This window comes from Roseburia sp. AF15-21, assembly GCF_003479505.1.
GTDB classification, from domain to species: Bacteria; Bacillota; Clostridia; order Lachnospirales; family Lachnospiraceae; genus Roseburia_C; species Roseburia_C amylophila.
The window spans coordinates 1-57,671 of the sequence record NZ_QUHG01000006.1; the positions used below are offsets into that span (position 1 = coordinate 1).

At 41.8% G+C, this 57,671-nt stretch carries 58 protein-coding genes and 1 pseudogene (1 of these 59 running past the window's edge); 3 read left to right on the top strand and 56 right to left on the bottom strand.

Annotated elements, in window-relative coordinates; translation table 11 throughout:
• Nucleotides 1-63 precede the first annotated feature (63 nt).
• From DWW33_RS09685 to DWW33_RS09840, 32 genes and pseudogenes are all read right to left on the bottom strand, one after another.
• Entirely contained in the window at nucleotides 64-588 is a 525-nt protein-coding gene (locus DWW33_RS09685) for a hypothetical protein (RefSeq protein ID WP_006060469.1), read from the bottom strand.
• 92 nt (nucleotides 589-680) lie between these two features.
• Nucleotides 681-2,876 carry a VirD4-like conjugal transfer protein, CD1115 family gene (locus DWW33_RS09690; protein WP_117922573.1) on the bottom strand — a complete coding sequence of 732 codons (2,196 nt, stop codon included), beginning with the start codon at nucleotides 2,874-2,876 and terminating at the stop codon, nucleotides 681-683.
• A gap of 6 nt (nucleotides 2,877-2,882) precedes the next feature.
• Nucleotides 2,883-4,001 carry a PcfB family protein gene (locus tag DWW33_RS09695; protein WP_117947325.1) on the bottom strand — a complete coding sequence of 373 codons (1,119 nt, stop codon included), beginning with the start codon at nucleotides 3,999-4,001 and terminating at the stop codon, nucleotides 2,883-2,885.
• Nucleotides 4,001-4,405 (bottom strand): hypothetical protein, encoded by a 405-nt coding sequence (locus tag DWW33_RS09700; protein ID WP_006858865.1) that lies wholly within the window; start codon nucleotides 4,403-4,405, stop codon nucleotides 4,001-4,003. The genes DWW33_RS09695 and DWW33_RS09700 overlap by 1 nt, the downstream gene beginning before the upstream one ends.
• Before the next feature lie 9 nt (nucleotides 4,406-4,414).
• Complete coding sequence (locus DWW33_RS09705) at nucleotides 4,415-5,599, bottom strand: hypothetical protein (RefSeq protein ID WP_117947324.1); 1,185 nt, start codon at nucleotides 5,597-5,599, stop codon at nucleotides 4,415-4,417.
• A 29-nt stretch (nucleotides 5,600-5,628) separates the two neighbouring features.
• Complete coding sequence (locus DWW33_RS09710) at nucleotides 5,629-7,047, bottom strand: relaxase/mobilization nuclease domain-containing protein (RefSeq protein WP_117947334.1); 1,419 nt, start codon at nucleotides 7,045-7,047, stop codon at nucleotides 5,629-5,631.
• Nucleotides 7,048-7,057: 10 nt separating this feature from the next.
• On the bottom strand, nucleotides 7,058-7,390 hold the full coding sequence (locus DWW33_RS09715) for a plasmid mobilization protein (RefSeq protein ID WP_055262787.1): 333 nt from the start codon (nucleotides 7,388-7,390) through the stop codon (nucleotides 7,058-7,060).
• 4 nt (nucleotides 7,391-7,394) lie between these two features.
• The gene (locus DWW33_RS09720; RefSeq protein WP_117947323.1) at nucleotides 7,395-7,916 is read right to left on the bottom strand and encodes a multidrug transporter; all 522 of its coding nucleotides are present in this window, start codon (nucleotides 7,914-7,916) and stop codon (nucleotides 7,395-7,397) included.
• A gap of 393 nt (nucleotides 7,917-8,309) precedes the next feature.
• Nucleotides 8,310-9,287, bottom strand: coding sequence for a DUF3991 and TOPRIM domain-containing protein (locus DWW33_RS09730; RefSeq protein WP_117947322.1), 978 nt, complete (start codon nucleotides 9,285-9,287; stop codon nucleotides 8,310-8,312).
• A gap of 4 nt (nucleotides 9,288-9,291) precedes the next feature.
• Complete coding sequence (locus tag DWW33_RS09735; protein WP_117947321.1) at nucleotides 9,292-9,831, bottom strand: JAB domain-containing protein; 540 nt, start codon at nucleotides 9,829-9,831, stop codon at nucleotides 9,292-9,294.
• Between the two features lie 109 nt (nucleotides 9,832-9,940).
• Nucleotides 9,941-10,936: a DUF5688 family protein gene (locus tag DWW33_RS09740; RefSeq protein ID WP_117947320.1), complete on the bottom strand. Its 996-nt coding sequence runs from the start codon at nucleotides 10,934-10,936 to the stop codon at nucleotides 9,941-9,943.
• A 73-nt stretch (nucleotides 10,937-11,009) separates the two neighbouring features.
• Nucleotides 11,010-16,388, bottom strand: coding sequence for a SpaA isopeptide-forming pilin-related protein (locus DWW33_RS09745; RefSeq protein ID WP_199650766.1), 5,379 nt, complete (start codon nucleotides 16,386-16,388; stop codon nucleotides 11,010-11,012).
• Nucleotides 16,389-16,479: 91 nt separating this feature from the next.
• Nucleotides 16,480-17,322: a hypothetical protein gene (locus DWW33_RS09750; RefSeq protein WP_077327774.1), complete on the bottom strand. Its 843-nt coding sequence runs from the start codon at nucleotides 17,320-17,322 to the stop codon at nucleotides 16,480-16,482.
• 181 nt (nucleotides 17,323-17,503) lie between these two features.
• Nucleotides 17,504-17,677 (bottom strand): hypothetical protein, encoded by a 174-nt coding sequence (locus DWW33_RS09755; protein ID WP_172622380.1) that lies wholly within the window; start codon nucleotides 17,675-17,677, stop codon nucleotides 17,504-17,506.
• A gap of 5 nt (nucleotides 17,678-17,682) precedes the next feature.
• Complete coding sequence (locus tag DWW33_RS09760; protein WP_226801078.1) at nucleotides 17,683-18,129, bottom strand: ATP-binding protein; 447 nt, start codon at nucleotides 18,127-18,129, stop codon at nucleotides 17,683-17,685.
• 11 nt (nucleotides 18,130-18,140) lie between these two features.
• Nucleotides 18,141-19,061 carry a ParM/StbA family protein gene (locus tag DWW33_RS09765; RefSeq protein ID WP_118629989.1) on the bottom strand — a complete coding sequence of 307 codons (921 nt, stop codon included), beginning with the start codon at nucleotides 19,059-19,061 and terminating at the stop codon, nucleotides 18,141-18,143.
• 51 nt (nucleotides 19,062-19,112) lie between these two features.
• Nucleotides 19,113-19,367: a hypothetical protein gene (locus tag DWW33_RS09770; protein ID WP_004611518.1), complete on the bottom strand. Its 255-nt coding sequence runs from the start codon at nucleotides 19,365-19,367 to the stop codon at nucleotides 19,113-19,115.
• Entirely contained in the window at nucleotides 19,354-19,503 is a 150-nt protein-coding gene (locus tag DWW33_RS09775) for a hypothetical protein (protein WP_227081570.1), read from the bottom strand. Before DWW33_RS09775 ends, DWW33_RS09770 begins: the two co-directional genes overlap by 14 nt.
• Nucleotides 19,504-19,773: 270 nt before the next feature.
• Nucleotides 19,774-19,896, bottom strand: a complete 123-nt coding sequence (locus DWW33_RS16140) for a hypothetical protein (protein WP_004611516.1) — start codon at nucleotides 19,894-19,896, stop codon at nucleotides 19,774-19,776.
• Between the two features lie 153 nt (nucleotides 19,897-20,049).
• A complete protein-coding gene (locus tag DWW33_RS09780) occupies nucleotides 20,050-20,334 on the bottom strand; it encodes a DUF6462 family protein (RefSeq protein ID WP_181983922.1) in 285 nt (94 codons plus the stop codon).
• A 3-nt stretch (nucleotides 20,335-20,337) separates the two neighbouring features.
• On the bottom strand, nucleotides 20,338-20,796 hold the full coding sequence (locus tag DWW33_RS09785; RefSeq protein WP_004611514.1) for a DUF6462 family protein: 459 nt from the start codon (nucleotides 20,794-20,796) through the stop codon (nucleotides 20,338-20,340).
• A gap of 8 nt (nucleotides 20,797-20,804) precedes the next feature.
• On the bottom strand, nucleotides 20,805-21,026 hold the full coding sequence (locus DWW33_RS09790; RefSeq protein ID WP_005340583.1) for a DUF6462 family protein: 222 nt from the start codon (nucleotides 21,024-21,026) through the stop codon (nucleotides 20,805-20,807).
• 245 nt (nucleotides 21,027-21,271) lie between these two features.
• Nucleotides 21,272-22,756 (bottom strand): annotated as a pseudogene (lysS, locus tag DWW33_RS09795) (lysine--tRNA ligase); the annotation flags it as partial.
• 18 nt (nucleotides 22,757-22,774) lie between these two features.
• On the bottom strand, nucleotides 22,775-23,254 hold the full coding sequence (gene greA / locus DWW33_RS09800) for a transcription elongation factor GreA (protein WP_117841898.1): 480 nt from the start codon (nucleotides 23,252-23,254) through the stop codon (nucleotides 22,775-22,777).
• Between the two features lie 29 nt (nucleotides 23,255-23,283).
• The gene (locus tag DWW33_RS09805; protein ID WP_118057616.1) at nucleotides 23,284-23,919 is read right to left on the bottom strand and encodes a hypothetical protein; all 636 of its coding nucleotides are present in this window, start codon (nucleotides 23,917-23,919) and stop codon (nucleotides 23,284-23,286) included.
• On the bottom strand, nucleotides 23,916-24,890 hold the full coding sequence (dusB, locus tag DWW33_RS09810) for a tRNA dihydrouridine synthase DusB (protein WP_117841896.1): 975 nt from the start codon (nucleotides 24,888-24,890) through the stop codon (nucleotides 23,916-23,918). The genes DWW33_RS09805 and dusB overlap by 4 nt, the downstream gene beginning before the upstream one ends.
• The gene (locus DWW33_RS09815; protein WP_118057615.1) at nucleotides 24,887-25,657 is read right to left on the bottom strand and encodes a type III pantothenate kinase; all 771 of its coding nucleotides are present in this window, start codon (nucleotides 25,655-25,657) and stop codon (nucleotides 24,887-24,889) included. The genes dusB and DWW33_RS09815 overlap by 4 nt, the downstream gene beginning before the upstream one ends.
• A gap of 1 nt (nucleotide 25,658) precedes the next feature.
• Entirely contained in the window at nucleotides 25,659-26,006 is a 348-nt protein-coding gene (locus tag DWW33_RS09820; RefSeq protein ID WP_022242890.1) for a DUF6145 family protein, read from the bottom strand.
• A gap of 93 nt (nucleotides 26,007-26,099) precedes the next feature.
• Entirely contained in the window at nucleotides 26,100-27,077 is a 978-nt protein-coding gene (locus DWW33_RS09825; protein ID WP_118639410.1) for a biotin--[acetyl-CoA-carboxylase] ligase, read from the bottom strand.
• A gap of 6 nt (nucleotides 27,078-27,083) precedes the next feature.
• On the bottom strand, nucleotides 27,084-28,073 hold the full coding sequence (gene argF / locus DWW33_RS09830) for an ornithine carbamoyltransferase (protein WP_022242888.1): 990 nt from the start codon (nucleotides 28,071-28,073) through the stop codon (nucleotides 27,084-27,086).
• A gap of 100 nt (nucleotides 28,074-28,173) precedes the next feature.
• Nucleotides 28,174-29,100 carry an SPFH domain-containing protein gene (locus tag DWW33_RS09835; RefSeq protein ID WP_117841894.1) on the bottom strand — a complete coding sequence of 309 codons (927 nt, stop codon included), beginning with the start codon at nucleotides 29,098-29,100 and terminating at the stop codon, nucleotides 28,174-28,176.
• A gap of 132 nt (nucleotides 29,101-29,232) precedes the next feature.
• Nucleotides 29,233-30,414: a cell wall hydrolase gene (locus DWW33_RS09840; protein WP_118639411.1), complete on the bottom strand. Its 1,182-nt coding sequence runs from the start codon at nucleotides 30,412-30,414 to the stop codon at nucleotides 29,233-29,235.
• 250 nt (nucleotides 30,415-30,664) lie between these two features.
• Here DWW33_RS09840 and DWW33_RS09845 point away from each other — a divergent pair, with 250 nt between their 5' ends.
• Nucleotides 30,665-32,476 (top strand): methyl-accepting chemotaxis protein, encoded by a 1,812-nt coding sequence (locus DWW33_RS09845; RefSeq protein ID WP_118639412.1) that lies wholly within the window; start codon nucleotides 30,665-30,667, stop codon nucleotides 32,474-32,476.
• 248 nt (nucleotides 32,477-32,724) lie between these two features.
• On the opposite strand, the gene DWW33_RS09850 is transcribed toward DWW33_RS09845, so the two are convergent.
• The 3 genes from DWW33_RS09850 to DWW33_RS09860 form a co-directional block, all read right to left on the bottom strand.
• Nucleotides 32,725-34,071 carry a glucose-6-phosphate isomerase gene (locus DWW33_RS09850; RefSeq protein ID WP_117947310.1) on the bottom strand — a complete coding sequence of 449 codons (1,347 nt, stop codon included), beginning with the start codon at nucleotides 34,069-34,071 and terminating at the stop codon, nucleotides 32,725-32,727.
• Between the two features lie 93 nt (nucleotides 34,072-34,164).
• The gene (locus tag DWW33_RS09855; RefSeq protein WP_147404717.1) at nucleotides 34,165-34,452 is read right to left on the bottom strand and encodes a hypothetical protein; all 288 of its coding nucleotides are present in this window, start codon (nucleotides 34,450-34,452) and stop codon (nucleotides 34,165-34,167) included.
• Between the two features lie 131 nt (nucleotides 34,453-34,583).
• Complete coding sequence (locus DWW33_RS09860) at nucleotides 34,584-35,987, bottom strand: hypothetical protein (protein ID WP_118639413.1); 1,404 nt, start codon at nucleotides 35,985-35,987, stop codon at nucleotides 34,584-34,586.
• Between the two features lie 150 nt (nucleotides 35,988-36,137).
• On the opposite strand from DWW33_RS09860, the gene DWW33_RS09865 reads away from it, so the two are divergent.
• Nucleotides 36,138-37,220, top strand: a complete 1,083-nt coding sequence (locus DWW33_RS09865) for an undecaprenyldiphospho-muramoylpentapeptide beta-N-acetylglucosaminyltransferase (RefSeq protein ID WP_117947307.1) — start codon at nucleotides 36,138-36,140, stop codon at nucleotides 37,218-37,220.
• Nucleotides 37,221-37,284: 64 nt separating this feature from the next.
• Here the strand turns inward: DWW33_RS09865 and DWW33_RS09870 are convergent, their stop codons facing one another.
• The 14 genes from DWW33_RS09870 to DWW33_RS09930 form a co-directional block, all read right to left on the bottom strand.
• On the bottom strand, nucleotides 37,285-37,704 hold the full coding sequence (locus DWW33_RS09870; protein WP_118639414.1) for an HIT family protein: 420 nt from the start codon (nucleotides 37,702-37,704) through the stop codon (nucleotides 37,285-37,287).
• 15 nt (nucleotides 37,705-37,719) lie between these two features.
• Nucleotides 37,720-38,712 (bottom strand): SCP2 sterol-binding domain-containing protein, encoded by a 993-nt coding sequence (locus tag DWW33_RS09875; protein ID WP_117698112.1) that lies wholly within the window; start codon nucleotides 38,710-38,712, stop codon nucleotides 37,720-37,722.
• Between the two features lie 79 nt (nucleotides 38,713-38,791).
• Nucleotides 38,792-39,892 (bottom strand): rhomboid family intramembrane serine protease, encoded by a 1,101-nt coding sequence (locus DWW33_RS09880; protein WP_243088635.1) that lies wholly within the window; start codon nucleotides 39,890-39,892, stop codon nucleotides 38,792-38,794.
• An 87-nt stretch (nucleotides 39,893-39,979) separates the two neighbouring features.
• The gene (locus tag DWW33_RS09885; RefSeq protein WP_118639415.1) at nucleotides 39,980-41,212 is read right to left on the bottom strand and encodes a DUF6382 domain-containing protein; all 1,233 of its coding nucleotides are present in this window, start codon (nucleotides 41,210-41,212) and stop codon (nucleotides 39,980-39,982) included.
• A complete protein-coding gene (locus DWW33_RS16145; RefSeq protein ID WP_256385589.1) occupies nucleotides 41,196-41,330 on the bottom strand; it encodes a hypothetical protein in 135 nt (44 codons plus the stop codon). Before DWW33_RS16145 ends, DWW33_RS09885 begins: the two co-directional genes overlap by 17 nt.
• Nucleotides 41,331-41,395: 65 nt before the next feature.
• Entirely contained in the window at nucleotides 41,396-41,812 is a 417-nt protein-coding gene (locus DWW33_RS09890; RefSeq protein WP_118057607.1) for a prepilin peptidase, read from the bottom strand.
• Between the two features lie 105 nt (nucleotides 41,813-41,917).
• On the bottom strand, nucleotides 41,918-42,664 hold the full coding sequence (locus tag DWW33_RS09895; protein WP_118088016.1) for a TadE family protein: 747 nt from the start codon (nucleotides 42,662-42,664) through the stop codon (nucleotides 41,918-41,920).
• Nucleotides 42,665-42,822: 158 nt separating this feature from the next.
• Nucleotides 42,823-44,265 (bottom strand): DUF5702 domain-containing protein, encoded by a 1,443-nt coding sequence (locus DWW33_RS09900; RefSeq protein WP_118639416.1) that lies wholly within the window; start codon nucleotides 44,263-44,265, stop codon nucleotides 42,823-42,825.
• Between the two features lie 36 nt (nucleotides 44,266-44,301).
• Nucleotides 44,302-44,526, bottom strand: a complete 225-nt coding sequence (locus DWW33_RS09905; RefSeq protein ID WP_022242873.1) for a Flp1 family type IVb pilin — start codon at nucleotides 44,524-44,526, stop codon at nucleotides 44,302-44,304.
• Between the two features lie 112 nt (nucleotides 44,527-44,638).
• Nucleotides 44,639-45,850 (bottom strand): type II secretion system F family protein, encoded by a 1,212-nt coding sequence (locus DWW33_RS09910; RefSeq protein ID WP_118088014.1) that lies wholly within the window; start codon nucleotides 45,848-45,850, stop codon nucleotides 44,639-44,641.
• Nucleotides 45,851-46,567: 717 nt separating this feature from the next.
• Complete coding sequence (locus DWW33_RS09915) at nucleotides 46,568-47,794, bottom strand: CpaF family protein (RefSeq protein ID WP_118088013.1); 1,227 nt, start codon at nucleotides 47,792-47,794, stop codon at nucleotides 46,568-46,570.
• Nucleotides 47,795-47,872: 78 nt separating this feature from the next.
• A complete protein-coding gene (locus DWW33_RS09920) occupies nucleotides 47,873-48,874 on the bottom strand; it encodes a hypothetical protein (protein ID WP_117698787.1) in 1,002 nt (333 codons plus the stop codon).
• A complete protein-coding gene (locus DWW33_RS09925) occupies nucleotides 48,874-49,419 on the bottom strand; it encodes an A24 family peptidase (RefSeq protein ID WP_158552112.1) in 546 nt (181 codons plus the stop codon). The genes DWW33_RS09920 and DWW33_RS09925 overlap by 1 nt, the downstream gene beginning before the upstream one ends.
• A gap of 55 nt (nucleotides 49,420-49,474) precedes the next feature.
• Entirely contained in the window at nucleotides 49,475-49,747 is a 273-nt protein-coding gene (locus tag DWW33_RS09930; protein ID WP_117698791.1) for a pro-sigmaK processing inhibitor BofA family protein, read from the bottom strand.
• A gap of 154 nt (nucleotides 49,748-49,901) precedes the next feature.
• Between DWW33_RS09930 and DWW33_RS09935 the strand changes: the two genes are divergently transcribed.
• On the top strand, nucleotides 49,902-50,156 hold the full coding sequence (locus tag DWW33_RS09935; protein WP_227700759.1) for a YaaL family protein: 255 nt from the start codon (nucleotides 49,902-49,904) through the stop codon (nucleotides 50,154-50,156).
• On the opposite strand, the gene DWW33_RS09940 is transcribed toward DWW33_RS09935, so the two are convergent.
• The 7 genes from DWW33_RS09940 to DWW33_RS09970 all read right to left on the bottom strand — a co-directional run.
• Nucleotides 50,120-50,596, bottom strand: coding sequence for a flagellar export chaperone FliS (locus tag DWW33_RS09940; RefSeq protein WP_118173474.1), 477 nt, complete (start codon nucleotides 50,594-50,596; stop codon nucleotides 50,120-50,122). The genes DWW33_RS09935 and DWW33_RS09940 overlap by 37 nt on opposite strands.
• A 15-nt stretch (nucleotides 50,597-50,611) precedes the next feature.
• On the bottom strand, nucleotides 50,612-52,000 hold the full coding sequence (locus tag DWW33_RS09945; protein WP_117841879.1) for a flagellin N-terminal helical domain-containing protein: 1,389 nt from the start codon (nucleotides 51,998-52,000) through the stop codon (nucleotides 50,612-50,614).
• Between the two features lie 81 nt (nucleotides 52,001-52,081).
• On the bottom strand, nucleotides 52,082-55,183 hold the full coding sequence (locus DWW33_RS09950; RefSeq protein WP_118639417.1) for a DUF6240 domain-containing protein: 3,102 nt from the start codon (nucleotides 55,181-55,183) through the stop codon (nucleotides 52,082-52,084).
• Between the two features lie 162 nt (nucleotides 55,184-55,345).
• Complete coding sequence (locus tag DWW33_RS09955; protein ID WP_118639418.1) at nucleotides 55,346-55,678, bottom strand: hypothetical protein; 333 nt, start codon at nucleotides 55,676-55,678, stop codon at nucleotides 55,346-55,348.
• Between the two features lie 46 nt (nucleotides 55,679-55,724).
• Entirely contained in the window at nucleotides 55,725-56,225 is a 501-nt protein-coding gene (locus DWW33_RS09960) for a PTS sugar transporter subunit IIA (RefSeq protein WP_117841876.1), read from the bottom strand.
• Between the two features lie 88 nt (nucleotides 56,226-56,313).
• Nucleotides 56,314-57,171 carry a MurR/RpiR family transcriptional regulator gene (locus DWW33_RS09965; RefSeq protein WP_147404718.1) on the bottom strand — a complete coding sequence of 286 codons (858 nt, stop codon included), beginning with the start codon at nucleotides 57,169-57,171 and terminating at the stop codon, nucleotides 56,314-56,316.
• Nucleotides 57,172-57,306: 135 nt separating this feature from the next.
• Nucleotides 57,307-57,671: the end of a PTS transporter subunit EIIC gene (locus DWW33_RS09970; protein ID WP_118639420.1), read on the bottom strand. It continues 1,015 nt past the right edge of the window; 365 of the gene's 1,380 nt are visible here — the last part of the coding sequence; its start codon lies off the right edge, out of view; it ends in the stop codon at nucleotides 57,307-57,309.

The following is a 57,671-nucleotide window of genomic DNA, read 5'->3' on the forward strand; positions in this document are numbered from 1 at the left end:
AAAGAAAGCTGCGCCACAGCCTTGGCAGGCCATCGCGCAGCGATTTTGTTCAACTTGAAGTTGTCAAAGAGAATTGTTCCAGTATTCCACAGTATTGCCATTCACATCATAGAATGTAATGGTTCCCGCATTTATAGGCAAAACAATCGCAAAAGGTTTATTGCTGTCAATGTCAAGCACTTGAATTGTGTTGCCGTCATCTATTTCAAGCTGTGTTACCTGTTGCTGATTCATAGAAATAAATGCTCGCTCATTATATCCTTCTACAGTGTACTCGGCAATTCCTCTTTGAACCCCCGAAAGTTTTCCACCCCCACGGAAAAAGTATCCAAAGGAAAGACCAGGGCGGTTGACATAGACGGAAAAAGAATGGTCACTCAAATCCTGAGGGTAAGAAATATATGCAGCCATCGTGCTGGAAACGCTTCCATCGACCGTCCAATCATCCTTAATCTTCTGCGACGAACGAATATCTGTCTCCAGCTTAGATGAAGTCACGCCGATCTCATTGTTCGTATAAAGAAAACAAACAAATAAAATACAAACAAGAACAACCCCTATCACAATTTTAAGAAATATTTTTTTCACGCTATCAAAACTCCTTGTCAACTACCGATTTGTAAGTTTCTTTAATCTCACATAGACACAGTATACCACAACTTCTGTGCCTATGCGATAACTTACTGCTTCTTTCGATAAGAACTCATCTTCTCCACCGTTACCTCTGGATAGAAATAAGTCAGTATCGTTGCTCTAGGAATTCCTGCCGCAAGTGCCATCTTTAGCTCCTCTTTCTGCTCAGGTGTATATGACCAATGAAGCATTCGGTTTGTAATAGTATCTTCCCACTTAGGCTTTTCCCTTTCAGGATTCCTTACAGGCTTACCACCAGCGTTTCCACTAGAACCACTGGCAGTTGCTGTACTATCTGCTTTCTGTGATTCATCGACATACTCAAGCTCATTTGCCTGTTCCCTGTCTATCTTTGCTTTCTGCTCTGCTTCATCCTGCATGGAGAATCTTCTGCTTAATTCCGCATCGCCAAGCATCATAAACTGCTCATAGGTTAGAGAATCTATATACACATTCTCGCCCTTATCCTTCAGTTTTTCATAATACTTAACTGCCTTGTCTGAAAGAATCTCAAATGGCGGACCGATAAGATTATTTGCTCCTCTTATCTCGTGAACATAAGGCTCTCCCTTGCCATCTGCTGTCTGGTTAAACATCGGATGATTAAATGGAATAAACTTGTTGTCCATGATAGGATCAAATCCACGGATAAAAATAATACATTTCTTATTATCCAGCTTTCTTACCTCATCGGGTGTAAACAGTTCCCTGCCTAAAACATCATAATTTCTTGACGAGCTTCCCTGCCTCCCCTTTGTCTCTCCGCTTGATTTTTTATCAATCGTGCCTTTTCCAAGCAGTTCCGAGACATACTTGTGCGTACTCTGCTCATTGCCTCCAAGATAGATGAAAGTATCGCAGTTGCCTGGAATGGTTTCCCAAGTATCCTTGAAAAGTGCCTTTAACTGGGCAAAGTTCTGTATGATGATAATACTGGAAATTTCCCTGCTTCGCATTGTAGAAAGCAGCGAACAAAAATCATCTGGCAATGCAACATTCGCAAATTCATCTAACATAAATGTCACATGAATCGGGAGTCTGCCACCGCAGTTAAAATCCGCCTGATAGTACAATTCCTGGAATATCTGAGTATAGAGCATTCCGATAATAAAATTATAGGACTTGTCACTATCGGGAATTACACAAAAGAGTGCTGTCTTCGTCTCTCCATCACCATTGACTCCAATACCTATATCAGATAGATTCAGCTCATCCTTAGAAAGAAGTCGTAAAACCTGCTTATTCTCAAGAAATGCAAGTCTTGAGTTTGCACTGATAATAATGGAACGTACTGTATCTCCTGCACCTCTCATACACTTGTTGTACTGTTTTACTGCCGGATGATTAGCTCCAAGTGGAGAACTCTCCTCTAAGAACTTCATTCGCACATCCAGTTTCGATGCCTTTCCCTGCTCTGTCACTTCTGCTTCTCCAAGAAGCTTCAGTACTGTCTCAAAGTTTCTCTTTGCCGGCTGTACTTCAAGCCATACATAATAAAAGATTGACTGTAAAAATAATCCTTCTGCTTTCTCCCAGAATGGATCACTTGGAGTGGAACCCTTTGGTGTGGTATTACTGATAAGATTGGTAATCAGCTTTACCACGTCCGTTTCCTCTCTGATATAGGAAAACGGATTGTAACAGTCTGACTTATCCATCTCAAGCAGATTGATGACCTTCACATTGTATCCGTTATTCTTTAACATCTGCCCGCAGCTTCTAAGAATCTCACCTTTTGGATCAGTACAGATAAATGAACAGTTATGTGGCATCTGCATCAGATTCGGCTTTACCTCATAAAATGTCTTACCGGCACCGGAACCACCGCAGATAAGAATATTTCCATTGAGCTTCAGCCTTCTGAAATCAAGTGACATCTTCACATTCTGGCTTAGTATTCGATTGAAATTCTCGTCCTTATCCGCCAGTATCTTATTAACCTGCTTTGGATTTTCAAATCTCGCTGTACCAAACTCCTTGCCGGGCATATAGTTTCTCTGGCTGGTGTAATACATAACAATAGCCATCGCATAGATTCCTAATGCAATGGCTACCGCTTTTATAGTATTCGTATTGTAATAGTTTGCAAAGGGAGCAGCACATACTTCATTGAATCTGTTCATAAATTCATTAAATGCCACTCCCTCCGACCACGCACCATTTATCAGATAACCAAGGTACCCCGCTAATACTGCACCCACAAGAATGAATATCAGTGATGGTTTTTTCTTTGTTGTCTGCATATAAAACTACCTCGCTTTCTTGGTAGTGACTGTTTTCTGCTGCGTGGTCTTTTTCTGCTGTTTCTGGACTTTCTCATAACGCTCCCTGACAGATGCCTCCACCTTATCATAATGCGTATAAAGCTCTGTTCCCTTCTGTGTTGTTACAACACGATTCTGGCTGTCATACAGCTTATAATCCTTATTGGAATCGAGAAACGTGAGCATAGTCTTTCCATTATGGATGTCCATAATGTTTTCTTTACGAAGCCATACATATCTTGCTTCGTCTCCCCATGTTCCGGGGATTCTTGTCTTAACTGCATGGTCATTCTCCTCAATAATGAGTTTCTTACTGATTGTAACATCCGAAAGATTGGCATTCTTTGATGCGGCTACTGCCCTCATTCTCTCTGCAAGGTCCTGATATCCTCTGACACGGTTGATAAATGCATCCTTATCCATCATGACTGCATGCGTACCATCTTCCTTCTTACTGCCAAGCACACCGATTGTCTCAAGCTGTTTGATAACACTTTCAGCCTGCTCACCATTGATACTGAAATTCTCCTTGACCTGATCCACACTGATAGCTTTCTTTTCCATTGCAAACATTCCGACCTTTTCGATCAGTCCGTCAATGGCGGTATTAACCCTATCCCCTTCTATCGTGTGGCTTTTCTCGTTTCCCTGCTGTTTCTTCAAAAAATCCATCAGCTTGCCAAGGGATTTTTCATCTCCATTCTTCAGATAATCGTCAAATGTGGCAATCTTACCAAACTTGAGCTTCTGTATCATCATATTCACACGGGGAACTGCCTCTGTATGAAAGATTACCTCACTCAGTCCATCTTTCCTGTTACAGTCTGGAAGTACCGAATACAGGATTCCATACTTCTTTGCCATCTTTTCAACCTTTTTCATATCTTCGGTATTAAACTGCAACACCTGTAAATCGCCACCTTTTAAGATCAGCTTTCTCATGGATGTCTTGCCAAGTGACTTTTCATAATCAAGCATCCCTTTTAAGAAATCTATTGCCTTCTGCATGGCAGCAATGCCGCCGCTTCCTACCTTCATGGCAATCTCAATGCCATCATAAGCTACACGGATGATCTGCACCGCTTCCTGAATCTCTTCTGCCATTATCGCACCTCCACTTTCTCTCTGACTGTTGTTTTAAGCGTTTCTGTCTCTGTAGTACGGATTTCCTCGGCTGATACATCAATACCATAAGCAGTCAAAATATCTGCCAGATGATTGATTGCTTTCTCCTCCTCGATACGATACATTTCAAGTGCCACAAGCAGGTTTTCCACCTGTTCCACCCATGCAGGCTTCATATCATATTTAGACCTGTATGTGACCATAATCTCGTCCGACTCAGCCTTATCCGCTGAATGTGCCAAAGCTTCAATAAGAGAAATCGTGTCTTCCTTGCTGCCACTTCTGAATGCGAACTGGACAACAAAGTTTTTCTCTTCCTCTGTAAACTGATGCTCCACACCATTCATTTCTGTTACTGCTTCATTTACTACTGCTAAATTCATAAGTTCCTCCTAATCTGCCATGCTGTTTTCAAGCACAGCAATCTCAATGATCTCCTTCATCTTTTCCGCTGAAATGTTGTTGTTTATAAGCTCTACAAGCTGTGACTCAGTAAGTCCCTTTTCTATTGCACTCTTAATCTGCACAAGCTGCGCCGGAACAAGGTCTCCCGATGCAACCAGCTTTACAATATCTGCCCTTGACTTTTTCTTAAATGACAGTCTTGCAAAAAGACTTGCCACTCCGCTGTTGCTGCTCTTTCTCACACTTCGCTCAATCGGAAGTCTCTGCACCACATTTCCAGTACCATCAACTACCGGAATCTGATAATAGACCGGAATCCCGTTTGCCACAGCCTGCATATTCTGAGGAACTGCAACTGTATCAACCATCTTTTTATCTGCCTGTGATACGGACTGGCTTTCCTGCGGCTCTGCCTTACTTTCTGCCTCTTTCTTATTCTCTGTGGCAACACTTATGATCTTATCTTCCAATGACTCTATTCTGTCTCCCATACGCTTCATCTCCTTATCCTTTTTCTCAATATCATCCCTGAGTCTTGCAATCGTACTGCTTGCCTTATTCAGTTCATTCTGCTGACTGTTGATAAGAGCATCCTTATCCTGGTTCTCCTTGACCAGACGCTCCCTGACTTCCTCATCATCTTTGGAAGTTTCTATTTCAGAAAGCTTCTTATTCAGGGCATCATACCTTTCATTCTGATGATTGATCTTTGCAACCACTTCATCCATCTGAGCTACAAGACTTTTCACATACTCTAAATCCTGTGGCATCTGCTCTTTGGCTTTATTAAGCTTATCTAATACCACATCAAACATCCTGCGCATGTTTACTGCCGTATCATCTTTTTGGACTACCTCTCTGATTGCATCAATCGGCACACCTTTTTCATAGTAATCCAATGCTGTCTGCATCTTAGGTGCTGCCATCCTGCTATCTTTCAGCAGCGTTAACAACTCTTCTGATACACCCTTATGCAGACATTTTGATAACACCTTCATCTGCTCAATGTCATAACTTTTGTTAAGATACAGATCGATTTCATCATCAGTCAGTCCATATTCATAATCGCTTTTGACAAGAGCAATAACCTCACTGTCCATATGCTTATTACGAAGAATCTGTATCTTTCTCTCAATCGCCATTTCACTTAATGGCTCTCTTTTTTCTTCCATATATGCCTCCTAACCACTAAAAAAACAGCCTAACGTACCGGCTGTTCTTTTCTGTCTCTTATCGTTTCTTTGTCATACTGCTTCTCTTCTGCCGAAGCTGATACCGTAAGTTCCTTCCATATTGATCTTCCAAGATTAAGTTCCTTTGATACCGCCCGTTCTGCCTTACAGTCCTGTGCATACTTGCTCTCATATTTTTTTCTAAGACTCTCGACCTCTTCCACACTGTATCCCTGTGCCAGAAGCTCAGTGTTAAGCCTTTCCCATGCATTGTGCTCATCTTCAAAGAAGGTATCCCCACTCTGATAACACGATTCCGCATCATCAAGCCCCCGGATCTGTTCAGCCTTGTCAAAAATATCTTTGAATCTTTCCTTAGCCTTATAGGTCTTACTCTTTTCCTTTGATGCTTCTTTTTTCTTATCCATCAGATTATCAAGTACCGATACAAGTTCTTCCGCACTCTCAATCTTATGCCTTACCAGAAATAGATACTGCTCCTGCAGCTTATGCATCTTTCGGATATCATCCTTATACTTCCATCCCTGACTATATGGCTTCTTTTTCAGCTTTCCAATCCGGTAAAGCTTTGCATAATATCTTTTCTGCAAGCCTGACATCTTCGCCCTGCGGTATCTTTTGACATAGCACTTTACTATCGCTGCCTGTTTTTCCTCATTCTGTGACTGGTAAAAAGATAAATCTTCCTTAGCAATACGCTCCACAATAGCTTCCTGTGAATAATTCTCGCCAAGAGTCTTACATCTTCTGAATCTTGTCATCCCCTGTGGTCTGACTGCCAGATACTTTCCCTGCTTGACCTCATATCCTTTTTCCGACAGCAGTTCCAGAAATCCTCTCAAATCATTTGCCTGTAAAATGCAGGCATCCAAATCTCTTTTTATCATATCTGCCCACACAAAGCTGCCTTCACGATATTCGCTCCAATCCTTATAATTCTCGTGCTGTTTCTCTTTGCTGCCATCCTCCACATCTATAATGGAAAGACCATACTCCTGACACAGCTTATTGGTAATCGGCTGGATATACTTTGCCCAGTCACCTTTCTCGTAGCGATACTTTTTCCCATCCACAAAGCTTACACTGTTAAATACAATGTGTGAATGAACATGGTCTGTATTATCATGAACCACAAATACCGCTTCATAGGCATCGCCAAGATATTCTGCTACAAACTTCTGTGTTATCTCAAAAGCCCTGTCCGGTTCCACCTCATCCTCTTTGAAGGAAAGAATGATGTGATACCCCTGTCGCTTGTCTGTTTTTCCAAACTGCTTCTTTGTATCAATCATCTGTTCAAAAGCCATATCTGCCTGACAGTTAACAGCTCCCACAAGTCTTCCTCTCTGAGTTTTCTCAGGATTCATCACATAATCCAGTGCCCGTTTCAAATGCCTTGCATGAAAAGAATTCCCGCTGTCCTTCATGTGAAGTATCTTACTGATTGCCAATCTTTACCACCGCCTCGCTGACAGACTGATTCAGCTTTTTCATATATGCCACAAGCTGTTCCTTATCTTTCTTGGAATACAGCTGTGCATTGCTGTTAAATACAATCTGATTGATGTTAATGCCGATTCGGTTTATCTCATTGATAAGCTCTTTAAGAAGTTTCCTTACTTCCGGATAATCATTTGGTTTCTGACTGATTAGAAGCCTGATATATTCGGCTTCATTCATTCCATTTGCCTTTGCCTTATCAGAAAGTACCTTCGCTTCCTGTGGCATAAGTCTTAGTGTTTTCCTTATACAATGAACTTTATCCGCCATAGAATCACCTTCCTCTCTTACCCGTACTGTATTCTCTTACTCCTTCTGCTACTGTTACAGCAGCTTTTTCCAGTTCTTTATTACCCAGCTGGGCAATAACCCTGTCTGCAAGCTCTGTAGCAACTTCTATAAGTTCCTTACCATAACAGGTTTTATCAAACAATCTGTCCAGTCTCTTTTCATCTGCTTTCAGACTTTCATACTTGCTCTGATACTCGTTATAGTCGTTAAAATCCTTTGGATCACTCCTGTGTGCTTCCGCATCAAGTATCAGTTCATAGTTCCATTCACAGACAATATCTATAACATCATCTATCGGGTATGGTTCAATTTCACCATTCTCCTCAGCTACATCCTGCCTGTACATCTTCCCATCTGAATCTATGCCAATGGCATAATCATGTCCTTCCATATAGTTAAGCAGAATTGCAGCATCTTCTATCGAAGGGTTTAGTAAGATATCAAATGTGTCTGCCCAGGCAATAAGTTCCTCTGGTTCTGCGATTATTGTAAGTTCTTTATCCATTGCTTTCCTGCACCTCCCTTATCCGTGTTTTGTATATCTCTTCCACCCACACGCCTGTCTGAATCTCTTAGGTTTACGGCTAGATACGCATTAGAGACATCTCTGTCCTAATGCCATCTAGTTAGGGAGAAAATCTCCCTAAAACCCTCTGTTTATGGAAGTGGGGGCGCTTTTTGCCCCCACTTTGCTACTTTGGGGGCGCTTTCTGCCCCCACTTTGTTATTTTGGGGGCGCTTTCTGCCCCCACTTTTATACTGACTTTCATCCGGATTTTGTCGTGTCCGAATTGCGGGGGCGCTTTTCGCCCCCACTTTGACATTTTGGGGGCGCTTTCTGCCCCCACTTTGCTGTTTTGGGGGCGCTTTCTGCCCCCACACATCAAAATCCGGTTTCTCATGCCCTGACTGGTTCATCTGCTCTCTGATTCATCTGGTTCAGATTAAGCTTTGCAGCCACAAGCCACTCGTTGTAATCCTTATATCCGGCTGGAGGCGGACAGTCTTCTACCTCATATCCAAGCTCATAATACTTTCTCATAAGTTCAGCTGCTGCTTTTCTCCCCGGCTCATCTCCATCAAGGCAGAACCGGATGGAAGTTATCTGCGGATGTTCCCGAAGAAATGTTTCAAGTGGTGCATCTGCAAGCATCCCAAGTGCCAGCTTATTTGATTCATAATCCGTGAAGATATCCACATAACTCATAAGGTCGATTGCAGCCTCAAATACTACAAGCTCTGTACTGTTAACATTTACCACATTAAATCCATAGTTCTTATCATTGCCTGTGACATCACACTTGAATGGCTTGCCCTGCTTATCAAACACTCCACGCATACTTGCAAATCTTGTCACTCCATTTTTATCATTTCCTTTGAAAACAACATTGTGGTAATGCCTGCTCTCATAAATCAGTCCATCTTTTAAAAACAGATCTATGACAGTCCTGCTGATTTCTCTCTCCTGATTCAGATATGAAATAAGATAGGAATTATCTCCCGCCGGTTCCGGTAGGACAAATGGCTTTCTCTCCTCTGCCTGCTTCTGCGATACCTGATGAACAAGTGGCTGCTTTACAGGATTCTCGATCCTTCTATATCCTGCAAAATCTAAAAGCCAGAACACAGCCTCTTTTACACTCATTCCACAAAACACCCGCAAGAAATCTACCTGTGAGCCGCCATTGTTGCCTTTGTCAAATTGCCTTGACCATCTGTACCAATGGCTTCTGTTATAGATACGGATGGAATCCATCTCCTTTAAAGTGTGGTATTTGCCAATCCTCTTTACTGTATACCCAAGGCTTTCAGCAACTGCACACAGGTCAACACTCTTTGCTATGGCAAGCTCTTCATCCGTAAATCTTCCATCCATGCTTTCACCTTGCCTTTCCCTGCTCTGCTACAAGCGGTGACTTGATATCAAGTGTCCGGTAATCTGTGCTCAGGGTAATCTTAGGATTATCAATCATGCCTTTTTCCCTGAAACTGAAAAATTCACGATTGTCTCCACCGACTATGATATGGTCAATGAGCGGTATTCCCATCAGTTCACACAGCTTGTTCATGCGGTCTGTCATCATCGTGTCTGCCTTGCTTGGGAATACATTTCCGGATGGATGACAATGGATTAACATCATGCTTGCGGCATTGCTTAAGATACTTGATTTAAACAGTTCTCTCGGATGTGCCATTGCCTCATTTAAAGAGCCAACACTTGCAAAATGCACATTGATAGGTTTTAAATCTGACCTTAGATTGACCACACACACTACTTCCCTGTCAAACTGGCACATACAGTCTCCCATGACAGCAGCTATATCCGCCGGATTATTAAAGGTGTGCTCCAAATAAATCGGAGCATCCTTTACAAGTCTTACCGAAACCACATCAAGCTTGAAGTCATTCTTCTTTGGCATCAGACACCGCCTCCTCTCCAGACTCGACACGGATAACAAAGTCACCTTTCTGGCTGTTTATGAGAGCAATGAGTTCTTCCATTGTAAGTTCCTGCTCCATAGCTGCCTCCTATCTGGACTTTTCCTTCGCGTCATATACAAGGGGAGGTTCTGCAACGATACCATCAAGTCTCTTGTTTGGTGTATCAGTTGCAAGGGTGAGTTTTCTTAAATCCTTATCATAGTGATATACCTGATTGGAAAGTCTCTCGTCCAAAGACACCTCCTGCATATTTACCTCGACTACCATCTGTGCAAGCATCTCAGGGCTTCCCATATCTGAAGATACTGCAATAACCTCATGCACGCTCGAAGGGAGAATATAAAGGTCACTCTCTAAACTCTCTGCCAGCTCATGAAGCTCATTCTCATAAAGCATGGACGCTGCACCATTGATACCCTTTTCATTGGAAATCACCCACATCGTCTGCTCCGGTGGAATCTCAGCTATCATCATCTCTGCGATCTCCTGTGGCATCCCATCCCTTGCGAACATTTCTCTCATAATGTCATTCATGCTACGAACGACAGGTGGGAAGAGTCTTCTTGTGTTTTCCGCTGCACACTTAAAGAGCTGTTCCTCGCTCATTCCAAGTCTTTTCGCAAATTCATTTGTAATTTTTGAACTCTGCACCGCATCCTTATCGGCACTGATTATTACCTTATACACAATAGAAAGATCCTGAAACTCCCTGTGAGGCACCTGTTCCAAAAATGTTTTATTCTGCTCTGTATTGATGAGCTGGAATACAATCTTCTCGTTAGCATCCTTCATAATGCTGTCCACATCAACAACCGGAGCCTGCTCATATGCCCTTTCCATAAAGTCACATGCAGCCATAAGTGTTTCCTCAAGATCCCCACAGTCCTGATACTTCTTATACATGTCATTGATATAAATCGTAGGCGAAATGTTCCTGCCTTCTTCTCTTAAGATGATGCCATCAAGAGTCACATTCACCTTTTCCACGGGTTCTGCCACAAGCTCCATTCCTTTGAACTTCTCAGGCATATAATCCATAAACTTTTCTTTTACTACTTCCTTAAAAATCTCGTAATTCATCATATTACGGTTCCTCCTTAATCTAAAAAAGCGGGGAACATAAGTTACTGGCTTACATTCCCCGCAAGGTTAATTTTTACTGTTTATTCTTTTTCTTTCTTCCACGAAGTCCGACTCCGACACCAGTAATAAGTGCAAGTGCACCGATTCCAAGATAAAGAAGCGGATTTGCATTGTCACCTGTCTGTGGAAGCTTAGGCTCTGTCGGTACATTGACAAGCTTAAGTGTTGTTACAACAACTTCCGGTGCATTGTCATCATATCGAAGAGTTACATCGTGAGCTGTTTCATCAAGGATATATCCATCAGCTGCTTTTGTCTCAACTACTGTATAATGGATATCTTCCTTAAATGAACCATCCTCATTGTAAGTACAGATAGGAAGCTCCTTGCTCTCTGCATGACCATTCTTGTCAGTAGTGAGTGTATCAAGCACCTTTCCGTCCTTATCCCTTACTTCAAATACAACACCCTCGATTGGCTTTCCGGTTACTTTGTCAGTTTTCTCAATGACAATCTTACCGACTGCCTGTTCATCTTTCATGGATACCTTCTGGATTTCTGCTGTCTCCTTTACTTCAAAGGTTACATCACTTGCCACCTTATATCCATATGGTGCAGATTCCTCTCTGAGTGTGTACTTTCCGACAGGAAGTCTCTCAATCATATGCGTCTTTCCTGCCTCTGATGTCCAGCTCTCAACAAGCTTTCCATCAGCATCAATAACTGAAATCTTTGCTCCAGGCAATTCTTTCTTGCCTGTGATATCAGTCTTTGAAATTTCTACCTTGATCGGTGCATTTTCAAATGCTGCCTCAAACTCGATAACCTTTACCTTATCTCCCTGATATGAAGCATCCACATCAAATGTCTTATCTGACTTCACATAGCCCTTTGGTGCCTCAAGTTCTTTGACATAATACTGTCCAAGTGGAAGGTCAGAGGTAAATGTTACTTTGCCATCCTTTCCAGTAACACCTCTCTCAATCTGTGTATCTGCTTTGACAATAACCTTTCCATCCTTATTTACGATATCTTCTTTCGCAAATAAACCAAATACAGCACCTTCAAGCTCTTTCTTTGTCTCTGAATCCGTCTTGGTTACAGTAATCTGCACTTTCTGACGCTCATTTGTCACATCCATTCCTGCAAATACAACCTTTGTATTCTGATCGATATAGGAAAGATCTGCCTCAATCGGTGTCTCATCTAATACAAATCCATCAATGGTCTTTGTCTCAACAAGATAATACTTGCCAAGTGGAAGGTCATCAATTCTAGCGATACCCTTATCATTTGTCACGATGGTTGCCACCTTGTCTCCTGCCTTGTGATATACAGTGTTAAGTCCGTCAGCACTTACGATATCCTCTTTTGCATATACATCAAAAGTTACTCCTGCAAGGCTGTCCTTGAAGAAATTGAAGATAAAGTCATACCAGTAACCCTTCATAAGAGTAGTATCTGTTACAAATTCGCCGTCCTTATTGATGACGATGGAACCTGTAGGAACTTCATCCTTCATCTCTACATGCTGCACTTTGCCCGTGTCCTCTACTGTAAACTGGATATCTGCTGCCTTGAGATATCCGTAAGGAGCAAATTCCTCACGAAGAGTGTAAGTCTCTCCAACTACAAGTCTCTTGATTACATGTGCTTCCTTAGCATCAGATGTCCATGTGTCTACCACATTTCCATCCTTATCAAGTACAGTAAGTGTTGCACCTGTAAGCTCTGCACCGCTTGTGATATCTGTCTTTGTAAACTCAAAGGTTGTAGGAGTGTTCTTATACTCGCTGTTATATACAGCAGTCTTAACATCCTGTCCCTGATATTTTGTATCAAAGTTTACTGCTTCCTCACTTGTCACATATCCGGCAGGCTTTACAAGCTCCCTTGCAACATATTTTGCAAATGGATAATCCTTAACAAAAGCAATCTTTCCATTCTCATCAGATGTTGCCTTCTCAAGAAGTGTACCTTTCTCGATAATAACCCTGCCATCAGCATTCCTTATATCCTCATCTGCATAAAGACCAAATACTGCACCTGCAATCGGTGTATTATCTTCTGCATCAAGCTTGGTCACTGACATATCAAGCTTCTGTCTGTCATCTGAGAAAGTAAGGCTTTCCTTGATAACAGGTGTCTTATCATCCACATATGTGAATGTGACTTTCTGCTCATTTGGATTTAACACATATCCGTCAGGAGCTGTTACTTCAACAACTCTGTACTGACCAAGAGGAAGATTCTTGGCTACTGCCTTTCCATCTTTTCCTGTTGTAAGAGTTGCCACAAGGTCGCCCTTGCTGTAATACTTTGTACGGTTGCCATCTGCATCCTTCTGGTTGTCTGCTGTGTAAATATCCTCGGCAGCATAAACTTTGAATTTTGCTCCGGCAAGTGAGCCTTCCTTATAAACAAACTCTTTCTCATATGAGCTTGCAAGAAGTCCACCCTTAAATCCGTCAAGTACCTCTCCCTTCTTTTCTACAGTCAGCTCTCCGACTGCAGGGGCATCGGAATATTCCACTGTGATGATGGCATCATTGGTATCTCCATCTGTCTCAAATGCTGTATCTGTATCAACTGAAATGTTGATATAGTTATCATTCACCACATATCCGAATGGTGCTTTTACCTCTTCAATGCGGTAGTTTCCGATTTTGAGTGCTTCCGGTAAGATTAAGTCTCCATCCTCATCAGTAAAGAATGAAGTATGCTTAACCTTTGACGGATAAGTTGTGTACTGGGTTACATATTCGTTCTTATCAATATTGAAGATCTTAAACTCTGCATTTGGCACAAGCACTGTCTGCTTTGTATCGGAATCCTTCTTGATTACACGAAGCTTTGCAGTAAACTCCCTGTCAAGGAATACTCTCCATGTCTGAGGCTTGTCAGGATGATTCTCGCTGATTTTTACCTCAAATGGCTTGATTGTCTTCATGTTATGCGGTGTCTTTGACTCAACTACCACATAGGTTCCATAAGGAATTGCAATGGAAACTGCATGTCCCTTGTCATCGGATGTGATTGTTGTTGCTCCGTTTTCCCCGATTACTACCGGAGTTGCCTTGTCATAGTCATAACTTCCATCTGCCTTTACGGATAAAGAAGATTTTAAGTATGCTGTGAACTCTGCACCTGCAAGCAGTCCTGCTTCAGTATCATCGCCATTGTCAGATACCTTGATAAGCTGGAATGGCTGCTTGATGACCTGCTCTGCTGAGGTTGTGCTTCTTGATACCTCTGCTACAAGGTCTCCCTCATAGTCACATACTACATCGTGCTCCTCTTCGTCTAAGAGATACCCCTCTGATGGAGTGATTTCTTTCACATAATAGTTTCCAAGGTAAAGGTTATTGACCTCTGCTTCGCCATTCTTATCTGTTGTAAGTGTTGCTACAAGGTCACCTGCTTTGAATACGACTCCTGTTGCTCCGTCCGGATGCACGATATCGTTTCTTGCATAAAGACCATAAACTGCACCTTCAAGGCTTGCATCTCCCTGGGCAACTGCCTTGCCTGATTCCTTGTCTACCTTGTAGATATGAATCTTTGCTGTCGTTCTGTCATTCACAAATGTATGACTGAATGATGCCTTTGCCTGTGTTTCAGGTAATACATTGAAATTGAAGCTGTAAACATCTTTACTGTTTCTGATATACGCATATGGTGCCTGTGTCTCTGATACATAATATCCGTTAGAGATTGGCAGATCCACGCTGTAGCTTGCCTTTCCGTCCTCACCTGTAGTTACTGTCTCAAGAGCTGTACCCTTTGTAACAATAACCTGTCCGGCATAGTTTTTGATGTCATTTCCGGCATAAAGTGTGTACTTGCCGCCATCAAGAGGGTTCTCTGTGTCAGAGTCCTTCTTTACGACAGATACATCCGCTTTCTGTCTTGTATTCTCAATCGTAGTTGATTCATACTGTACTGTCACAGTCTGGTCCTTATATTCAACTGCTACTGTCTGAGGTGTGGTATTGATTGTATACCCGTCAATGCTCTTAATCTCAGTTACCACATAAGTTCCAAGATGAAGGTCAGATAATACCACCTGTCCGTCAGTTCCTGTTGTAAGGCTTTCTGCTACAACATCGCCAGCACTATACACCTTTGTACCATCTGCCTTGTAGATATCTGCTCCAGCAGTTACCATAAAAGTTGCTCCAGAAAGCTTCTTTTTCTCATAAGTGAAGTTGCTTCCATTCCATGAGCTAAGCACCTCACCCTCTTTATAGATTGTGATTGCTCCAAGCTGCTCTTTATCTGTTGCAGAGATTCCCGTTGTCTGTCCTGCTTTTACAGTAAGTGTATGAACTTTACCGGAAAGGACATATCCCTTTGGTGCGGTAATCTCTTTTACATAATAAGTGCCAGCGACAAGTGCAGCTGACTTTGCATATCCGTTTCCATCTGTTGTCATGATCTGTATTCTGTTTGTGCATCCGCTATCAGAATAGATTCCATAGACTGCACCGGAAAGCTTCACTCCGCTTGACTCATCTGTCTTTGTAAGCTCACCATATCCGATATTCTCTGTCTTGACCTTGATATATGCTTTGATAGGATCTGCTGTCGGTCTTTCAGAAATAAACTCCTGATATCCGCTCTTTCCTGTAAGCCAGAATACACAGCTTGATGTTGTCTCAATCTTGCCAGCATTGGATGTGAATGTTCCTGTTGTAGCTGTAGTATTCACGCTCATTGAAGAGATTGTAATACTGTTGCCATTCTTATCAACAGAATATCCGCTGATGCCAAAATCAAAATCCGATAAAACACCATTGCTGTCAGATAATGTTGTTTCAAATCTCTGACTTCCCTCATTCCACTTTAATTCATAAGTTGGTGCCTCACTGGTTCTGCGTGATGCAAAACTTGGAAGTGTTGCATTGTAGGAGCTGCTGATATTGTCCCTGAGTCTCTCATAATAGCTGTATGAAGAATCAGGACTTGGTGCTGTGTTACAGAGCTTTCTTGCTGCCGAATCACCACTTCCGGTTCCAAAGATATCTGCTACAATAACCCATACCATTGCCTGAGTTGCGATATACTCATCGCACTGACTGTTGCTTGGTGCCGCCTTTTGTGTACTGTTAAACCCATAATAAAGGCAGTAACTTAAAAGTTTTCTCTGCTGTGCTGACATTGATGTGCTCGCATCATCGTAGCTGTTCATAAGCTGACCGCCATCTGCTCTTAATCCGAAATTCATACAATATGCAGAATTTCCGTCAAGAATTGAATACAGAATCTTGCCATGATTATATCCGGGCTTCAGCTCACTTACTTCTCCGGAATTTTTGACTGACGCATTCCAGAACGCAATATTTGCCTGCGGACTGGCTGCAAATGCTGTTGTACCATTCGTAAAGAGTGTTCCAACCAGTGTGAGCATAGCCATAAATCCTGCCATAAAACGCTTTAGTTTCTGTTTCATGTGCTCTTTCCTCCTTAATTTACGCATAAAAAAAGAAAGACATAAGTTTATGGCTTACATCTTTCTTCCTTCTGCTTCTATTCGTTTTTATTTATCTGTGACATCGAAACTCGTAATAGTCTGTGCCGCCTGTCGTGTAAACTCCATCATAACTGATGTAGAATACCGGATCTGTTTCCAAAAGTAACATACTTGCAATATATTCTGCGATTGCATCCTCAGATGATAACCGCTGTCCATCAATGGTACTTGCTTTGTTAAGGTCTGTCTCTACAAACACACTATAATAAGAGCCTTCCATACCATCGTAAGGATAATACTCATTGTACTCTTCCTGCGTGATACTGCCATCATTCAAATGGTTCTGTAAATTCTGCTGTGTGGTAATCATTCCTCCTGCCTGACACTTTGCTGTTGCAAGTGACACAACATTCTGTGGACTGTATGCCACGGATGCAGGCTGTGGGTTGCTCACATTGTCTTTCGGACTGTCTGTAGTCTGACCACCATTACCTGCATTACTCTGATTTCCGCCAGCTTCCTCATTATCATTTACAGGAGCTTTCTGTTCCGGCTCGTCATTCTGCTTTGGCTTTTCTTCCTGCTTTGAAGCAGTTTTATTATCTGCGGATCGGTTATCTTCTTTATCAGTCTTCTCTTCTGAATCTTTAGCCTCGGCAATATCTTTCTCTGTCTCATCACTTCCAGCTTCGGTTGTGACCTCTGTGACAGCTTCCGTTGCCATTGCTACTTCTTCAGTTGGCTTTACGCTTTCCGTCTGTTTCTCTGTCTGATTATCAGCCTTTTCCTTACCACCATTACAGGCAGCCATTGAAAAGACCAGTACTGCGGATAATAAGATAATACTTATCTTCTTCATAGTAATCACCCATCCCTTCTCCGCAAGAGGGACGGGCTTTGTGTTCCGTGCCATCCACCCTTGCAGTGAACTATTTATCTGTAATGCACGGGACACATAGGACTGTCCCGTATTCTGTGCATCTTAAACTCCTTTCATTATACCAGCTCTCTTATTTTAAAGAAATACTGCATAAGTCTTCTGTTTTTCTTATAATTTAAGAATAAACCCTTTACCTGCATTCGCTCACCTCCTCTCAGAATGTGCCCATTCTTACGAATGAAAGAAATACCCTTGCCACCATTGCGAATAGAAGAAGAATTATTCTGGCAAGTCCTAAGACCAGCTTCAAAGCTCCAAGAATTATCCTTAATATCCACTTGAGTATCTCTAAAATCACTGTTCCTACGGCTCCCATAACTCTTCTCATAATAATCAGTCTCCTTTCGACATCCATCCCATTGCAAGACCTGCAACATCTGCATCGTCCATAACATCTTCTGTAAGTTCTTGTGCTTCACTATTGGCTGCCTGCATAATTACCGGCTGACCAACATTCATCCCGGATATCACTCCGCCTAACAGCTTTATTACCTCTTTTCTAGCCTCATTGGTTGCTGCTTCAATGACTTCTTCCTTAATGTCATCAATATCTTCTGACCGGATATATTCAGCCCTCTCTTTTTCCTTCTTCTTGATAACAAAGGTTTCTTTTCCATAATTATCAATGTAAAACTGAATCGCATCTATGATGAACTGATTCTTAGATTTGAAAATCTTTGGATCAAGGTTCTGAATCACATCATTGATTTTCACATGCTGAGGATTGCTCATGTTGAGGCGGACAGAAGTTTTTACTTCATATTCAAGTCTTCTTCCCATCATCTGCCTCCTTATGATAAACGCCTAGTGCTTTTAAGTCCCATCGTGGCAAGCTGCTCATATCCTCTTGCATTTGCCTTTACATCAAGGTTATAGGAAATGTTCTTTGCATCGTGACTGCCAAAATTCTTCATCACAACTGCCCCTCCACCGACAAATACAATCGGTGTAGTCTTTAAGTTATACCCAAACTCACGGATTGAGTTATATACCTTATCAACAAAATCCTCTATCTCTGCCTTAATAATGGCAAAGTATTCATCATCAATATCTGACCTGCCATATCGCATGATGTTCTGTATCTCTGACTCGTCTACCTCTCCGTTAAGCTGTCTTACACACTGTTCATTGATAGAACGCATACAGGTAATAAGACCTTTTGGTATCGTCACACACTTTGATTCATCCGGTGACTTGTTGATTACCGGCATAATGTCGATTGTCCAGCTACCGATATCTACTATCAGCGTTTTCTTTGCCATTGTAGGTATCTTGTCCACTACTGCTGCATAACACTGAGGAAATATTGCCACATCATCAATTTCAATATAATACGGCTCATTCTCATATTTGAAGCTTACACGCTTATTCTTTGTCAGGTACTTGATAAAGTCATTCTTCTCAGCTCCAAACCTTGTAAGTGGAAGTCCTACAGCAAGGAATACCTTTGCCTCTGCAAGACCTCTTCTTTTAAGTTCCTTAGCAACTGCTGCAAGAGTGAGAAGATAAAAGCTGTCATCTTCGACCTTTGTATCCTTTACTTCCTGCCTCACAGTTCCAACCTTATAGAACTTTCCTTCATACTCAAGTACATCGCCGAAAAGTGCCGGAGTTGTTGTAATCTCCTTAACACCTGTGACAAATACCTGAGAGATTGTTTTCATCATTGACCAACCATGATCAATGCCGATTACTTCTAACTTGTTATTCATATGTTTTGCACATCCTTTCTTCTTAAACAGCCACTTGAACATCTTAACCACCTACTTTCCTATCAGCTTTCGCATACAAGGAAAACAATAACCATTCCCCTGATAATATGGACATCCGACACATTCCGTCGGAAGTTTCTGTTCTTTTTTCTTAGATGGTTTACAACATGTTCCATTGGCACATCTGTTGTTATGTCCCCAGAAGAATCTACAATGCATACAATCTTTTAATTCTCTTTCAAGCTTTTCTTCTGGAGATACAAACCTGCGTTTCTTATGCTTATCTCTTTTTTCAACTGTTCCCACCAGAGCTCTCCTCCCTTCCAAGGAGTGATTGCTCTCTTATCTGTTCCATTGTCCTGTCCGACTCTCCTGCCGTCCTAGCTAACGAATACAATACGATAAGAACAATAATTATTAATGCTATGCTAAATCCCATCATCACTTTATCCTCCTTCAAATTAGTTGCCATATAGACAAAATTTGAATTTGGAAGTGATATAGTCTACATGGCTATGCTTAATGCTAAGCATGTAGGTACACGCCAGTCTTCTAGACTCCTATATCGCCCCGTGTACAAAGAGGTGTTCTCACCTCCGGGAGTTACAGACGAGCCACAAAATGTGTTTCACGACGCCCTTCTGAATTATCAGAAGCACTATCTCTTCTTTTAGCCTTTTGAAGATAAGGACGAACTTCTCGCCCTCTGTGGTTAATTATCCTTACGCAACATGCCGATTCCTTTTACCAGATTTCCATCCAGCTTCTCGCCCTTCATCTTTCGATCCATCAGACTACTAATATGATAGCTGTGACTTTCATCCTCCAGGTACATGCCCCGTAATTTTACTACCTACAGAAATTCTGTAGTGCAAACTACTTTGCAAATCTGTAACTGATTATTCAATTGTTATGTCCAATCTCTCTTGGACAATTGATATTCTACAATGCACTTTAATTTTACGGAAGTGACACCACTGGTGTATTTTTACGAATTTTCACCAGTTTTTGGTGTATTTGTCATTTCCTTTAATTTGTCCCATGTATGCTTAGGCAGTTCTCTTGCCGGCTCTCTGAATCGTTCAAGATATTTTTCAAATAATTCCGTATTGATTAATGCTGAATTACCGACTTTATAGACTGCTCCTGCCTCTCTCGCAATTACTATGATTCTCGATTTACTTATCCCATAAATAATCGCTCCTTCCTCTGCATTGACAAATTTTTTCATAAAATCCTTTGTATCTGAATAGCACTTATATGAGTAACTCATTCATCAGTCTCCTTTCACATTTGGCAATGGATGTTTCATTTCTGTTGGCGGTTCTCTGAATTGCTCCATATATTCATCAAACACCTCCAGATTAATCAGAATAGTATTTCCTTTTGCTTCGCCTATCTTATATACAGCTCCAGCTGCTCTAGCCATTTCGATAAATCTATGATGTCCTATGCTGTAAGTCATTGAACCCTCTCCGATTCTCACAAACTTCTTTTCCACAATTTTATTTGAACTAGGAACTCTTGCAGAATGTTTCATAAATTTCATCAACCTTTCCTTATGTACTAATATAATCTTTGCAAGCTGATATCTTGCTCCAGCAGCCAACGCTATATCCATTGCCTCATCTTGTGTTACATCTAATAAAGCCATTACCTCATCAATACGAATAAATCTTGGTTTTACAGTTTCTTTTCTATAGGCACAAACTGAACCACTCAATGTATTTACCATAACATCACCTACTTATAAAACTCAGAATCTGTAATATGAAAAGTTTCAAGATACTTATCCAATATTTCTGTATTAACAAGTACAAGCTGACCAATTTTATAACAAGCCTTGGCATCCTTAGCCACTTCTTGAAATTTTGTCATTCCCATACTGTACATCTTTGCACCATCTGAATATCTTACAAACTTTTTTGCATCCTCATATCTATCTTTCTTCTTTGATTCATTCATTGCTGTGCTCCTTTCACTTTGACTTCATAACAAATGACGTATTTTCTCCATAACGCAAAAAAGAGGACATCTTCTAAATTTCTTTAGAAAATGTCCTCTTAGTAGTTCATATTTGATTGAATCTTTTTCTTTTCAGATTGTGTACTCTTTCATACTGATGTAAATGACTATGCCAAAATACGTCTTTTAATGCGTCCTTTGACGTACTCAAATGCCTCAACCCCGCATAAACACTAGGTTTATTTATCCAAGCTCTTCATTGTCGGGAAGAGCAATACGTCACGGATTGCCGGTGAATCTGTCAACAGCATAACCAGACGGTCAATTCCATATCCGATTCCACCGGTAGGCGGCATTCCGATTTCCAGTGCGTTCAAGAAATCTTCGTCGGTATGGTTTGCTTCCTCATCACCGGCTTCGAATGCGGCATCCTGTGCTGCAAAACGCTCACGCTGGTCAATCGGGTCATTTAACTCGGAATATGCATTACACATTTCCCATGTATTGATAAATAATTCAAAACGTTCTACCTTGGTTGGGTCAGACGGTTTCTTCTTGGTAAGCGGAGAAATTGCTACCGGATGATCCATGATAAAGGTCGGCTGAATCAGTTCTTTCTCACAGAATTCTTCGAAGAAGAGGTTGATGATATCACCCTTGGTATGACGCTCTTCGAATTCAATGTGATGTTCTCTTGCCAGCGCCTTTGCAGCTTCATCATCTGCTACGGTATCAAAATCGATGCCGGCATATTTCTTGATGGCATCGTTCATGGTCAGACGCTCAAAAGGCTTTCCAAGGTCGATTTCAATGCCATTGTAAGTAATCTTTGTAGTGCCGCATACTTTTTCTGCAAGATAACGGAACATGCTCTCGGTAAGTTCCATCATGCCTTCATAATCAGTGTATGCCTGGTATAACTCCATCAATGTAAATTCCGGATTGTGGCGGGTATCAACACCTTCGTTACGGAATACCCGTCCGATTTCGTAAACACGCTCCAAGCCACCAACAATCAGTCTCTTTAAGTATAACTCAAGAGAAATACGGAGCTTTACATCTTCATTTAATGCATTGTAATGTGTTTCAAACGGTCTTGCGGCTGCTCCACCTGCATTGGAAACCAGCATAGGAGTCTCAACTTCCATGAAGTCACGTCCAGCTAAGAAATTACGGATTTCCTTGATAATCTGGGAACGTTTGATGAAAGTCTGCTTGGAATCCTGATTCATGATAAGGTCTACATAACGCTGACGGTATCTGGTATCGGTATCAGTAAGTCCGTGGAACTTCTCCGGTAAAATCTGTAAGCTCTTGGATAATAAAGTTACCTCAGATGCATGGATAGAGATTTCTCCGGTCTTGGTCTTAAATACCTTTCCTTTGATTCCTAAAATATCTCCGATATCATATTTCTTGAAATCTTTATAAGAATCTTCTCCGATTTCATCTCTTGCGACATATGCCTGAATGCTTCCCTTTAAATCCTGTACATTACAGAAAGAAGCTTTTCCCATCACACGCTTGAACATCATACGGCCTGCGATAGATACCTCTTTTCCCTCAAAAGCATCAAAGTCGTCTTTGATATCTGTGCTGTGGTTTGTTACATCATATTTAGTTATCTGGAACGGATCTTTTCCATTTTCCTGAAGTTCTTTTAACTTATCACGGCGCACCTTGATTAACTGGTTAATATCCTGTTCCTGTACGTTCTTCTGTTCCGCCATCTTTGTTCTCCTAATCTGTTAGTTTGATCTTTGGATTCCTAATACTTTATATTTTAAGTTACCCATCTGGGTCTCAACTTCTACTACGTCACCAACGCCGGCACCGATTAATGCTTTACCAACCGGAGACTCGTTGGAAATCTTTCCCTTTAAGCTGTTTGCCTCTGTAGAACCAACAATTTTATATTCCAGTTCCTCATCGAATTCCATATCAAGGATTTTTACCTGACATCCGATGTTAATCTTGTCTAAATCAACTTCTTCTTCTACTACGACTTCTGCATTCTTTAAGATTTTCTCGATCTGTTCGATTCTTGCTTCGATATCACGCTGCTCATCTTTTGCTGCATCATACTCAGCGTTCTCAGATAAGTCTCCCTGCTCTCTTGCTTCTTTAATCTTCTGTGCAACTTCTTTTCTTCTGACCACTTTCAGATTCTGTAACTCGTCTTCCAGTTTCTGTAAACCCTGATAGGTCAAAATGTTTTTCTTATCCATGCTTATTAGCCCTTCCTTTTATAGATTTTCTATTCTGCATAAAATTCTCGCTCTAATCGATCTGAAACCGCTTCACAGCCTGTAAAACCGGTTCCCTTAACAATCATAATATTATACCCAATAGGTACCTCAATGTCAAGATTTGCCCGCTGATACCAGTTCCTTTTATAAATGGAAATATAGATACTTTTTTCCGATAGAAATTCTTCCCGGATTCTTCCGTCAGCTTCAAAATCCAGTATCAGTCTGCCCTCTTCCTGGCCGGTTCCCTTTTGAATTGCATTTTCCTCTTTTCCAATCACTTCTACAATCAGTCCCAGTTCCTCATAGAGATACTCTATTTCCCCTTGGTGATGTTCTGACTGACCGGTGCAAAGTGTATATACATTAAGTCCCGGATAAAGCTGCCGGAGCATATACTGTTCTTCCTCCTGCTGAAGATATTCCCCCGCTTCCGCATCAATGACAAACAGCCGCATGTCCCGGTAGGAAATGTCTTTCTGCTCTAATACTGCTTCGATTATTTTCCGAAAAAATGCATTGCAGGGAAAATAAATTTCTTTTTCAATAAAGTTATTCTGTTCCTGACGGCTGTTCCTGTTTTCTGATTGCAGATTGCTTTTATTCCTGCGTAAAAGACTTTTTAATTTTTTCCACCATTTCATGCTTCATTATATGATGCAAAGGTTTCTAATAATTCCTCCAGCTGTTCGTAAGTTTCAACTTCATTGAGCAGGCTTCGAAGCCTGGATGCATGCTTGTAGCCGCCGGTGTACCAGGCTGCGTGCTTACGCATTTCCCGCATTCCGGTAAATTCGCCCTTAAAGGCAATCTGCATCTTTGCATGACGCAGCACCATATCCACCATTTCTTTGGCGGATGGCTTCGGCAGTTCTTCTCCTGTTTCTAAGAAATGGTTAATCTGTGCAAATATCCATGGATTTCCCTGTGCTCCCCTTGCTATCATCAGCCCGTCACAGCCGGTTTCCTGCTGCATCCGGTACGCATCCTGTGGGGTAAAAATATCACCGTTTCCGATGACCGGGATCTTTACTGCTTCTTTCACTTTCCGGATAATCTCCCAGTCCGCTTTGCCGGAGTAATACTGTTCCCTGGTCCGTCCATGCACCGCAATGGCAGCTGCCCCGGACTCTTCCGCAATATGCGCCATCTCTACTGCATTGACATGGGCATCATCAAAGCCCTTTCTGATTTTTACCGTCAGAGGCTTCTTTATGGCTTTTGCTGTTTTTTCGATGATTTCACCTGCCAGAATCGGATTTTTCATCAGTGCAGAGCCGTCACCATTATTGACTACCTTTGGCACCGGACATCCCATATTGATGTCGAGAATATCAAACGGTCGATACTCGATACGCTTTGCCATTTCGCTCATAATTTCCGGGTCGGAGCCAAAAAGCTGCAGGGAAACCGGATGTTCCCGCTCATCAATGGCAAGCAGGCTTTCGGTATTCTTATTATTATAATAAATGCCTTTAGCACTGACCATTTCCATGCAGATAAGTCCTGCTCCCTGCTCTTTGCAAAGTACACGAAATGGCAGGTCTGTTACCCCTGCCATTGGTGCTAATATCAAATTATTATCAAGTGTTACATTTCCTATTGTCAGTTTCATCGTTTCTGTTTTGCGTAAATAAGACGCATTCCTTCTAATGTCAGTGTCGGATTGTAGTACTGAATATATTTTGTCTCATTTGCAATGATTTTACCCAGTCCGCCGGTTGCAACTACTTTTACATCCTTAAGTCCGGATTCTTTTATCATATTTTTTACGATATATTCTGTCTGTCCAATCTGTCCGAATATCAGTCCTGCCTGCATACTGCTGATAGTTTCTCTTGCAAGGATGGTAGACGGTTTCTTAATCTCGATTTCCGGAAGCTTTGCGGCATCTTCCCAGAGTGCCTTTGCAGAAATGCGGATTCCCGGGGAAGTTACTCCTGCGAAGAAATCTCCATTTCCATTGACGAAGTCATAGGTGGTTGCTGTACCATAGTCGATTACTACAACCGGTCCGCCATAAAGCTCATATGCACCTACAGCGTCTACGATTCTATCCGCGCCAATCTGCGCCGGATTCTCGGATGTGATACGGATTCCTGTCTTCACGCCCGGTTCCACAACCATTGGCTGAATCTCAAAATATTTAATCATTCCACTGCAGAGGGAATGCATGACATTTGGTACTACCGATGAAATGATGGCATCCTTGATTTCATTATGGGAAATCTCGTTATGCTCTAATAAATCAATGATTGTAATACCGTATTCATCAGAAGTTCTCTGCATTTTTGTTGTCATACGAAATGTTGTGATTAATTTTTCCTTATCAAACACTCCAATGGTAATGTTGGTATTTCCTACGTCAATTGCCAGTAACATATTAGTCCTCCTTATCTTCTGTGAATTCTTCTCCCAGGAAAAATACACGGTAATACATTTCAAGCGATTCAAAGAGCTCTGTCTTTTCCCGCTGCATCTGTTTGATTTTTAACACACTGCCGATTTCATCATAGAAGAAATCTCCATCCTCACATTCCGTCCGGAAATTAAGATTTCCCTCTTTGTCAAATATAAGCTGCAGTGTTCCTCCGATATCCTCTGTATACAGTACACAAAGAATATTCAAATCCTCTTTGATTCCCTCCGGAAGTCCGTTAAACAACGGATTCAGATAGAATTTCTTGGTATAAGCGCTGGAACCGCATAAAACGATTTCTTCCTGCTCCATATATTCATACTCCTTTTTTTATTTATGCCTTTTTTATATCTGGTAAATGTGGCTTTTCCTGTCTATCCTATAAACATCTATCTCGATGCATGTCTATACATATCCATAAATCCCGCGGACAGATACTTCCCCGGAAGACACCAGTTTTCTTGCTTCCCAGGTATCCACGATTAATTCGCCCCGGTCGGTAATGCCCTGTGCCACTCCCTCAAATGGCTCTTTCGGGTCTAACACTCTTACCTTCTGCCCTTTATTGGCAAGGCTTGCATCGTATTCCTTCCGCAGATCCCGTAAATCCTGATATGCCATAAACCGGTCATAATAATGCTCGAATTCTTCCCAGACAGCTTCTATTAATCCTGCACGGTTTACCCGTTTCCCACTTTGTAACAGAAGTGAGGTGGCATTCTGCGCAATTTCTTCCGGGAAACTTTCATTATTCACATTAATACCAATGCCTACCACAATATGGTTTACATAATCCATCTGTGCACTCATTTCCGTCAGAATTCCTACTACCTTCTTACCATTGATGACAATATCATTTGGCCACTTTATCTTTGCTTCCATACCGGTGCAGCAGGTAATGCCCTTTGCCACTGCCATGGCTGCCACCAGTGTCAGCATGGATGCATTGGAAGGATTCAGCTCCGGTTTTAAAATCAGCGTCATAAAGATTCCGGTTCCCGGCAGGGAACTCCAGCCTCTTCCACGTCTTCCTTTTCCGGCATCCTGCTGGTCTGCCACCACAAGGGTTCCATGCTCTGCACCCTCTTCTGCAAGACGGCTGGCTCTTACATTAGTAGAATCTGTTTCATCATAATAATAGATTTTCTTTCCAATCCAGTCTGTTTTACGGATGCTGCTCAATTCATTTTCGCTTAAGATATCCGGTGCACCTACAATCCGGTAGCCCCGGTTCTGCACCGCTTCAATTTCATAGCCATCCTTTTTCAACTGATTGATTGCCTTCCACACTGCGGTTCTTGATACACCAAAGCGTTCACAAAGCTCCTGTCCGGAAACATAACCTTCCGCTTCCCGCAGTGCTGCAAGTATTTTTGCTTTCATAGGTTCTTATTCTCCTAAAGTTGCAAGCATAACTGCCTTTATCGTATGCATACGATTTTCTGCTTCATCAAATACGATGGATTTCTCACTTTCAAATACTTCGTCGGTTACTTCCAGCTCGGAGTATCCGAATTTCTCATAGACATCCTGTCCAATCCTGGTCTTAAGGTCATGGAATGCCGGGAGACAATGCATAAACAATGCCTGCTCTCCTGCATTATCCATCAGCTTCTTATTTACCTGATATGGCATCAGGTCTGTAATACGCTCTTTCCATACCTCTTCCGGCTCACCCATGGATACCCACACATCAGTATAGACAATGTCTGCGCCCCTGGTTCCTTCCATGGCATCCTCTGTTAAGGTAATGGTTCCGCCTGTGCGGGATGCCACATCTTCACAATATGTAACCAGCTTTGGATCCGGGAAATATTTCTTATTGGTACAAGCTACAAAATGCATTCCCAGTTTTGCACAGGTTACCATCAGGGAATTCCCCATATTATAACGGGCATCTCCCATATATGCCAGCTTTACACCCTTTAATCTGCCAAGATGCTCTCGGATGGTTAACATATCTGCTAACATCTGGGTCGGATGAAATTCATTGGTCAGTCCGTTCCATACCGGAACGCCTGCATATTTTGCCAGTTCTTCTACGATATCCTGTCCATAGCCGCGATATTCGATTCCGTCAAACATGCGTCCCAAAACTCTTGCAGTATCCGGAATGCTCTCTTTTTTTCCAATCTGGGAGCCTGACGGGTCAAGGTAAGTTACGTGCATGCCAAGGTCATGGGCTGCCACTTCAAATGAGCAGCGGGTTCTGGTACTGGTCTTTTCAAAAATCAGTGCAATATTTTTGCCAATCAGGCTGTCATGCAGAATACCCTGTTTCTTCTTTGCTTTCAGGTCTGCTGCCAGATCTATCATATAGAGGATTTCTTCTGGTTCAAAATCCATCAGTTTTAAGAAATTACGTCCTTTTAAATTCATTGCTTTTTCCTCTTTTCCTCTTACTCTTTGATGCAAAACGGGCTGTCCTACATAGATGTGGCAGCCCGATTTTCGCTTCGATTCATGGTTTCCTTTTTAATTATTTTTCTCCGGCAACCTCTGTAATTGATTTTACCAGCCCTGCAACACCCTGTATCTCAGATGGTATGATAATCTTTGTTGCCTTTCCATCTGCAGCCTTTGCAAAAGCTTCCAGGCTCTTAAGCTGTAGTACAGCATCGTCCGGTGCTGCTTCTTTCAAGAAACGAAGTCCGTCTGCATTTGCCTGCTGAATCTTTAAGATTGCTTCTGCCTGACCTTCTGCTTCTTTTACGGTTGCTTCCTTCTGTGCCTCTGCACGTAAAATTGCGGCAGTCTTCTCTGCCTCTGCATCTAAGATTGCTGATTCTTTCTTACCTTCTGCTACAAGAATCGTAGATTTCTTCTCACCTTCTGCACGAAGAATTGCTTCACGTCTTTCACGCTCTGCCTTCATCTGTTTCTCCATGGCATCCTGAATTGCCTTTGGTGGGATGATATTCTTTAACTCTACACGGTTTACCTTGATTCCCCATGGGTCTGTTGCCACATCCAGGGAAGCTCTCATCTTGGTATTGATGGTCTCTCTTGAAGTAAGGGTCTCATCTAATTCCAAATCACCGATGATATTACGAAGTGTGGTTGCTGTCAGATTTTCGATTGCCATAATCGGATTTTCAACACCGTAAGCAAATAACTTCGGGTCTGTAATCTGGAAATATACAACGGTGTCAATCTGCATGGTTACATTATCTTTGGTAATTACCGGCTGTGGTGGGAAATCAACCACCTGCTCTTTTAAAAGAACTCTCTTTGCGATACGGTCAATAAACGGTGCTTTAAAATGAAGACCTACGCCCCAGGTTGCAAGATATCCGCCCAGACGCTCTACAACAACTGCATTTGCCTGCGGTACAATCTTGATACAGGATACAATAATTACCAGTACTAGTATTACTAAAATGATAAGTGCTATTAATCCTTCCATTTTTACCCTCCAAAACTTATATTTTGAATAACTATTCACATATTACTATACTTTTTCCAAGATTACAACAGGGTGCCAAAAACTTCTTTTGACACCCTGACTTTATACTCTCTTATATTTTCTTACATTTTCCTAGAAAAATACATGGTTTCCGATGACTACTCCTGCCTGACCGGAACTTGCACGGCGGAAGCTTAATGCCCCACCGGTATTATCTACACCGGATAATGCTTCCTGTGCTGCCTGTAAACAGCTTCCGCTGACACCGCTTGAAATAACAGATGCAACTTTTCCGTTTCCTGCTGGTGTAAACTGACCGCTCTGGTAAATTACATCATAAAGGCTGGATGGATATGCACCACTTCTCAGACGGTTCATAACAACTGCTCCGACTGCCAGCTGGCCTTCATAACACTCACTGCCTGCTTCGCACTGGATTAATGCAGCAAGAAGTGTTACTTCATCACAGTTTGCTGCTACAGATGCATTCTGTGTTACCATGGTTGTTGTAGTCTGTGCAGCTTTCTTTGCTGCCTCTTCTGCAGCCTTCTCTTCCAATGCAGCTCTTTCTTCTTCCATGGAAACTGCCGATGCTACATTTAAGGATACGGTTACATAATCTGCAGATACAAATGCAGTGGAATTCTTTAAGCTGACTGCGACCCATCCTTCCGGAGATTCTGTCTGTGTATCAACTACAAGCTTATCTCCTTCTGATGCTGCCTTGATAACAGATGCATCCGGATTTGCTTCACTGCGGACACGAAGACCACCGGTGGTTACGGTTGCTACGGTGTCACATACAGTCTGTGCATAAGCATATGCTTCCTGACCTGCCACACAATATTCGCTCTTTACATATCCGTCTACAGAACCGGATGTAATATGATACCAGCCATCTAATGTCTCTACGATATCGGCTGCTGCACCCTTATATAATTTTCCAATTACTTCAGACTCTCCATCTGCGGAGCTTCTTATATATAAGAAATCATCCACATTTGCCATAAGCTTACTGTTCCATGCCTGCTGCTCCTCACTAAGCTGAGGCTCCTCTTCCTGTGCTTCTGCAACAACCACTACATCTGCACGTTCAATGGATGCCTGCTCGGTTGCCGCGTCTCCCAATGCTGCCAATTCTTCTATAATGCCGGCGGAGCCATCTGCCTGTACATCTACCACAGCTTTTGTTTCCTGCTGCGGTTCTGGTACATTTTCTACTGGTGCTGTCTGCATAACTGCTGTGACTGCGGTTACAACGGTAAGCATCACTGCTATAATTGTGCTCTCAATCACTCTTTTTCTTAAATTCATTTTGACCTCCATAACATATATCCTGTTTTTCTTTTTTAAGGATTATTAACAAGTATATGTCATTTTATTCATTTTTATTACATTTATTACAAATTTGTTACATCACGGATTATAACAAAGTAATTTTTATTTGTCAAGTTTCTGTACTTTTTATCCAATTCATGATATAATTTCCAAATAATAATTACGCAAAATCACAAGAAAAGATTTCGTCTTTTTTCGTAATAGTTATCAAGGAGGATGTATTTTTATGAAGGAACGTAAGCAAAAAGATTCTGCTTTGAAGCAGAATCCAGTAAAGGCTCCAAAGCCTGTGAAAGCGCAGAAAGTGCCGAAAGCACCAAAGGCGCCAAAAGTGCCTAAGGAGAAGAAGGAGAAAAAGGCCGGACTTCACTCCATGCGTTTTAATGTTGTACAGTTAGTTCTGCTGAGTATTATCATCAGTGTTGCTTCTCTTCTGATTATGATTATACCGGTTGCGGATAATGCAATTTCCACTTTGGCAGAAAGCTATATGCGTGATGTCTGTGATACCTGCGGTTTAAATGTTGATGCTGCCCTGAACCGGAGCGGTAACGTTATTTTAAATCAGGCATATCTAGAAACTCTGATCGGTGATGTCCGTATCAATGATCTGGATTCCAGTTACGCCTATGTGGTTGGTTCAGATGGAACCATGATTTACCATCCGGATGCAAGCAAAGTCGGACAGCCTGTAGAAAATACCGCAATTAAACAGGTAGTAGCTGATTTGGAAGCAGGTAAAGAACAGCAGAAGGGTATGGCAATCTATGAATTCAGAGGTGCTGAAAAATATGCGGCTTACTATGTTACTTCCAATAAAGCAGCTATTTTAGTCATTACTGCTGACCGTGGAGATATTTTAAGTGCTAAAGATGTAATTTATGTCCGCGCCGTTAGTGCCGCAATTGTTATCTTTATTGTACTGGGAATCATTTCTTTCCTTATTGCAAGTAAAATGACCCGTCCGATTGTAGAAATTACCAACGTTATTAAGCGTTTCTCTTCCCTGAACTTTGCAGAAAGCCCAACTACCATCCGTATCAGCAAACGTAAGGATGAAACCGGGCAGATGGCAAGAGCTATCGGAGATTTACGTGAGAAGTTAGTCACAATTGTTTCACAGATTAAGTCCCAGAGTGAACTGCTTTACAATGCATCTACTGAACTGGATACCAATGCATCCCACACAACATCAACCGTGGGAAATGTAGAAACCGCAGTAAATGAAATTGCTACCGGAGCAACCAATCAGGCTTCCGAAACCCAGAAAGCTACCGATGATATCGTTAATATGGGTAACATGATTGAACATACCAACAGTCAGGTTGAAAGTCTTACAAGCACTGCTAACCTGATGCGTGAATCCAGCGAGGAAGCTGCTGCCACCCTGAAAGAGCTGGACAACATCAACCAGCAGGCAATTGCTTCTATTGATGTTATTTATGAACAGACCAATATAACTAATATCTCTGCCCTGAAAATTAAAGAAGCTACAACTTTGATTTCTTCCATCGCAGAAGAAACAAACCTGCTTTCCTTAAATGCTTCTATCGAAGCAGCCCGTGCTGGTGAGGCAGGACGTGGATTTGCCGTTGTTGCATCGCAGATTCAGAAACTGGCTGACCAGTCCAATGAATCTGCAAACCAGATTGACCAGATTATCCATGCTTTGATTGAAGATTCTGAAAAAGCAGTTAAGACCATGGATGAGGTTAAAACTATTATGAACCTGCAGAGCGAAAACGTACATAAGACCGGTCAGGTATTCGAACAGGTTCGTGATGGAATCAGTTCTTCTATCAGTGGCGTAGGCGAGATTGCTACCAAAACAACACAGCTTGATAAAGCCCGTGGAGATGTTGTGGATGTCGTACAGAATCTTACCGCAATTGCCCAGCAGAATGCAGCAAGTACCGAAGAAACTTCCGCTTCCGTTATGGAAGTCAGCAATGTTATGCAGGAAATCATGGAAAATGCAAATCGTCTGAAAGAGATTGCTTCCATCCTGGAAGAAAATATGAATTCATTTACTTTATAATATGCATAACAAAGAATGTGCCTTGGCACATTCTCGCGCCTGCGGCGGTCGCTTGCGACATCTACCTTATACGCCGCAGTGCGCATCCTCGCGGAGCGTTTTTTACTTTACAGGAAAGCAATTTCCTGTAAAGCATAGAAAGAACTCCACCCGGCTGGATATTCCAATCGGATGGAGTTCTTTTTTTGCTGTAATGCAAGGACTGATTCAAATTTAAATGATTTTATCTTACCCTGCTTCAGCAGTTTTTATAAACGTTTCATTAATGCTTCTCTTGCTTCTTCATAACCTGGTTTTCCAAGTAATGCGAACATGTTCTTCTTGTAGCTTTCTACACCTGGCTGATTAAATGGATTTACTCCGAGCAGGTATCCGCTGACACCACATGCAAACTCGAAGAAGTAGAATAATTCTCCTAAATAGAATTCGTTCTGTTCTGGAATCTTTACCATGAAGTTTGGAACCTGACCATCGGTATGCGCAAGAATGGTTCCGTTCATTGCGCTCTTATTTACAAAGTCCATATCTTTTCCAGCAAGATAATTTAATCCGTCTAAGTCAACCGGTTCTTCCTGAATTGTGATATTGTGTTTCGGAGTCTCAACGTTCATAACAGTCTCAAACATAATTCTGGAACCATCCTGAATGAACTGTCCCATAGAATGTAAGTCTGTTGTTAAATCTACAGATGCCGGGAAGATACCCTTCTGGTCTTTTCCTTCGCTCTCTCCGAATAACTGTTTCCACCATTCAGATACATAATGAAGACTTGGCTCGTAGTTGCAAAGGATTTCTACTGCTTTGCCTTTTCTTAATAAAATGTTACGAACTGCTGCATACTGTAATGCATCATTCTCTGTGAAATCCTGCTCTAAAGCAAGTTTTCTTCCTTCTGCAGCTCCATCCATTAATTTCTGGATATCTGCACCACTTACTGCGATTGGAAGAAGTCCTACAGCGGTAAGTACGGAGAAACGTCCTCCGACATCATCCGGTACTACAAATGTCTCATATCCTTCTTCATCTGCAAGATGTTTTAATGCTCCCTTTGCTTTATCTGTGGTTGCATAAATTCTCTTTGCAGCTTCTTCTTTACCATATTTCTTCTCTAACTTTTCTTTGAAGATACGGAAAGCGATTGCAGGCTCAGTTGTTGTTCCTGATTTTGAAATAATATTTACAGAGAAATCACGGTCTCCTACTACATCAAGCAGTCCCTGTAAGTAGCTTCCGCTGATGCTGTTTCCTGCATAATAAATCTCAGGAGTCTTACGAACTTCCTTAGAAACATTATTATAAAATCCATGTCTTAAGAATTCGATTGCGGCTCTTGCACCAAGGTAAGAACCACCAATTCCGATTACTACTAACACTTCAGAATCAGACTGAATCTTAGCTGCTGCTTTCTGAATTCTTGCGAACTCTTCCTTATCATAATCTACCGGAAGATCCAGCCAGCCCAAGAAATCATTTCCGGCTCCGGTTTTATCCAATAACTCTTTTTTTGCATTGTCTACAAGTTTGCTCATATAGCCAACTTCTTCTTCACTGATGAAGGAAGCTGCCTTTGAGTAATCAAATGTTACTTTACTCATTTCAAATTCACTCCTTTGTTTTTTCTATACACAATTCCCTAATTATGAATAAAATTTCATTAGAGTTTATTTTATCAAACCTATATGCATTTATCAAGGAAAAATTTCCTTCAAAACAGCATTAAATACCGCTTCTTCCTGCTGTTTTCTCTTCTTTTCAATAGAATCCCGCATCTGTTCTTCCTGTCTCGATACCAATGGTTCTTCTTTTCCACTGTCTTCTGTTAATATGACATTCAGATAATCTTCTACTTTTCCCTGTATCATTTGCAATCTGCGTCCTGTCCGGTTCACTTTAACCAGAACCTGCAGGATTATTATCATTTGTAAGAGCATTCCTGCCAGAATTATGTAATTTGCATATTCATATACCAAATTCATGAAAGCTCCCATTCTTATAACCTCTTTTCCTTTTTCTTTCTATTATAAAAAGGAACATTCCATTTGAAAAGAGGACAACGCCGTGTTTTCGCCGCATCTTTTTCCATTTTTCCCTTTGTTTCTGCGGTTTTCTACAAAAGCTGCTGATATTCTTTCCCATCCAACATATAGCCGGAAAGGCAGCAGCCATATTCTTCATTTACGCTGATAATCCGGTTATAGGACCCAGCCAGCAGAATATCTTTTAGTATCTTCGTATCCATTCGCTCATTGATATTGCCAACCCAATAACGGATACCTTCTCCTTCAAATTTCCACGGAAATTCCGGATTCCATTTTGACACATCTTCATTGCCGGGAATCGATACAATCCGTACCGTCTTTCCATAGCCCCGATAACGTTTTAAAATTTCTTCCATATTTTTGTGCATATCAATATTTCCCAAAAACAGTACTCCCATTCGAAGGGTTCTGCTCTCCCTGGTAAACTGGTTCCGAAGCATTCCATAATCATTTCGCTGGATACATTTTAACATACATACCGTTCTGCCGGCATCCAGATACGGAGAACAATGATTTTCCCTGCCAAAAGACTGTTCATACATGGCACCATTGATTTTACTTCCGCTTTCTTTTACCTGACCCGGACCCGCATACATAATAACTGCTGCATATGCTTCCAAACCGTAAGTCTTCTTATATGCCTCTAATAACCGTTGCATTCCCGCCTGATACTGTGTATTTTCCGGATGACGAAGTGCCCTGTCATAGCCCTCTTTCGTATAATATCTTCTGGTAAACTGATAAAGTTCCATCACATCCATTCCATATGCCGAAAAATAAAATACCCACTTATTTTCAATGATACATCCGGCCTTGACCACCGGAATGTATTCTCGTTCCATAATCTTTATCGTTTCTAAATCCTCTGCATCTGCCAGTTCGAAATAATTTCCTTTTCTGGCATTCTGCACTGCGTCCAGGGAACAGGGCGGACAATTTCCATATAATAAATAGACATTTTCCACCCCCATATTCTTTAATGTATGGTAGGGATGCCGGATGAGACCGGAAAATTCTAATAGTTTTTCCGGCGACACTTCCGGCTCCAATATCCATTGTTCCGGTAATGCCTTCTCTTCCATATCCTGTTCCTCCGATATCCACTGCTCCACCAGCATCCGGTGAATCGGTGCTACATAAGGCATAATCACCGTCTGAATCGTCGTATTTTGCAATAGTGCATACAATATACCAAGACAGTCTCTCGTATATTCTCCTACTACCACAAGATCTATCGGTGCACCGGCCAGTCTTCTGATGGTTCTTTTGTCCAAGATACCGATGCCTGTTATATCATTTTTTCTGCTGCTGTCTTTGCTGCTTACACCATCGTTTATGTTACTGTTCGTAGGATTTCCGGATAAGTATACATAATTCACACTACAGTCATTCTCCTCGTTATAGATACTGCCTGCCTGAATCATTCCATTTTCCACATTTTCAAATAAGTACCGATAATATAATGCTTTCATTTTCACATACCCCCCGCTTTATTTTCTGGTATTTTTACAATTGTATAAGGTTTTAAATTGAGTTGACTTTTTTTACCAAGAGTATAATATATTATTCAGCAAATCATTTTACATTATAAGTAATCTGATATTAAAGAAAGGATTCTTTTCATGAAAAAAATCGTTTTAACAGGCGGTGGTACCGCCGGTCATGTAACTCCAAACATTGCTCTTTTTCCTGCTTTAAAAGAGGCTGGTTATGAAATCTCCTATATCGGTTCCTATGCCGGCATGGAAAAACAGTTAATTGAAGAACAGAACATTCCTTATTATGGAATTTCCTCAGGAAAACTCCGTCGTTATAAGGATCTCCGTAATCTCACAGATCCATTCCGTGTGATCAAAGGCTACGCACAGTCTGTATCTCTTTTAAGAAAAATCAAACCGGACGTTGTCTTTTCGAAAGGTGGATTCGTTTCCGTTCCTGTCGTTCTCGCAGCGAAACGCCTCCGTATTCCTGCTATTATTCATGAATCCGATATGACACCTGGTCTTGCTAATAAAATTGCAATTCCAGCCGCCTGCAAGGTCTGCTGTAATTTCCCGGAAACTGTAGACTATCTTCCAAAGGATAAGGCAGTTCTTACCGGTTCTCCAATCCGCCAGGAACTTTTAAGCGGCGACAAAGAACAGGCTGCCAGACTTTGTGGTTTTACCATGGATAAACCGGTTATCTTAGTAGTCGGTGGAAGCAGCGGTTCCAAATTTATTAATGATGCGGTACGTGGTCTCTTAGATGACCTGCTTGCCAACTATCAGATTATCCATCTCTGTGGGAAAGGAAATATAGATAAATTATATAACAACCGTTCCGGCTATGTCCAGTTTGAATATGCAGGGAAAGAACTTCGGGATATGTTTGCTTTAAGTTCTCTTGTCATTTCCCGTGCCGGTGCAAATGCAATCTGTGAATTGCTTGCTCTTCACAAGCCAAATATTCTGATTCCACTGTCTGCTGCTGCAAGCCGTGGTGACCAGATTTTAAATGCCCGCTCTTTTGAAAAACAAGGGTATAGCTATGTGATTGAAGAAGAGAATCTGACCAAAGAAACCTTAGATGCTGCCATTAAGAAAGTCATGACAGAAAAGGAGACTTATATTTCTAATATGAAATCCAGCCAGCAGTTAGATTCTATTCATACCATTCTTAAGCTCATTGAAGAAGCCAGTGAGAAAAAGAAGAAGAAAGCATAAGTGCAAAAGGTGTAAAGTCCTGATTCTATATAAGACTTTACACCTTTATTTTTATTTTTTCTTTTTATTTTACTTTTATCATATCCAGAATTTCTTTCATTTCATCATCAGAAAGCTCTAATGGAGTATATTTTAAAATATCATCATTCTTGTCTTCCTTGTATCTTGGAATCAGATGCATATGAAAATGAAATACTGTCTGTCCTGCAGTCTCTTCATTGTTCTGAAGTAAATTAAATCCATCACAGTTTAATTTTTCTTTCATATGAACTGCCATTTTCTTAGCAAGCTTCATTGCTTTTGCTGCTACTTCCTCATCCATTTCATAAAGATTTGCAAAGTGATCTTTGGGAATAATTAAGGAATGTCCCTTTGTTGCAGGATTGGCATCCATAATGACACGGAATGTATCATCCTCATATACGGTATTTGTCGGAATATCGCCTGCTGCCAGTTTACAAAAAATACAATTATCGTCTTTCATGGTTACTCCTTCTTTCTATTCAAAAATAAAAATCTGATCTAAGGTACGCAGTGTCTTAAAGTTTCCTTTTGCCGTCATCTCACCGGTCATAAATGCTCTCTGGAATGTCATTCTGCCAGCTAAAATATTATTCATGACTTCTCCGGTAAGTTTCGCATATACATCTACATTTTCCTGTTGTCCATAATAGCAGTTTAACTCCTCTCCTGCTACTTCGACTACCAATGGTTTCTTTTTCTCTTCAATCATAAAGAGATAGTTCGCCGTGAAATCCCCCTGTGGCACAAAATGGCTTTCTAATTCTGTAATATATTCTGTCTGCGTGTCATTCTGCTGTACACTTAACTTATCCTTAAACATAGACGCTAATTCTTCAATATCTTCTTTCTGTTTCTTTACGTAAGAATCATCTGCCACGTACTGTGATAACTGCTCACTCTCCTGTGGTGTTAAATCCATCTGCTGTGTCCGCAGGATGGTTCTGGTTACCGCCTGATTAGAAGTCGGCAGACTCTTCTGTTTCTGAGAAATTGTACGATAAAGATTTTCTGCTTTTTTCTCAATAATCAGGGAATAGTCATGATTCATTTCAAAGCTTACCAGATCATCTACATAGCCACACATTCCACTGCACGGCAGACCGCCTAAAATTTCCCATGCATTGGACAATGTCAGTTCCCCTTCACGTTCTCCATACGTGGTTGACATAACGATTGGCTGCATATAGGTTGTCTTAATCTTTTCCTTGTCTCCGTAAAGCCAGCAGGAGTCCAAAAACTGCTGCATATAACCACCGATTCCAAGCCACTCTACTGTCGTTGCCAGAATGATTCCATCTGCATCCTTTAAGGTCTGCGGCAACGTAGAGATGCTATTCTTGTGCTCGTATATATTATATCGTTCCACACTGACACGAAGCTCTTTTAAAACTTCTTCCATTTTCCCGATTACATATAAAGTAGGATCATCCAGAAGTCCTCTACCACCGTAATATATATTTACTTTCATTTCTGCCTCCGTATCTTAAGTTTTTCATCTTACTTCATTCAATCATATATCAACAGTATATAAATTTTCCGGAATAAAATCAATCCTTTCTGCGATATAGAAGCAGTGACAGGAAAAATCCGCTAATCAGTCCGCCTACATGACACCAGTTGTCCACTCCGGTACTGGTAAATCCATAATATAGGCTCAATGCAATCATAATTACAATTCCTCTGATATTCAGTTCTTCTACCCTTCCTCTGTTGGCAATTATTACCCAGAGTAAAGCTCCAAATACACCAAAAATGGCACCTGAGGCACCTGCTGACACCGTCAGGGTTCCTTTGCCCTGTGTTACCAGAAGTGAAAGCAGATTACCGCACAATCCTGCGCCAAAATAAATGATAAGATAGCGCCACTTTCCTATCAGACGTTCCAGTCTGTCTCCAGTCCAGAATAATACAATCATATTATTTGCAAGATGTGCCAGTCCAAAATGTAAAAACATGGCCGTAAACAGTCTCCACCATTCTCCCTGTCCAAATACATCCGGCAGAAATACTGCTCCATGTTGTTCCATAAAAGCTGCAGATTCTGTATCGCCAAGTACGCTCAATGACAGAAATACTATGATATTTATCAAAACAATGCCGGCGTTACACCAGGACGGATACTGTTTTATCCTCTGCCACAAAGTAAGATCTCGCTTCTTTTCTGTTCTACGGTAATTATCCGTCTGTGCATACCCCTGTGAAACATAACCTCTTTGCCTTCCACCACCGGATATCTGTTCCTGTAATGCATCTCTTAATCCATAGAAATCTCCCGGCTGGTTTTCAAAAATCATAAGCTGCCCTGTCTGCTCATTAATAAGCCAGACATTCCGACAGCTGCCACCGAGCATACGTGCCTGTCCTATATCATCTGCAACCAGTAACGTCAGTAACTCCACCTGATAGATTGCCATATTCTGTTCACAGCCCGGAATCCTTCCTTCCGGATGAAGAAACAGCTCCTGCAGTTTTTTCTGAATTGCCTGCAATTTTTCTGTTTCCAGTACAAATCCCGGATGCATAAAGATTCCAGCAACCACCTGTGCCCTTCCTTCTGTAAATCTATAGTATACCCCAACCTCTTCCGGCGACACTTTGATAAAGGAATATCCCCGCTCTTTTAAACATGCATCTATTTTCTGAATCAATATAACTTATCCTTCTTCCAGTCTTTTATGAATCTGACAATAACACTTTCAAAAGACACTGTCAACGAAGGAAATATAACCTTTTTCTTAAAGAAATGTAAACCGCTCACGTCCCAGCTGAATCACATCATTCATGCATAACTGCTCCTTCTCCCGATATGCCAGCATTTTCCCATTGAGCCATGTTCCGTTCATGGAATTTAAATCTTCCACATAATAATCCTCTTTCTCTCTGGTAATGCGGGCATGCATGCGGCTGACTCCCTGTATACATACATTTCCATCTGCCTGCTCACTGCTTCCTATGATAAAAGGGAAATACTCCATCCGGATATTCGAAATATCCTCTTTTCCATCATAACGCAGAACTCCTTCCGGAGCCCGCTCCGTTCCAAGATAAACGGTCGGATTTTCCTCCTGCATTTCTTTGTAATCCATAGGTGTACACACGATTGGTTCTTCCTCCTTCTCATGATTTATCTTCCCTGTTAAGAATGCCGGAATCCGGCTGATTGCAGCAATGCATTCCTGCAGTTTTTCTTCCATTGCCATATTCCAGCCACGGCTTTGAGTATCCTTCTTATAATATTCATCATCCTTTTCAATTGTATCTATCTCATATTTTTTCCAATACCCCTTCCTTTTCTTTGTAATTGGCTTTTCCTCCACAGCTGCATCTTTCTTTTCCTGCTCCCATGGCATAATGCCCTTCTGCAATGCCTCTACCTTTTTAGATGAAACAGATTTCTGCCGGACCGGTACATAATCCTCTACATCCTGCTGGCGGTACTGATATAATATCCTTAGGATTTCACCCAAAGAAAATCCTTCTTCTGTTGATTTCTGATATGCCTCATAAGATGCAAGAACCATCTGTTCATCTTCATGATTAATCTTTGCCAGAAGATATTCCATCAGCTTTCGGAATCCTTCTGTAACAGGTTCCTGTCTGCCGGGGCAATAGGTGAAATAGAACTTCTTGGTTCCATTCTCAAGATAAATACTCTCCGGGTCTAATAGAATTCCCTCTTCCTCCAAAAGATATGGCCGGATTTCCTGACAGATTCCCAATAAAGTTTCTAACATTTTTGCAAACATATCTATGGCAAAATCACTGCTCTCCAAAACATGATCCAAAGAACGTTTTCCGGTAATTTCATATCGAAACTGTGTCTCCCCTTCTGAAACTACCGGTTCAAACTGCAATAAATTATGAATATGATTCTGTCGGCACATATGAATCTGATATCCGGAATACGCAGAATCTGATGTAATAAACATATAACTCTGATTCAGATTTCTCTTATAACATATCTCCAATATAAATTTCCTCCATACATTCTATTTTGTTCTTGCTGCTTTCTTCCGCTGCCACCTTTACCCTGTCATGCAGTTCGTAGCTGACTACAATCAGGGTACAGAATATTGCCAATATCATTGGCACTATAACTGCTGCCTCTATGGTATAAGAAGCCGGCAGATAACATTTCTTTTTCCATTGTCTTATAAAATCAACAGAATGAGATATGCCGCCAGCAGAAACGGAATAAAAGGAATGGTGTCTTTTCGTCTTTTTCTGTGCATGAACAGCAATACCAGTGCATACAAAGAGGACAGGAAAAGTCCTGTCAGAAGTAGACGCATGGTATTGATTCCTCCAATGTAAATTCCCGCTACACAAAGTACCAGTCCATCGCCAATTCCAATAATTCCACCAGACACCAATGACAGAATAATAACTGCTGCCCCGACGGCAATCCCTCCTAACATGCTGTATAATGACTGGTTTCTCTGCCAGAGATGCAGCAAAATCCCACCAATGCCAAAACACAATACTCTTATGCTTTGTATTTCTTTTTTTCGGATATCTTCGATGGAACATATCCCCAACATTCCAAGTACAGAACATATTGTCATCATCCCCTTATCTCCTTGTTATTCGTTATTTTCTATCTGCTACTTACTGCTTATAACCTGCTATCTGCCGTTTCTTTCTTCTCATATTTTTCTGATACATTTATTTCCTCAGGAAGCTTTTCTCTTTTCACATTTTCCACAGGGCGAATGATTTCCCGCTTCTTCCAGCAAAATACGGTATACGGTACGCTTTAACCCACTGCAGGAAAGACTATTGTGCACTGCCTCTCCATATTCTGTTACAAATACTGTTTTGGTATCTTTCTTTCCTATGCGGCATTTTTCGCAATCTTTATATTTCGCTCCGGAATCATTCCGTAATCCGGATACCGTCTCTTCCGGCACCGCCAGAATGCTCAAATCCAAATAGGTACAGTCCGAAAACCAGTGATAGGATTTCCCTGTCTCTGTAATATAGACATAAGTTCCATCTTCATTTCCACTGCCTGTATAACCAATCCATTTATGCACTTTTGCCCGCTGATCCATGTCATAAGAAAATAGTCCCAATAACTGCAATGGATTTTCAATCCGATAAGATACACATAAATCAATATCATTTCCCATTAATTCAGAACGCCAAAAAGAGAACCCCTTTTCTTCCCCTTCCACATAAATTACCGGTGCTTTCAGTTCTTCTAATTTTCTTTGAAACAGGATTTTTGCTTCTGCAATTGGCACAACAGATTCCAGCCCGCTTTCATGTGTCATATGTGCATGAATGGCACTTTTTCTGGCGGCATATTGCAAGGCATATTCCACATCCTGCTGTAATTCCAATACCCGGAAAAGAAAGATTACCGATAGTATACAGATTACAAACAGTGGCAATGCGATAGCTGCTTCTATTGTCATAGACGCCGTTGTGGAGGCACATAAAGGTGTCTCTTTTCTGTTTGTAGAATTGCTATACAATAGATTTGTATTATCTGGGTTAGAGAGAGTTTTTTTATATTGATTTTTTATTTGAATTCTGAGAAGAGACACCTTTATGCACCCCCTTTCTTCTTTTGTTAATAAACATAGGAAAATGAATTTTTTTCCTGAAAATGATAATCTCCTTTGAAGCTTTCGCCACTTCCAAACCACCCGAAGAACAATGGTTTTGACAGATAACTGCACTGTATTTCCATACTACCAATCATGCAGTCCATCCGAAAATTCTCCCGGTCCGGCAGCAGCCTGACATTCTGCTCCATCAGATTCATTGCCCGATAGGTAAGCTTCTCCTGTCCGGTAAGATATAATAAAATTCTTAAATAATCCCCATAACTTAAACCACTTTCACTGGTCTTACTTTCCTCTTCTTTTGCAAAGGATTCCGACAATGCTCCAACGTCTAATGTCCACTCGGCCTTTCCTTTTAAAAAAGGAACCTTGCCACCCTTTAAAAGCGTTTTTACATCTTTTATGCTTTCTGAAAATGCCCATGCCACAAGAATTCCTTCTTCTACCACCTTGACTACCGCCGGATTAGCTGTCCAGCCCGCAGTTACAAGCGCTATGGTATTCGCCAATGCCGTTTTCTCGGCATCCCCTTTCAAATAAATATAGTTTGCCACCTCACGAATCGCCAGCATGCGTTCTGCAACGCCAGCAAGGTTTGCCACATCAGAATCTTTCCCTGCAATGAGATATTCCATCTCATATTGCAACACTTCCGACTCACTCTGATTTCGGTAATCACTAAACTGCTTCAGTAAATATTCCCGGAAGAAAAGTCCCGTTGTCATATCCTCCTGCTGTGCCTGCCCATTTCCTGTAAAACAGGTTCTCTTTGCAATATCATCGGATAAATCAATGGTCTGTGTCGATACCGCTGATACATCTTCTACCACCAGTGACAGGATACTTTTATTCTTAAGTTCTTTTACATAATCCAGTGGATTCTCATTCTTCTGATTTGCGGCATTCCGTTTTGTGTTTCTTTCCAGCCCACTCTGTGTATCGGTCTCCTGAATAGCAGCTTCGAACTTCTTCTCGATGTCTTTATTGTCTTCCGTCAGTTCCTTTGCTTCTGTTGCCTTTTCATATAATTTTTCAATGGCCGCAATTCCCATGGTACGCTTTACATAATCTGCTGCCTGCCTTCGAAATTCAGTTCCCGCATCATCGGTTGCCATCGTATAATTCGTAATATAGCAGTTCTCTAACTGCATCTCATAAAGATTGGTATATGACATTTTTAAGAATCCCGGCTTCGCCTTAAGGTTCTCTTCTCCAAGTTCCTGCAATGACTGTTCCAGACTACTAAGTTCCGGCTCTCCTTTCCTGCCTGCCTCCAGGAAATAGAGATGATACTGCTCAAAAAGCGCGGTATCATACTCTGCCATTTTGGATTCCAGCAAAAGTTCCGTTTCCATTTTGCTCTGCGCCTCTAATCCATAGAGGCGTGCAGATTCCAGCAGAGTAAATACCAGACTTAAAATCATCGTCAATGCAAGGCTTAAGAACAATGTAATACTCCCTTTTTCCCTTGTTCTTTCCATTTTCTACAAAGAACCGGTCCGCTGGGTAATTGTCGAAAAGATACTGTTTAAAAGAACCGTCAGTTTTGATTTAAAAATAACAATCAGTCCAATCAGAACCACCAGAATCAGAACCACTTCCACAACACCTACCCCATCTTCCTCTTTTAAAAACCGGGTCAGACTTCCTTTTATTCTTTTTACAACGTTCATTGGATTTGTCCGTTTTACATTTACTACACCTTTCATGTTCCTTCCTCCTTTATTTACCTATTGTTTTAGTTACATATTGTTTTAGTTACCTGTTATCTGCTTACAGCCGAAACCTGCCACTGACAGCTTCTTACGGCTGCCTGGTAACTTATATGTGCATGGTCATACATGCAGGCACAACAAGAATGACCATAATCACCACCATCATCATTAGCATAGGAAACAATAATTTTGTTCCTGCTTCCTCTCCCAGTCGCTGCGCCATAGTCTTTCGCTGGGAAAATGCATCCTCTGATTCTTTTGCAAGAATTCTGCCGATTCCTACAGTTCCCTTCTTGAGATTCTGTGTCAGAATAGATGCAAACCTGCGATAGGATGCCAGTCCGCATCGTTCTCCAAACCGCTCATATGCCAGGCTTTCCCCCATTCCATCCTCTAATTCTCTTCTGGTAAGCAGCATTTCCTCGTAACCGGCACGTTTTGGCAGTCTTTGTTCCTTCCGTTTACTCTCATATGTATCTGTCAGCTTCTTCCACGCCTGACGCAATGACATACCGGCTTCTAATAATAATCCCAATCGACTAACCATTTCCGGATAATCTTTTACCAATTCCTCTTCCCAACGTTTTTTTGCATCCTGCTGTTCCTTTTTCCCACTCCATAGAATCACTACTGCTGCAAATATCCCCAGGAAGAGAAAAATAACCAACGGCTTCTCGGTTTCTTCTTCCCAGCGAAGTGCTACACCATCCATATTCTGTGGCAGCTCCACTTCTTTTTCTTCTGCATTTTGATTGTAAAGATATTGTTCTATCTTTTTCCCCAGATTGGTTTCATTCTGATTTTCTGAAGGATAAAGACAGATAGGAAAGGAATACTCTGCCTGATTTTTTCCATTCGATAAAATTGCGGTAGCATTCACCACCTGTCCCGGCAAAAGATTTTCTTCCTCTATATTTCCCTGTAAATCAATCCAGATATCCGGTTCCAGCTTCCATTCCACAGAAATGAGACCATTTTTAACACGTTCGCATAAAACCACCTGTCCACTGACATGGTCTGCCTGCTGCCCGTTTCGAAATACTTCTTCTGCTTCTTTTTCTGCCTCCGGCAATAACTCTTTCCATTCCTCTGCTGTTAAAGTGCGTTCCTGCAGATTTAATACAATCTGCCCTTTTTCCCCACTATCTTCTTCTATATAATTTAAGGATTCCTGATAGTCTCCTTCCCCCGGTTCATTTCTTATTAAACGGTTCTCCTTAAAATGAGAGTCCTGCTTTTGCATCCACTCCGCTGCAATTCCCAGTAAAACTGCTGCCAAAAGTACCAGAATTGCCAGCTTTTTCTTTTGCTTTAACATATACTTTCTCCAATACGTCTTACGATTTTCTCTGACCAAAGATATGCCAGTCCATAGAGAATAAGACACCCTGTCATAATCAGCACCCCCGCCACATTCCCATACAATGCTTCCAAAAAGCTTCCCGATGTCACATTGACAAATGCCAGTATAAATAAGGGAATTACATTCATTACCTTCTGTTCCATCTTCCTTGCTGTCAATGCTGTCTCTATGGTTTCCTGCAATTCCATCCGGTCTGCCATCTGCCGAACTGTATTTCCCATAATTGCAGTAAAATCCCCGCCGCTCCGCTTGGCATAAGAAAAAATTCCCGCAAACTGCTCTACATCCTCTATCCGGCTCCGCTCTGCAAAATCCTCTAACAGCTGCTCCAATGGCACATTACAGTCCATTTGGTGTATCATCTGGCGCATTTCCACCGCCATATCACTTTCCATGCCATACTGCTGTATCACATCTTTTTTTGCTTCCCGCCACGCATTTTCAATGGAATATCCTGCCCGCATTGCTCCTGCTGCCGATAGCAGTGCATCCTTAAACTGAAGCTTTAAATCATTCTGGCGCTGTATCTTAGCAGAATTCCTTTTGTTTCGAAGAAATACTGGACATAAACCAAATCCTGCAAGAATTGCCAGAGTGGACTGATAAAACAGCCAGCCTATCAGAATATCCAGCAGCAGAAATTCTCCAACATATAATAAAAACTGTCTTTTCTTAAAATGATATTGACGATAATCCGGCAGCCTGTAATTTTTCCTGATAGAGAAGTTCTCCTTTCTTCTCCCAGATTCCGCCGATGCTTCCCTGTTCTTTTTTCTCCCGGAACCGGAAGAGCTCGTGTAAACATACCTTGCCATTTTCTACCCCCTTCACTTCCACAACCTGCAGCAATTTTCTGCTGCCATCCCGAATTCTGCCAAGTTGTATGATAATATCAATGGCCGATGCTATCTGACTCTGGATTGCTGCCAGCGGCATATCCATTCCCATCAGCACCATCGTCTCAAGGCGGCTTACCATATCCATTGCCGAATTGGCATGTCCGGTACTCAGGCTGCCGGAGTGTCCGGTATTCATTGCCTGCAGGACATCCAGTGCTTCTGCCCCACGGCATTCCCCGACGATAATCCGGTTTGGGCGCATACGAAGTGCACTTTTTATCAAATCCCGGATGGTAATCTCCTCTGCTCCCGGAAGCTTGATATCCCGGCTCTCCAGACGCACCAGATTGGGTAGCCCAAGCAGCTGCAGCTCCGCTGAGTCCTCAATGGTAACCACACGTTCTTCCTTTGGAATAAATTCCGACAAAGCATTTAGAAATGTAGTCTTACCGCTTCCTGTTCCTCCTGATACAAAAATGTTATAGCCGGCACACACCAGATGCTTTAAAAAATCTGCCACTTCCCTTGAAATAGAACCCCATTCTATCAGTGTCTGCATCCGGACAGGCTCTTTGGGAAAACGGCGGATGGACAACGCTGTTCCATCTATGGCAATAGGTTTTAAGACAATATTTACCCGGGAGCCATCCGGCAGTCTGGTATCTACAATAGGATGTAATTCATTTACCATACGGTTACTGCCTCCTGCAATCTGCTGTATGACATCCTGAAGCTTTTCTTCTGATGTAAAGTGTTTATCCCACTGATAAAGCCTCCCTGCCTTTTCATAAAAGATTCCTTTGGTCCCATTTACCATAATTTCTGTAATGTCAGCATCCTCAATAAGCTCCTGCAAAATATCCAGCCTCCGCAGGGAATGAAAGATTTCCCGAATCATATTCTGCCGCATGGAAATACTCATAGGCATTCTATGGCTGTCTTCTTCCAAAGTCTTTTGCACCAGTTCTAAGATTTCTTCATCTTCCATGGTTCTTGAAATGTCCATCCGTTCCATTACCTGATGCTTCAAGCGTTCCTTTAAATTCTCCTTTGTCTCCATCTGAATGCCTTTCCCCCATACATCTTCTTACTCATTTACTTATGTACTTTCTTATCCATTTCCTTATCTACTTCTTTCCTAAGGCATTTCTTTTTCATTGTCTTCTTCTCTTTCTATTTCCTGTGCTATCCACTCTTTGAAATAGCCTGCTGCTGCAACCGGATTACCGGAATTTTCATATCTTTCACCTGTCTGCAATCGTTCCGGAATCTTTATAATCTGAATCTTTCCTTTTACTTCCTGTGACATAAGCTGTTGCTCTACCGTATCCATTCCATATTCCTGCTTTAAAAATGCATACACCCTGTCACACTCTTCGATAATTCTTCCCGTATCAGCAAGCTCCGGCTGTATCTCTAATATCACATAATCAAAGGACAATTCCTGCCAGATAATTTCTAAAAGCCTGTGATAATCCTGTGCTTTTACTTCACCCAATAAAACTGCCTGTTCTACCGGAACCATAATGCCAAGTTCACCCACAGTAGTAATTCCGCTCATCACACTGGCACCCCCATTGGTACTTCCAAGCCGGAGGGATAGCAGAACATCGGATAAATTATGGCTTTCTTCCATTTCCGGCAGCTTCATGCCGCAATATCCTCTGGTATTAATGTATAAAACCTTTCCCTTCTCTGCCAAAACCTGTGCCACAGCCAGTCCTGCCAATAAAGACAGCCCGTCATACCAGGGTGACAGCAGTCCTATGGTATGACCCTTCCTGCTTCCCCGCAGACAGATTTCCGTTGGATGCTCCGCCAGTAATGCATACATTTCCTGCAGGATGACATTGGCAGACTGATACTTATAAATATGTGGCAGTGCTGCCTCTCTTGCTCCCAGCCGCTCTTCTGCTAGACATACCATTTCTTCCTTTAAAGGAAGGCTTTCCGCTTCTTTTAATATTCCTGAATTAATCAGCCAGATATCTCTTTTTTCTCCATTTAAATCTGCCTCCACACTGTTCCAGTCTGTATATACTTCCGCCTTTGCCACATTTCCTGTCTCCAGCAGATATTCTGCCAGTTTATTTCCATAGGCACTGTCCGCATCGCAGATTGCAATTGATATCTGATTCATTACACCACCCCCAATGTCAGTAAATAGCCGCCCAGTACCGCCGGTGCCAGATGCATGCAGGAATCATCCATACCGGACTGCTCCCGATAAGGCACCCACTGTTTTCTCACCAGACTGCTCTGCATATAAGTTCTAAAATACAATATACGCTGTATTAATGTTCCCTGCCTTATCAGCCGGAACAATCCGTATACTGCTGCCAAACATAAGGAAAAAATAATTGTGTGAAGCACAATAGAATAATCTGTCATGCAGGAGAGTGCCATAAAAAGCTTAATGTCTCCGGCTCCCATTGCATGCATCAAGAATAATAAATAGAATAGAATCACGGGAATTAACATCATTACTGTTACCAGTATAATTCCCTTTTCTCCTTCTCCCCGGATATGTGCTGCATATCCTGTCATCACCCCCATGCCCGTCAGCCAGTTCGGTATTTTTGACTTCCATAAGTCAAAGCAAACTGCAAGTCCAAGCATAATTATCACTAGTATTGTTATAATTCCTTCCCCCTTCGCTGTAATCGCATTATACGATGTCCCCATGACCTTGTACATGTCGAATTGGGAAAGTTTTTTCTTTCGTCACATTTCACAAATATTACATCAGACGATATGCCATAATTCCATAAAGCAGGGTAAATCCTCCTGCTCCCAGCAGTCCCACCGTTGTAAGGCTCCATGGATTCAGTCCCACCATAACGTCTATGCCATTCTTCGAAAGCAGCTGGTTGCAAAAGACAATTGCCACCGCTCCTGCTGCCATCCGGACAACAAAATTTAAGACAAGGTCTGCCCTCTGTTTTAAGATTCCGATAAACAAAACCAGCAGACAAATGCCTATAATCACCATAATTCCTGTTTCTTTACTCATTACACTGCTTAAAATCCTTTTCAAGTATCCATTTCCTTACCATTAACATATTTTTCTGCAAAAAAAAATATTCCTTTTTTTGTATAGATTGGATTTTTCTGATTATACTTAGTAAAAAGAGGATTTATTTTCCATAAAGAAAGTGGGGATCGTATTGTTTGGAATTGTAAAAAACACACCTGCGCCGGATGCCGGCTACCGCTTACTTTTAGATGATTTAAACCGGACAAAGAATGACTTAGACTTCGCATATGCGAATTTTCAGAATGTTGTAGAACCGGATCTGATTGATGCCTATATTTATGAAGTAAATGCCATGCAGCTGAAATATAAATTTCTGCTACGCCGCTTAAAACAAAAAACAGAGGATTCTTACGCGAAGAATCCTCTGGAAGTATCTGACTCCTGAAAATTTTCATTTAATTGTTCTTTTCCATACGTCATACCCGCATATACCTGCTGGGTATTGTGCATTAAGGGTTCTGAGGTATCCTGCTTTGCGACCTCGCAGAAGGCCTGATACAAACCGCTCAGAACTCTTTTTGCATGGGCAATGCCGTCACCGCTCTGCTGATACATACTGCGCATCAGCTCTCTTCTGCAATAGGAATAAAGCGGATAGAGCTGTGGGGAAAGTTCATATTGAAAATTCAATGCCGCCTGAAGTTCTCCAATCACTGCATCAGCTTTCCGGACGGCTTCTTTGTATACATCAAAATCTTTTTCCTTCAGGTTTTTTTCTGCTTCATCAAGATAAGAAAAGCAGATATCATATAAGACCACTACCAGTTCACTGCGGTTACTCTGGGTAATCCTTCTGGTAAAGTCCTGCTTTGTTCTACTATCCATGACAGTCTCCTTTGATTACTGAAGTAACTGTAATACCTGCTGTGGAATGTCATTTGCCTGGGACAATACGGAAATTGCTGCCTGGGACAATACATTCTGCTGTGTATAATTGGTCATTTCCTCTGCCATATCTACATCTGAAATACGGGAAAGTGCAGATGTCATATCCTCGCTGGTCTCATCAAGACTTCCTACAGTAGAATCCAGACGGTTCTCACAGGCTCCAATGGCAGAACGTACGGAAGATACTCTTGCCAGTGCATTATCTAATGCAACGATTGCCCGGTCTGCTCCGGTTACAGTTGTTACATCTAAATCATCCAGATATAAGGTCTCGGTATCAATCTCCGGAATATCTACTTTAATGGTCTGGTTTTCATTGGCTCCTACCTGAAGATCCATGGTTCCAATGTCGGTCACTTCTAATTTAGCAGTACTTCCTGCGGCAAGTCCGCTCTTGGTAAGAAAAGACATTTCAAATCCATCACGGTCTGTAATAGTTACTTTATTGCCATCGACTGCGGCAGTTGCAGTGGTTGAAAATCCGCTTCCTGCAGCATGAATATCTACCTCAGCATTGGTTCCGTAAGATACTGCCGGTGTCATGGAATTAAATCCAAGCTGTGCTGCCAACGCAGCATCGCTGATTGTGATTTCTACTTTGCCTGTCTCGCCATATGCAGTGGATTCAAAGGAAAGCTTACCGCCATCTGCTTTTACGGTAGTCTCGCCTAACTCACCGGCTGTTCTGATTTTCTCAAAGACCTGCTCATAGGTATCGGTTGCTTCTATTTCTACGGATGAACTGTTAATTTTCATTTTACCGGACGCTCCGATTGTTGCTGTCATATCATTAAATGCAACGGTATCTGCATCCTTCTTTGCAGTCTCAGCTGCCTGATTGATGGTTACGGTATAATCTGCTGCGGTTACATTACTGGATACTGCCATTCTTGTAGCGTTAGTTCCATATACTCTTCGCTGGATGCTGCCATCCAGTAAGGATTTGGTATTGAACTCGGTATCCTTGCTGACACGGTTAATTTCTTTCTTTAATTCTTCTACTTCCTGCTGAATTGCTTTCTTATCATCCGGTGTATTGGAATCACTGGCTGCCTGTACCGAAAGCTCACGCATTCTCTGTATCAGGGAAGTCACTTCATTTAAGGCTCCATCGGTTGTCTGTAATACGGAAATACCATCAGACGCATTCTGGGATGCCTGGTCAAGTCCTTCAATCTGTAAATTTAATTTATTGGAAATTGCCATACCTGCCGGATTATCTTTGGAATGATTAATCTTTAATCCGGAGGACAGACGCTCCATTGCCTCGGTTACTTTATTTTCTGTACGCAATAACTGTTTATTTGTAATTACCGCTGACATGTTATGGTTTACTTTCATTTATCTTAATTCCTTTCTTCCATTCATGCCCGCATCCTTGCGGTCTATTGACGTTCCATGTCTTATGTATTGTATATCGGACTACCTTTCTAAGGACTTAACCGCTTTTAGGAAACTTTCTGCCATTCCATAAAGCGTCTTTGTCTGGATTTCCATATCCGAAGGATTTTTTTCTTCCGGCTTGTCTGGATTTTTAGAAAAAGCTTCTGTGTTGTGACGGATTCCGTCTTTCTTTATTTCTCCGGTCATATAGCTGATGCTGACTTCCTGTCCCGGCTCCTGTGCAAAAAGATTTTCCCACTCTTTCGCATGGCTTTCAAATAATGCCGTTGTCTCTTTGGATTCTGCTGCAATATAACCGGAAATCTTTTCCTTGCCGGCACGAAGCTGCGCTGCCACTCTTCCCAACCGGTCTGTCTCAAAAACAACATCCACCAGACCTTTCTTTTCTTCACCACGGACAATCTTAAGCGAAACGTTGCAGGTCTCGCCCTGTACCAGTACCGGAACTGCATATTCTTCTTTCTTTGCCGCCGCACTTCCCAATGCAATCTGGGTATGCATCATTTTCAGTTCCTGCAAATCAAGGCTTGTAAGATTATCCTCCGACATCATCATGGTCTTCATGACATTCTCTGCGGTATCCGCCAGCTTCCGCTGGGCCTCTGCCATTTCCTTCGGTGTCTTAACTGCCTCTGCAAAATCAGAAAATATTTTTTCTTTGATATTTTCCAGTTCCTCTGACAGATTTTCGCTCCGGTCTGCCATCTTAAACAGACGGTTAAATACCTGATTCCGGTTATTCATATAATCTGCCGCTGCAAGCACCCGGTTGACGGTTGCCGGCATATCAAGCTGTTCTAACCACTCATAGACTTCCTGTGGTGCTGCTGCTGCCCGGGACAGCTCCTGTACCTGTTCCTTCCGGTAAGCTGCCTCTGTTTCTTCTTTCTGCTCCACTTCTTTCATGGCATCTGCAAGTTCTTCCGGTGTCATGGAAAGCCATTTTTCATCTTCCATAAATGGTGCAATCTTCTCCGGTACCAGTCCATCTTTCACATCAGAAATCCTATTCTTCTGGTACGCTCCCTCAATCTGTTCCGTAATGGAAATGCCGGCTCCTTCTTTGGTCTGTACGCCTCCAAAATCATCATCTACCTGATAATCCATTGCACCGTGCTTTGCGGAACGAACCTGGGTCAGAAGTCCACGCAATGTAATATCTCCGCCCTGCTGCAGCAAGGCTCCGATTGCTGCGCCGTCTGTCTTTTCTACCTGACGGATTAGCCGGTATACACCGATATAAGCACTTCGTTCTTCTTCGCTGATTTCCTTATTCTGCTCTAATTTATAAAGGTATTTACTGAATTTTTCCTCTTCGGTAATGCCCTGTTCTTCCTGAATCTGCTCAGATACGGTATTTATCTCTTCAAAGCTCATATCCAGTGGATTCATGCCTTCTTTTATCATGGTACGAACAACTGCCGGTTTTAAATGGTCAAATGCCCGCTGCACTTCTTCATCCGCAGCTTTCATTTCCGCAATATTTTCCGGTGTCAGCTCCATCTGGTTATAAGCTAAGATTCTGACGGCACGCTGATTTCCATAGCTTGTTTCCAGGTCTAAATCCTTTAAAATATCATCCACATTGCGGAATGCCTTGGAAATGGAATCTCCCATGTCCTGACGTGGTGCTGTCATCATGGTCTCATATCGTTCCCCTGCCTTTTCAAAGGTATCCTTTAAGGCAGCTCCATCTTCATAAAGACTCTGCAATGTTGTTTCATCTACCGGATGGATTCCAAGGGCATATGCCGGCATCGCTTTTAAAGCTTCAGATGTGTCCATGACATTCCGGAACAATGCCACATCCGCTTCCTTTGGTGCAATGCCATCCCCGGAAAGGAGTCTGCTGTAATATTCATTTTCCTGTGTTTTCAGTTCTTCCACCAGCTGGGACAATTCCATGGTATCAATGGAAATTCCTTTTTTCAGTAAAGAAAGGTTCGCTTCACTGGTCATTTTCAGTCTGGTTTCCTCTAACTGTCTTCTTGCAGTCAGAAGGTCTAAGCCGCTTTTCGTATAAGCTGTTTTATCCGCTGCCACTGAAACTTTTGTGTCCTTGTTCTTTATCTCATCCGCAGCTTTTTTCAGATTCTCAATAGTAAGCGGTTCTCCGGAATTTACCACATAGGCAAGTTCCTCATCCGTTACATTGGTAATGACGTCCAATGCATCCTGTGCCTGATCCTTGAAATCATTTCCGGAAAGTACGACATCCTGCGGACGGATTCCATCGGAAATTGCCTCTGCCGATACCGTTATGATTTCTTCTTCGCCAAGCGGAAGCTGTAACTGCTGTAAAGTGGATAACTTTTCCAAATTCTCTGCAGTCAGTGGAATACCATTTTCAATGAGCCATCTGCCATCTGCCATATTCTGCTCATTGACATCCATGCCGCTTTCGGATATTACGGCTTCTATCTGCTGCTTTAACGCATCATAATCAAGGTCTGTCATCTGCTGGATTCCGGCATAGGTTGCACTTCCGGAAAATTCTGCTTTGTACAAATTGGCAGTGGTAACCGGCAGTTCATTATCCAGTATATATTTCATGCTTCCTTCATCCGGTGTATGAAGTTCTTCCATCATATTGGCAGTCTCTGTAATATCTTTTACATTATTCTCTGTCACCGGGATATTTACGGTATTCAGGGCTGATTCTATATGCTGTGCCATTGCAGTGCTTCCTGCCATCGCTTCAATTTGGGCATCACTGAGTCCGTCCCCGAAATAGCTGATGTCTTCTCCTGACTTTGCCAGACGCATCTTCATCTTATCGGTCTCGGTTACTACCGTTGGAATCTCCGTATCTGTCAGGGAAAATCCATCCTCTTCCATTGCTTTTACATCTTTTCCCGTAGTATGGTCTGATGCAAAAAGCATCTCATTTTTCATCTGGGTTGCGTCCAGATTGGATGCCTGCTCCCGAATCTCCTCTAAGGCATTTCCCTCTTTTTCCGGCTTGCCATAAGTCGGCTGCTCTAACAGACGATCTGCCTTTCTGTCTTTTTCTATTCTTACAATGGATGCGTCCTTCTTCGCAGCTGCCACATTGTCCTGTCTGGCGTTTCCTGTCACCACTACATTGGCATCCATTTTCTGATTCTGTTCTATCCGCATGAAATTCCTCCATTTTCACGGTCTTATCAAATGTCCTGCTATTTTATTATGTCGGCTGATTGAGTGAAAAACTTAAGTAGGCAGCGAAAAACCAGATAGCCATTTTCTTATGAAAGAAAGAACTATCTGGTTTTATGATTTTTTTATATCATTACTTTTATTTTACAGCTCTTCCGGCTTTGTCAAATCCGAAAGGCTCATCTCCTGAGATGGCTTCTCCGGTGCTTCGCCATTTCCCGGCGCGCCACCCATTCCCTGACGGCTGATGGTTGTATCATCCGTTACGGTTATGGTCTTTTCTTCTCCGCTCAGTGTAAGCGTTCCGTCATCGAAACTGTATGCTCCAACCTCTATCGTAGTGGAATCATCACTGACGCTACTGACCTCGCCATATAAGGTATCGCTTTCCTCTGCCTCCGTAGAAACCTCCGTGTGGGTTGCTGTATTGTTTCCGCATCCGCTTAAAGTTGAAAAACTAAGTACAAGTCCTAACATTATAATATGTGAAGTTTCTATGTTTTTTAATTACAAATTTCCAATCTTAAAATTCTACGATTACCGTCTCGTTCTGTACTGCATCCATTCCGGTATGAAACTTCATATCCGGGTACTCATCTCCGTTGGTAAATACCAGAATGCAGGTTTTCTCATATCCCTGGGCTTTGATTTTCTCCGGGTCAAATTCTAAGAGCTTGTCTCCCGCTTTTACTTTCTGTCCCTGTTTTACAAAGTAGCGGAAACCATCGCCCTGCATATTTACGGTATCGATTCCTTCATGAATCAGGACTTCTGCTCCGTTTGATAAGGTTAATCCAACCGCATGCCTGGAATCATCCATTAATAAAGATACTGTTGCGGCACACGGAGCGGTAACAATATTTCCTTCCGGCTCAATTGCCAGTCCATCACCTAACGCCTTTGAGGAAAATACCTCATCCTTTACTTCTTCAATCGGAATTACTTTTCCCGACAGATATGCTTTCAGAACCGGTGTCTGGTTCTCTTCTGCAGAATTTTCTTTATTTTTAAAAATGGAAAACATCTCTATTTCCCGCCTTTCTTTTCTTTTTTCACTTCTATGCTGCCAAGCCTGGTTGGTTTACATAACTATAGACAACATCCTTGTCTTTCTACTGCTCTTTGCTTTCTTTTATGAAATACGCCTTTTCCTTTGTCTCCTTTTCATTGCTTTCATAATCAAGCTGATACAAAAATGAAAACATGCAATCCAATATAAAATGGAATGCGCTATATACCGCAAACGTATCTATTTTCTCTTCATAAGAGCCCTGCTCCTGGATGTCCACCAGAATGACTTCCTGACACATTTTCGCCACGGAGCTGTCTGGAGTTGCCGTAATTCCTACGCTGTACCGTTTATTCTTTTTCAGAAGCTTTAAGCTTTCTACCACATCCCGGTTTTCACCAGACTGGGAAATTGCAAGATTGATGGTGTGCTCCGTTGCTGTCAGCGCATAGCCCGGCAGGAAACAGGAACTCATCGTCAAGTTTACTATTTTACCAAAACGCAGCATTTTCTGTTGAAATTCCAGTGCTACGGTAGCAGATGTACCCACACTGAAAACATTAATCATATCAGCTCTGCTCATCCGCTGTACAATGCGGTGCAGCTGGTTATAATCAAATCCAGACACTGTTTTTCTTATAGTCTCATTATTTAATTTTGCAAGTTTCCTTGCTATCTGTTCAAAAGAGTCATTTCCCGAAAAAGGATAGTTTGCATCTACTACGCCCTGATTTGCAAATGCTTCATATTCTGAATAAAACAGAATCTGAAATTTTTTATATCCATCCAGTCCCAGCTTTCTACAAAATCTTGTAATAGTAGATGGCGACGAAAAAGTCGCACGCGCCAAGGACTGAATGGACATATTTTTTACATCAAACCCATTTTTCATCAAATAAGCTGCAATACTTTTTTCAACATCTGTAAAGTCTGCCTGCTTCATCAGTTTTTCTATAATCATAGCACTTCCCTTTCTTCCGGCAGCTTTTGCCAAATAATTTTACATTTATTTTAGCAGAGAATCCACCGGAAAAAAAGGGAAGATATTGTAAATTACCAGAAATACACTTTGCAAGTTTCCCGCATCAATTATATTCTAGTCATATTCTTTTACTTTTCCGCTCTTAAGCAGGAATGCTGTAATTCCGAATCCTAAAACAATGGATACGATAATTCCTACGCAGTACATTGGGAAGTTGACACATCCAAACCATCCACTGAAAGCAAGCAGTCCTGAGAAGGAGAAGTTTGTTGCTGCAACACCGCCGATTCCAAGAACTAATCCTGCTGCTGCACCGGAAACAATCATTGTTCCAAGCAACCATTTGCTTCTTAAAATGATACCGTAAAGTCCAGGCTCTGTAATACCGCAAAGTGCATTGGTAAATGCTGCTGAACCTGCAGTTGTCTTGTCTCCTGCATTTTTTGCAAATACTGCCACTGCAAGGCAGATTCCAAGTG

Coding starts and splice junctions, on each gene's coding strand:
- DWW33_RS09835 (WP_117841894.1), bottom strand. CDS start 29,100: ATGGAAGGATTAATAGCACTTATCATTTTAGTAATACTAGTACTGGTA.
- DWW33_RS09730 (WP_117947322.1), bottom strand. CDS start 9,287: ATGGATGGAAGATTTACGGATGAAGAGCTTGCCATAGCAAAGAGTGTT.
- DWW33_RS09750 (WP_077327774.1), bottom strand. CDS start 17,322: ATGGCACGGAACACAAAGCCCGTCCCTCTTGCGGAGAAGGGATGGGTG.
- DWW33_RS09705 (WP_117947324.1), bottom strand. CDS start 5,599: ATGGAAGAAAAAAGAGAGCCATTAAGTGAAATGGCGATTGAGAGAAAG.
- DWW33_RS09765 (WP_118629989.1), bottom strand. CDS start 19,061: ATGAATAACAAGTTAGAAGTAATCGGCATTGATCATGGTTGGTCAATG.
- DWW33_RS09720 (WP_117947323.1), bottom strand. CDS start 7,916: ATGGATAAAGAACTTACAATAATCGCAGAACCAGAGGAACTTATTGCC.
- DWW33_RS09805 (WP_118057616.1), bottom strand. CDS start 23,919: ATGAAATGGTGGAAAAAATTAAAAAGTCTTTTACGCAGGAATAAAAGC.
- DWW33_RS09785 (WP_004611514.1), bottom strand. CDS start 20,796: ATGGTAAATACATTGAGTGGTTCAGTTTGTGCCTATAGAAAAGAAACT.
- DWW33_RS09760 (WP_226801078.1), bottom strand. CDS start 18,129: ATGGGAAGAAGACTTGAATATGAAGTAAAAACTTCTGTCCGCCTCAAC.
- dusB (WP_117841896.1), bottom strand. CDS start 24,890: ATGAAACTGACAATAGGAAATGTAACACTTGATAATAATTTGATATTA.
- DWW33_RS09920 (WP_117698787.1), bottom strand. CDS start 48,874: ATGAATCAGATATCAATTGCAATCTGCGATGCGGACAGTGCCTATGGA.
- DWW33_RS09895 (WP_118088016.1), bottom strand. CDS start 42,664: ATGACAATAGAAGCAGCTATCGCATTGCCACTGTTTGTAATCTGTATA.
- DWW33_RS09960 (WP_117841876.1), bottom strand. CDS start 56,225: ATGTTTTCCATTTTTAAAAATAAAGAAAATTCTGCAGAAGAGAACCAG.
- DWW33_RS09850 (WP_117947310.1), bottom strand. CDS start 34,071: ATGAGTAAAGTAACATTTGATTACTCAAAGGCAGCTTCCTTCATCAGT.
- DWW33_RS09890 (WP_118057607.1), bottom strand. CDS start 41,812: ATGATGACAATATGTTCTGTACTTGGAATGTTGGGGATATGTTCCATC.
- DWW33_RS09825 (WP_118639410.1), bottom strand. CDS start 27,077: ATGAAAGCAAAAATACTTGCAGCACTGCGGGAAGCGGAAGGTTATGTT.
- DWW33_RS16140 (WP_004611516.1), bottom strand. CDS start 19,896: ATGTACCTGGAGGATGAAAGTCACAGCTATCATATTAGTAGTCTGATG.
- DWW33_RS09910 (WP_118088014.1), bottom strand. CDS start 45,850: ATGTTAAAGCAAAAGAAAAAGCTGGCAATTCTGGTACTTTTGGCAGCA.
- DWW33_RS09930 (WP_117698791.1), bottom strand. CDS start 49,747: ATGAGTAAAGAAACAGGAATTATGGTGATTATAGGCATTTGTCTGCTG.
- DWW33_RS09815 (WP_118057615.1), bottom strand. CDS start 25,657: ATGTTACTGGCAATTGACGTAGGAAATACCAACATTACCATTGGAGTG.
- DWW33_RS09855 (WP_147404717.1), bottom strand. CDS start 34,452: ATGAATTTGGTATATGAATATGCAAATTACATAATTCTGGCAGGAATG.
- DWW33_RS09710 (WP_117947334.1), bottom strand. CDS start 7,047: ATGAAGGACAGCGGGAATTCTTTTCATGCAAGGCATTTGAAACGGGCA.
- DWW33_RS09875 (WP_117698112.1), bottom strand. CDS start 38,712: ATGAAAGTAAATATATATTACGGTGGTAGAGGACTTCTGGATGATCCT.
- DWW33_RS16145 (WP_256385589.1), bottom strand. CDS start 41,330: ATGATATTGGCAATATTCTGTACCCTGATTGTAGTCAGCTACGAACTG.
- DWW33_RS09905 (WP_022242873.1), bottom strand. CDS start 44,526: ATGAAAGGTGTAGTAAATGTAAAACGGACAAATCCAATGAACGTTGTA.
- DWW33_RS09755 (WP_172622380.1), bottom strand. CDS start 17,677: ATGAGAAGAGTTATGGGAGCCGTAGGAACAGTGATTTTAGAGATACTC.
- DWW33_RS09690 (WP_117922573.1), bottom strand. CDS start 2,876: ATGCAGACAACAAAGAAAAAACCATCACTGATATTCATTCTTGTGGGT.
- argF (WP_022242888.1), bottom strand. CDS start 28,073: ATGAATTTAAAAGGACGTAATTTCTTAAAACTGATGGATTTTGAACCA.
- greA (WP_117841898.1), bottom strand. CDS start 23,254: ATGGATAAGAAAAACATTTTGACCTATCAGGGTTTACAGAAACTGGAA.
- DWW33_RS09950 (WP_118639417.1), bottom strand. CDS start 55,183: ATGCGGATAGAACAGAATCAGAAAATGGATGCCAATGTAGTGGTGACA.
- DWW33_RS09695 (WP_117947325.1), bottom strand. CDS start 4,001: ATGGCAGAAGAGATTCAGGAAGCGGTGCAGATCATCCGTGTAGCTTAT.
- DWW33_RS09735 (WP_117947321.1), bottom strand. CDS start 9,831: ATGCCAAAGAAGAATGACTTCAAGCTTGATGTGGTTTCGGTAAGACTT.
- DWW33_RS09945 (WP_117841879.1), bottom strand. CDS start 52,000: ATGAAAGTAAACCATAACATGTCAGCGGTAATTACAAATAAACAGTTA.
- DWW33_RS09965 (WP_147404718.1), bottom strand. CDS start 57,171: ATGATTATAGAAAAACTGATGAAGCAGGCAGACTTTACAGATGTTGAA.
- DWW33_RS09925 (WP_158552112.1), bottom strand. CDS start 49,419: ATGGGGACATCGTATAATGCGATTACAGCGAAGGGGGAAGGAATTATA.
- DWW33_RS09940 (WP_118173474.1), bottom strand. CDS start 50,596: ATGGATAGTAGAACAAAGCAGGACTTTACCAGAAGGATTACCCAGAGT.
- DWW33_RS09715 (WP_055262787.1), bottom strand. CDS start 7,390: ATGGCGGATAAAGTTCATTGTATAAGGAAAACACTAAGACTTATGCCA.
- DWW33_RS09840 (WP_118639411.1), bottom strand. CDS start 30,414: ATGAATTTAAGAAAAAGAGTGATTGAGAGCACAATTATAGCAGTGATG.
- DWW33_RS09955 (WP_118639418.1), bottom strand. CDS start 55,678: ATGTTAGGACTTGTACTTAGTTTTTCAACTTTAAGCGGATGCGGAAAC.
- DWW33_RS09745 (WP_199650766.1), bottom strand. CDS start 16,388: ATGAAACAGAAACTAAAGCGTTTTATGGCAGGATTTATGGCTATGCTC.
- DWW33_RS09860 (WP_118639413.1), bottom strand. CDS start 35,987: ATGAAAGCATTATATTATCGGTACTTATTTGAAAATGTGGAAAATGGA.
- DWW33_RS09915 (WP_118088013.1), bottom strand. CDS start 47,794: ATGGAGACAAAGGAGAATTTAAAGGAACGCTTGAAGCATCAGGTAATG.
- DWW33_RS09780 (WP_181983922.1), bottom strand. CDS start 20,334: ATGAGTTACTCATATAAGTGCTATTCAGATACAAAGGATTTTATGAAA.
- DWW33_RS09700 (WP_006858865.1), bottom strand. CDS start 4,405: ATGAATTTAGCAGTAGTAAATGAAGCAGTAACAGAAATGAATGGTGTG.
- DWW33_RS09790 (WP_005340583.1), bottom strand. CDS start 21,026: ATGAATGAATCAAAGAAGAAAGATAGATATGAGGATGCAAAAAAGTTT.
- DWW33_RS09775 (WP_227081570.1), bottom strand. CDS start 19,503: ATGATGGGATTTAGCATAGCATTAATAATTATTGTTCTTATCGTATTG.
- DWW33_RS09820 (WP_022242890.1), bottom strand. CDS start 26,006: ATGGAGCAGGAAGAAATCGTTTTATGCGGTTCCAGCGCTTATACCAAG.
- DWW33_RS09865 (WP_117947307.1), top strand. CDS start 36,138: ATGAAAAAAATCGTTTTAACAGGCGGTGGTACCGCCGGTCATGTAACT.
- DWW33_RS09740 (WP_117947320.1), bottom strand. CDS start 10,936: ATGATGAATTACGAGATTTTTAAGGAAGTAGTAAAAGAAAAGTTTATG.
- DWW33_RS09845 (WP_118639412.1), top strand. CDS start 30,665: ATGAAGGAACGTAAGCAAAAAGATTCTGCTTTGAAGCAGAATCCAGTA.
- DWW33_RS09870 (WP_118639414.1), bottom strand. CDS start 37,704: ATGAAAGACGATAATTGTATTTTTTGTAAACTGGCAGCAGGCGATATT.